The sequence below is a fragment of the Streptomyces sp. NPDC047000 genome (genome assembly GCF_040644295.1).
Classification (GTDB): domain Bacteria; phylum Actinomycetota; class Actinomycetes; order Streptomycetales; family Streptomycetaceae; genus Streptomyces.
Genome location: NZ_JBEYWE010000002.1, coordinates 148,134 through 203,539 on the forward strand (window position 1 = coordinate 148,134; position 55,406 = coordinate 203,539).

41 protein-coding genes and 1 riboswitch are annotated in these 55,406 nt (G+C 72.0%); of the genes, 26 read left to right on the plus strand and 15 right to left on the minus strand.

Annotated elements, in window-relative coordinates:
* Positions 1-559 precede the first annotated feature (559 nt).
* The gene (locus ABZ862_RS04080) at positions 560-1,777 is read right to left on the minus strand and encodes a nucleotide sugar dehydrogenase (protein ID WP_360951832.1); all 1,218 of its coding nucleotides are present in this window, start codon (positions 1,775-1,777) and stop codon (positions 560-562) included.
* A 290-nt stretch (positions 1,778-2,067) separates the two neighbouring features.
* Here ABZ862_RS04080 and ABZ862_RS04085 point away from each other — a divergent pair, with 290 nt between their 5' ends.
* The 9 genes from ABZ862_RS04085 to ABZ862_RS04125 all read left to right on the plus strand — a co-directional run bounded on the left by ABZ862_RS04085 (position 2,068) and on the right by ABZ862_RS04125 (position 20,478).
* Positions 2,068-3,774 (plus strand): glycerol-3-phosphate dehydrogenase/oxidase, encoded by a 1,707-nt coding sequence (locus ABZ862_RS04085; protein ID WP_360951835.1) that lies wholly within the window; start codon positions 2,068-2,070, stop codon positions 3,772-3,774.
* 634 nt (positions 3,775-4,408) lie between these two features.
* A complete protein-coding gene (locus ABZ862_RS04090; protein ID WP_360951838.1) occupies positions 4,409-6,763 on the plus strand; it encodes a serine/threonine-protein kinase in 2,355 nt (784 codons plus the stop codon).
* Positions 6,764-6,997: 234 nt separating this feature from the next.
* Positions 6,998-9,781: a protein kinase gene (locus ABZ862_RS04095; protein ID WP_360951841.1), complete on the plus strand. Its 2,784-nt coding sequence runs from the start codon at positions 6,998-7,000 to the stop codon at positions 9,779-9,781.
* Between the two features lie 284 nt (positions 9,782-10,065).
* Positions 10,066-11,799, plus strand: coding sequence for a serine/threonine-protein kinase (locus ABZ862_RS04100; protein ID WP_360951844.1), 1,734 nt, complete (start codon positions 10,066-10,068; stop codon positions 11,797-11,799).
* 153 nt (positions 11,800-11,952) lie between these two features.
* A complete protein-coding gene (locus tag ABZ862_RS04105; RefSeq protein ID WP_360951848.1) occupies positions 11,953-13,707 on the plus strand; it encodes a serine/threonine-protein kinase in 1,755 nt (584 codons plus the stop codon).
* A 123-nt stretch (positions 13,708-13,830) separates the two neighbouring features.
* Positions 13,831-15,525 carry a serine/threonine-protein kinase gene (locus ABZ862_RS04110; RefSeq protein WP_360951851.1) on the plus strand — a complete coding sequence of 565 codons (1,695 nt, stop codon included), beginning with the start codon at positions 13,831-13,833 and terminating at the stop codon, positions 15,523-15,525.
* A 146-nt stretch (positions 15,526-15,671) separates the two neighbouring features.
* Positions 15,672-16,787, plus strand: coding sequence for a serine/threonine-protein kinase (locus ABZ862_RS04115; protein ID WP_360951854.1), 1,116 nt, complete (start codon positions 15,672-15,674; stop codon positions 16,785-16,787).
* A 105-nt stretch (positions 16,788-16,892) separates the two neighbouring features.
* Entirely contained in the window at positions 16,893-18,524 is a 1,632-nt protein-coding gene (locus ABZ862_RS04120; RefSeq protein ID WP_360951857.1) for a succinic semialdehyde dehydrogenase, read from the plus strand.
* Between the two features lie 88 nt (positions 18,525-18,612).
* On the plus strand, positions 18,613-20,478 hold the full coding sequence (locus tag ABZ862_RS04125; RefSeq protein ID WP_360951860.1) for a GMC family oxidoreductase: 1,866 nt from the start codon (positions 18,613-18,615) through the stop codon (positions 20,476-20,478).
* Between the two features lie 159 nt (positions 20,479-20,637).
* On the opposite strand, the gene ABZ862_RS04130 is transcribed toward ABZ862_RS04125, so the two are convergent.
* Together ABZ862_RS04130 and ABZ862_RS04135 are read right to left on the minus strand one after the other, a co-directional pair.
* Positions 20,638-21,612, minus strand: coding sequence for a hypothetical protein (locus tag ABZ862_RS04130; RefSeq protein ID WP_360951863.1), 975 nt, complete (start codon positions 21,610-21,612; stop codon positions 20,638-20,640).
* Positions 21,613-21,858: 246 nt separating this feature from the next.
* A complete protein-coding gene (locus ABZ862_RS04135; protein WP_360951866.1) occupies positions 21,859-22,203 on the minus strand; it encodes a chorismate mutase in 345 nt (114 codons plus the stop codon).
* Between the two features lie 490 nt (positions 22,204-22,693).
* Here ABZ862_RS04135 and guaA point away from each other — a divergent pair, with 490 nt between their 5' ends.
* Positions 22,694-24,271 (plus strand): glutamine-hydrolyzing GMP synthase, encoded by a 1,578-nt coding sequence (gene guaA / locus ABZ862_RS04140; RefSeq protein WP_360951869.1) that lies wholly within the window; start codon positions 22,694-22,696, stop codon positions 24,269-24,271.
* 19 nt (positions 24,272-24,290) lie between these two features.
* On the opposite strand, the gene ABZ862_RS04145 is transcribed toward guaA, so the two are convergent.
* Positions 24,291-24,776, minus strand: a complete 486-nt coding sequence (locus tag ABZ862_RS04145) for a pyridoxamine 5'-phosphate oxidase family protein (RefSeq protein ID WP_360953056.1) — start codon at positions 24,774-24,776, stop codon at positions 24,291-24,293.
* Positions 24,777-25,016: 240 nt separating this feature from the next.
* Between ABZ862_RS04145 and ABZ862_RS04150 the strand changes: the two genes are divergently transcribed.
* The 3 genes from ABZ862_RS04150 (at position 25,017) to ABZ862_RS04160 (ending at position 28,019) form a co-directional block, all read left to right on the plus strand.
* Positions 25,017-25,811, plus strand: coding sequence for a class II aldolase/adducin family protein (locus ABZ862_RS04150; RefSeq protein ID WP_360951872.1), 795 nt, complete (start codon positions 25,017-25,019; stop codon positions 25,809-25,811).
* A gap of 227 nt (positions 25,812-26,038) precedes the next feature.
* Positions 26,039-27,316, plus strand: a complete 1,278-nt coding sequence (locus ABZ862_RS04155) for a hypothetical protein (RefSeq protein WP_360951875.1) — start codon at positions 26,039-26,041, stop codon at positions 27,314-27,316.
* Positions 27,317-27,491: 175 nt separating this feature from the next.
* Positions 27,492-28,019, plus strand: coding sequence for a DoxX family protein (locus ABZ862_RS04160; RefSeq protein ID WP_360951878.1), 528 nt, complete (start codon positions 27,492-27,494; stop codon positions 28,017-28,019).
* A gap of 96 nt (positions 28,020-28,115) precedes the next feature.
* Here the strand turns inward: ABZ862_RS04160 and ABZ862_RS04165 are convergent, their stop codons facing one another.
* Together ABZ862_RS04165 and ABZ862_RS04170 are read right to left on the minus strand one after the other, a co-directional pair.
* Positions 28,116-28,388, minus strand: coding sequence for a hypothetical protein (locus ABZ862_RS04165; protein ID WP_360951881.1), 273 nt, complete (start codon positions 28,386-28,388; stop codon positions 28,116-28,118).
* Entirely contained in the window at positions 28,375-29,802 is a 1,428-nt protein-coding gene (locus ABZ862_RS04170) for a PspC domain-containing protein (protein ID WP_360951884.1), read from the minus strand. The genes ABZ862_RS04165 and ABZ862_RS04170 overlap by 14 nt, the downstream gene beginning before the upstream one ends.
* Positions 29,803-29,982: 180 nt before the next feature.
* Here ABZ862_RS04170 and ABZ862_RS04175 point away from each other — a divergent pair, with 180 nt between their 5' ends.
* From ABZ862_RS04175 to ABZ862_RS04185, 3 genes are all read left to right on the plus strand, one after another.
* Complete coding sequence (locus ABZ862_RS04175) at positions 29,983-31,275, plus strand: PspC domain-containing protein (protein ID WP_360951887.1); 1,293 nt, start codon at positions 29,983-29,985, stop codon at positions 31,273-31,275.
* Positions 31,272-31,994 carry a response regulator transcription factor gene (locus ABZ862_RS04180; protein WP_360951890.1) on the plus strand — a complete coding sequence of 241 codons (723 nt, stop codon included), beginning with the start codon at positions 31,272-31,274 and terminating at the stop codon, positions 31,992-31,994. Before ABZ862_RS04175 ends, ABZ862_RS04180 begins: the two co-directional genes overlap by 4 nt.
* Positions 31,995-32,078: 84 nt before the next feature.
* A complete protein-coding gene (locus tag ABZ862_RS04185; RefSeq protein WP_360951893.1) occupies positions 32,079-32,639 on the plus strand; it encodes a DinB family protein in 561 nt (186 codons plus the stop codon).
* Here the strand turns inward: ABZ862_RS04185 and ABZ862_RS04190 are convergent.
* The gene (locus tag ABZ862_RS04190) at positions 32,633-32,923 is read right to left on the minus strand and encodes an ATP-binding protein (RefSeq protein WP_360951896.1); all 291 of its coding nucleotides are present in this window, start codon (positions 32,921-32,923) and stop codon (positions 32,633-32,635) included. The two genes, ABZ862_RS04185 and ABZ862_RS04190, sit on opposite strands and share 7 nt — an antisense overlap.
* Between ABZ862_RS04190 and ABZ862_RS04195 the strand changes: the two genes are divergently transcribed.
* The 3 genes from ABZ862_RS04195 to ABZ862_RS04205 are packed head-to-tail and all read left to right on the plus strand — an operon-like array spanning position 32,913 to position 33,609.
* Positions 32,913-33,035 carry a hypothetical protein gene (locus ABZ862_RS04195; protein WP_360951899.1) on the plus strand — a complete coding sequence of 41 codons (123 nt, stop codon included), beginning with the start codon at positions 32,913-32,915 and terminating at the stop codon, positions 33,033-33,035. The two genes, ABZ862_RS04190 and ABZ862_RS04195, sit on opposite strands and share 11 nt — an antisense overlap.
* On the plus strand, positions 33,028-33,246 hold the full coding sequence (locus ABZ862_RS04200) for a DUF397 domain-containing protein (RefSeq protein WP_360951902.1): 219 nt from the start codon (positions 33,028-33,030) through the stop codon (positions 33,244-33,246). Before ABZ862_RS04195 ends, ABZ862_RS04200 begins: the two co-directional genes overlap by 8 nt.
* A 9-nt stretch (positions 33,247-33,255) precedes the next feature.
* A complete protein-coding gene (locus tag ABZ862_RS04205; RefSeq protein ID WP_360951905.1) occupies positions 33,256-33,609 on the plus strand; it encodes a hypothetical protein in 354 nt (117 codons plus the stop codon).
* Positions 33,610-33,796: 187 nt separating this feature from the next.
* Here the strand turns inward: ABZ862_RS04205 and ABZ862_RS04210 are convergent, their stop codons facing one another.
* From ABZ862_RS04210 to ABZ862_RS04225, 4 genes are all read right to left on the minus strand, one after another.
* A complete protein-coding gene (locus ABZ862_RS04210; RefSeq protein WP_360951908.1) occupies positions 33,797-34,591 on the minus strand; it encodes a MerR family transcriptional regulator in 795 nt (264 codons plus the stop codon).
* Between the two features lie 15 nt (positions 34,592-34,606).
* Entirely contained in the window at positions 34,607-35,368 is a 762-nt protein-coding gene (locus ABZ862_RS04215) for an ABC transporter permease (RefSeq protein ID WP_360951911.1), read from the minus strand.
* Positions 35,365-36,174, minus strand: a complete 810-nt coding sequence (locus ABZ862_RS04220) for an ATP-binding cassette domain-containing protein (protein WP_360951914.1) — start codon at positions 36,172-36,174, stop codon at positions 35,365-35,367. Before ABZ862_RS04220 ends, ABZ862_RS04215 begins: the two co-directional genes overlap by 4 nt.
* Positions 36,175-36,526: 352 nt before the next feature.
* A complete protein-coding gene (locus ABZ862_RS04225; RefSeq protein WP_360951917.1) occupies positions 36,527-37,684 on the minus strand; it encodes an NlpC/P60 family protein in 1,158 nt (385 codons plus the stop codon).
* 7 nt (positions 37,685-37,691) lie between these two features.
* Positions 37,692-37,864, minus strand: a riboswitch (cyclic di-AMP (ydaO/yuaA leader).
* 263 nt (positions 37,865-38,127) lie between these two features.
* Here ABZ862_RS04225 and pcrA point away from each other — a divergent pair.
* A complete protein-coding gene (gene pcrA / locus ABZ862_RS04230; RefSeq protein ID WP_360951920.1) occupies positions 38,128-40,692 on the plus strand; it encodes a DNA helicase PcrA in 2,565 nt (854 codons plus the stop codon).
* Between the two features lie 41 nt (positions 40,693-40,733).
* Here the strand turns inward: pcrA and ABZ862_RS04235 are convergent, their stop codons facing one another.
* Both ABZ862_RS04235 and ABZ862_RS04240 read right to left on the minus strand, forming a co-directional pair.
* A complete protein-coding gene (locus ABZ862_RS04235) occupies positions 40,734-42,212 on the minus strand; it encodes a M23 family metallopeptidase (RefSeq protein ID WP_360951923.1) in 1,479 nt (492 codons plus the stop codon).
* A gap of 316 nt (positions 42,213-42,528) precedes the next feature.
* The gene (locus ABZ862_RS04240; protein WP_360951926.1) at positions 42,529-43,398 is read right to left on the minus strand and encodes an alpha/beta fold hydrolase; all 870 of its coding nucleotides are present in this window, start codon (positions 43,396-43,398) and stop codon (positions 42,529-42,531) included.
* 631 nt (positions 43,399-44,029) lie between these two features.
* Between ABZ862_RS04240 and ABZ862_RS04245 the strand changes: the two genes are divergently transcribed.
* On the plus strand, positions 44,030-44,452 hold the full coding sequence (locus tag ABZ862_RS04245) for a cobalamin B12-binding domain-containing protein (RefSeq protein ID WP_360951929.1): 423 nt from the start codon (positions 44,030-44,032) through the stop codon (positions 44,450-44,452).
* A 58-nt stretch (positions 44,453-44,510) separates the two neighbouring features.
* On the opposite strand, the gene ABZ862_RS04250 is transcribed toward ABZ862_RS04245, so the two are convergent.
* Positions 44,511-46,151 carry a DUF5691 domain-containing protein gene (locus ABZ862_RS04250; RefSeq protein WP_360953059.1) on the minus strand — a complete coding sequence of 547 codons (1,641 nt, stop codon included), beginning with the start codon at positions 46,149-46,151 and terminating at the stop codon, positions 44,511-44,513.
* A 149-nt stretch (positions 46,152-46,300) separates the two neighbouring features.
* On the minus strand, positions 46,301-47,653 hold the full coding sequence (locus ABZ862_RS04255; protein WP_360951935.1) for an SWIM zinc finger family protein: 1,353 nt from the start codon (positions 47,651-47,653) through the stop codon (positions 46,301-46,303).
* 133 nt (positions 47,654-47,786) lie between these two features.
* Here ABZ862_RS04255 and ABZ862_RS04260 point away from each other — a divergent pair, with 133 nt between their 5' ends.
* The 5 genes from ABZ862_RS04260 to sucD all read left to right on the plus strand — a co-directional run bounded on the left by ABZ862_RS04260 (position 47,787) and on the right by sucD (position 55,269).
* Entirely contained in the window at positions 47,787-48,917 is a 1,131-nt protein-coding gene (locus ABZ862_RS04260) for an AAA family ATPase (RefSeq protein WP_360951938.1), read from the plus strand.
* Positions 48,918-49,142: 225 nt separating this feature from the next.
* Positions 49,143-51,644 (plus strand): DUF5682 family protein, encoded by a 2,502-nt coding sequence (locus ABZ862_RS04265; RefSeq protein WP_360951941.1) that lies wholly within the window; start codon positions 49,143-49,145, stop codon positions 51,642-51,644.
* Complete coding sequence (locus ABZ862_RS04270; protein ID WP_360951944.1) at positions 51,641-52,834, plus strand: VWA domain-containing protein; 1,194 nt, start codon at positions 51,641-51,643, stop codon at positions 52,832-52,834. Before ABZ862_RS04265 ends, ABZ862_RS04270 begins: the two co-directional genes overlap by 4 nt.
* 340 nt (positions 52,835-53,174) lie before the next feature.
* Positions 53,175-54,356, plus strand: a complete 1,182-nt coding sequence (gene sucC / locus ABZ862_RS04275) for an ADP-forming succinate--CoA ligase subunit beta (RefSeq protein ID WP_360951947.1) — start codon at positions 53,175-53,177, stop codon at positions 54,354-54,356.
* A 28-nt stretch (positions 54,357-54,384) separates the two neighbouring features.
* On the plus strand, positions 54,385-55,269 hold the full coding sequence (sucD, locus tag ABZ862_RS04280) for a succinate--CoA ligase subunit alpha (RefSeq protein ID WP_360951950.1): 885 nt from the start codon (positions 54,385-54,387) through the stop codon (positions 55,267-55,269).
* Positions 55,270-55,406 lie beyond the last annotated feature (137 nt).

Here is a 55,406-nt window from a genome sequence, read left to right on the forward strand (position 1 = left end):
CGCCGCCGAGTACGGCGAGCAGTACGACCTGGCTCATCTGGTGACCGGCCCCTGCCGCACTGCCGTGAGTACGAGTTGTTGCGCGCATCAGGGGCGCGCAGGGCGCAAAGGGGGGCGCGCGGTTGTTTTCGGGGTGAAAGCGGGCTGATAGCGGTGTCCCGGGCGATACCGTCCGTATCGGCGCCCCAGTTTTTCTGGAGTGCCCCCTTCCAAGGACTTTGTTCCGGTCCCCGCTCCTCGGGGCCCGGCCCGATGCCCGACGGACCGTCCACCGGGTCACTGGGCGGTTAGTGGAAGGGGGCGTCCATGGGACGTCACCGCAAGCCCACCCGCTGGGACCGGATCCGTCTTCGGACGGTGCAGTGCCGGAGGAGGTGGATCTTGCGGATTTTCGGATGGTGAGCGGCCACCCCTATGAAAGCTAGGGGTGGACACCCGTGATCCATCAGGAGCCTGTCGTAGCGACCAACTGCGGCGGGCTCCACCTGCTACGTACGCTACCGGTGGGTTGTGCCGTATGCCACCGGCTGCCGTGTCCCGCCCGTCTCGCGCGCCCCCTTCACAACCGGTGCGCCGCCCCCGTGGGGGTGGCTCCCCGTGTGTCGAGCAGGAGCTGGGCCTTCACCGAGAGGCCCTGGAGGTCGTACGTGCGGTGCTGCTGGAGCAGGATCGTGAGGTCCGCGTCGGCCGCCGCATCGTAGAGGGAGTCCGCGCGCGGGACAGGCCGGTCGAGGACGCTCCAGGCGGGGACGTACGGGTCGTGGTAGCTGACCGACGCGCCCAGCTCCATCAGCCCCAGGGCGATCTCCCGGGCGGGCGTGTGCTGCCGGTCGGCGAGGTCGGGCTTGTAGGTGACGCCGAGCAGCAGCACGCGCGCGCCGCGGGCGGACTTGCCGTGTTCGTTGAGGAGCGCGGCGGCGCGCCGGACGACGTAGCGGGGCATCCGGTCGTTGACCTGCTGGGCGAGTTCCACCATGCGCAGTGAGCGGCCCGAGCGGCCGGTCAGGTTCTGCGGGACGGAGTGTCCGCCGACGCCGGGGCCGGGCCGGAACGCCTGGAAGCCGAACGGCTTGGTCTCCGCGCAGCGGATGACGTCCCACAGGTCGACGCCCAGGTCGTGGCAGAGGACGGCCATCTCGTTGACGAGGGCGATGTTGACATGCCGGTAATTGGTCTCCAGGAGCTGCACCGTCTCGGCCTCGCGCGGTCCGCGCGCGCGGACCACCTTGTCCGTGAGCCGCCCGTAGAAGGCCGCGGCCGACTCGGTGCAGGCCGGGGTGAGGCCGCCGATGACCTTCGGTGTGCCGGCGGGGGTGACGTCGCGGTTGCCGGGGTCCACGCGGCTGGGCGAGTGGGCCAGGTGGAAGTCGCGGCCCGCGCGCAGGCCCGAGCCCTGTTCCAGGAGCGGGCGCAGGAAGCCCTCCGTCGTGCCCGGCGGGACGGGTGACTCGAGGATCACCGTGGTGTGCGGGCGCAGCCGGGGCGCGAGGGTCCGGGCGGCCGATTCCACCTGGCTCAGATCGGGGCCGCCGTCCGTGCCGTCTCCGCCGCGCGGGACGGGTGCGCAGATCACCGCGGTGCGTACCCGGCCGAGCTCCGCGGGACTGTCGGCCGTACGGAATCCCGTGGCGAGCATCCGGCGCAGTGCGGCGGGACTGAGGGCGCAGGATTCCGGACCGGTCGGGTAACCGATGGTGGGGATGCCCGCGGCGACGGCGGCCTGGGCGAGGGGCAGGCCTAGCGGACCGAGTCCGATGACGGCGAGGTCTGCGGGCATGGCGTGGACCGTCCTTCCCATGAGCCGGAGCGGGGCGGGTGCGCAAGCCGGGCGGACCGGATGAGCGAGCGCAATGTAACACTAGGAGTAAATATGACCGTTATGCGGTATTGGCCGGTGGTGTTTCCGGGAGTGTTGTCCACAGGCCGGGAGGGAGTGGTGGCCGAAGTCGGGCAAGCCGGTCAGAATTCGGGCAGGGTGGGTACGAACCGGGCTTCGCCCCACAGCGCGCCCCACAGCGAGACCGACGTCATGACCGACGGCACGACCGACATCAGCGGGAGGCAGCGGTGAGGACAGCGACACTCGGCCCGGCGCAGCGCGCCGAGTCACTGGCAGGTATGGCCGAACGCGAACTGGACATCCTCGTGGTCGGCGGCGGCGTGGTCGGCGCGGGCACCGTGCTGGACGCCGTGACACGCGGCCTGTCCACGGGTCTCGTGGAGGCCAGGGACTGGGCTTCGGGCACCTCCAGCAGGTCCAGCAAGCTCATCCACGGCGGCCTGCGCTATCTGGAGATGCTCGACTTCGCCCTCGTGCGCGAGGCGCTCAAGGAACGCGGCCTGCTCCTTGAGCGCATCGCCCCGCACCTGGTCAAGCCGGTGCCGTTCCTCTACCCGCTCCAGCACAAGTGGTGGGAGCGCTGGTACGCCGGCACGGGCGTCGCGCTCTACGACGCGATGTCGATGGCCCGCGCCCACGGCCGCGGTCTGCCTCTGCACCGTCACCTGACCCGCAGCCAGGCCCTGCGTGTCGCCCCGGCCCTGCGCAAGGACGCCCTGGTCGGCGCGCTGCAGTACTACGACGCCCAGGTGGACGACGCCCGCCTCGTGACCGCGCTGGTGCGCACGGCGGTGTCCTACGGCGCGAAGGCCGCCAACCGCGCGCGGGTGACCGCGTTCCTGCGCGAGGGCGAGCGTGTCGTCGGCGCCCGGGTCAAGGACCTCGAGGCGGGCGGGGAGTACGAGGTCCGCGCCAAGCAGGTCGTCAACGCCACCGGGGTGTGGACCGACGACACCCAGGGGATGGTGGGCGAGCGGGGACAGTTCCACGTCCGCGCCTCCAAGGGCATCCACCTGGTCGTTCCCAAGGACCGTATCCACTCCACGACCGGGCTGATCCTGCGCACCGAGAAGTCCGTGCTGTTCGTCATCCCCTGGGGACGGCACTGGATCGTCGGGACCACCGACACCGACTGGGACCTCGACAAGGCCCACCCGGCGGCCTCCAGCGCCGACATCGACTACCTGCTGGAACGTGTCAACTCTGTGCTCGCGGTGCCGCTCTCGCGCGAGGACGTCCAGGGCGTGTACGCCGGACTGCGGCCGCTGCTCGCCGGGGAGTCCGACGCCACCAGCAAACTGTCGCGCGAACACACCGTGGCGCACCCGGCGCCCGGCCTGGTCGTCGTGGCGGGCGGCAAGTACACGACGTACCGGGTGATGGCCAAGGACGCGGTGGACGAGGCGGTGCACGGTCTGGACATGCGGGTCGCCGACTGTGTCACCGAGGAGGTCCCGCTGCTGGGCGCGGAGGGCTACCGGGCGATGTGGAACGCGCGGGCGCGGATCGCCGCGGACACCGGTATCCACGTCGCGCGGGTCGAACACCTGCTGAACCGCTACGGCTCGATGGCCGAGGAGGTGCTCGACCTCATCGCCGCCGACGCGTCGCTGGGCGAACCGCTGCGCGCGGCGGACGACTATCTGCGCGCCGAAGTGGTCTACGCCGCCTCCCATGAGGGCGCAGGGCATCTGGACGACGTGCTGACCCGGCGGACACGGATCTCGATCGAGACGTTCGACCGGGGTGCCCGCAGCGCCCGCGAGGCCGCCGAACTGATGGCGCCGGTGCTCGGCTGGGACAAGGGCCGGATCGAGCGTGAGGTCGAGCACTACGAGAAGCGGGTGGAGGCCGAGCGTGAGTCGCAGCGCCAGCCCGACGACCTGACGGCGGACGCGGCCCGGCTCGGGGCACCCGACATCGTGCCGCTGTGACGGACGGCGGCTGGACGGACCGACCGGACCGACCGGACCGACCGGGCCGGCCGGCCGATCCGCTGACGCACTGACGCACTGACTCGCCGCCCCGGCTGTGCGGGACCGTGGCCAACTGCCTTACCGGCGAAGGCTGCTGCCGCACCGTCGGGGCGGTCGGTTGTACGTCGGCGCCGAGCGCTGTGCGCCGTCCGCTCAGCGCCGGTCGCTGACCGCCCGCCGGTGAGCGGCCGCAGTCTCCCGGGATCACTCGAACGGATGACCAGATCCGGGATCTCTGTCCGGCACCCGCCCGTTCAACAGGTGTGCGGGCGGAGATCCGGCGGCGGGCAGGGCGCGGCCGGTGTGCGGGCGGGGCGAGCGGCCGGGTGCGGCGGAAAGGAGGGCGGTGCGATGCGAACGGCTCCACAGCGGTGACCGGGATGACCGGTAGTGTCCGAAGTCTTGCTTTTGGCGGCTTCCTTGACGGAGGCTCGTACCGCCGCCGGGCGTGACGGGTATCTCACAGGGTTCCCGCTCGTCAGAGGCCTTCCCGGGTGCTTCCGAGGGCCGGTGTGCGGCACCCTGGGCATCGGGCACTTGTCGGGTGAGAGACAATGGGTGCTCTGTCAGGGCGGGTTGCATGAGGGGACGCATGTCGGAGGCGGAGCGGGCGGGCACACCCCGTCGGGACGAGAGCGAACGTCTCCTCGCCGGGCGGTACCGGCTGGGAGCAGTGCTCGGCCGCGGCGGCATGGGCACCGTGTGGCGTGCCGAGGACGAGACCCTGGGCCGGACGGTCGCGGTCAAGGAGCTGCGGTTCCCGTCGAACATCGACGAGGACGAGAAACGACGCCTCATCACCCGCACCCTGCGCGAGGCGAAGGCGATCGCCCGGATCCGCAACAACAGCGCGGTGACCGTCTTCGACGTGGTCGACGAGGACGACCGGCCGTGGATCGTGATGGAGCTCATCGAGGGCAAGTCCCTCGCCGAGGTCATCCGGGAGGACGGACTCCTCAAGCCCGTCCGCGCGGCGGAGGTCGGCCTCGCCATCCTCGACGTGCTGCGCTCCGCGCACCTCGAGGGGATCCTGCACCGTGACGTGAAGCCGTCCAACGTGCTGATCGCATCGGAGGACGGCCGGGTCGTGCTCACCGACTTCGGCATCGCGCAGGTCGAGGGCGACCCGTCCATCACCTCGACCGGCATGCTCGTCGGCGCCCCCTCCTACATCTCCCCGGAGCGTGCCCGTGGGCACAAGCCGGGCCCGGCGGCCGACCTCTGGTCCCTCGGCGGGCTGCTGTACGCGGCGGTCGAAGGTGTGCCTCCGTACGACAAGGGGTCGGCGATTGCCACGCTGACCGCGGTGATGACCGAGCCGCTGGAGGAGCCCAGGAACGCGGGCCCGCTCCGGGACGTCATCTTCGGTCTGCTCACCAAGGACCCGGCGAAGCGGCTCGACGACGCCGGTGCGCGGGCCATGCTCACCAAGGTGCTCGACGACGCCGATCCGAAGGCCGAGCGCGAGCCGCTGGACGCCACGAAGCTGGTGCCGCTGCCGCCGCAGCCCGAGGGGCGCGCGGACAAGGGCGGCCCGGGTGGTTCCGGCGGCAAGCGCGGCGAGGAGGCGGCCGAGAAGCTGCGCGGTGCGCTGCGCTCGGTGCGCAAGGCCGCGGTGGCCGCCGGGAGCGCGGCCACCAAGGCGGGCGGCGGCGGTACGGCCGGTGGCAATGCGGCCGGTGGCGCCACCGGTACGGCGGCTTCGGGTGCCACCGGTGCCGGTGCGGTCCCAGGTGCGCGTCCGCCCGTGTCCGGTCCGGCGGCACCGGGTGCCCCGGCGCGTGGTGCGGCGGCTCGGAGTACCTCGGCAGCTGTTTCCGCGGCTGCCGGTTCCTCCGGCACGCGGGCCTCGGCGTCCCTGCCTTCGGCGTCAGGACCCTCCGCTTCCGGGCCCTCCGATTCGGGTCCCTCCGCATCACGGCTCTCCGGCTCCGGGCCCGCCGAGTCCCGGCCCACGGGGTCGCGGCCTGCGGTACCCGCTTCCGGGGCGGCCGGCGCGGGGACCGCTGCGGCGTCCGGTGCGGACCAGACCCGGGCGGGCGGGACGCAGGGAGCGAACGCGTCCGTCGGCGGGCGCAGTTCCGGCTGGCCGGTGATGGCTCCGCCGGAGGATCTCCCCGATCTGCCGCCGCGTCCGGCACGGACCGTCCCCAGGGCGCCGATCACCGATGTCGTGCCGCGGCGCACCCTGGTGATCGTGGCGGTCGTCGTGGTGCTGGCCGTGGTCGGCACGGTGCTGGCCATCACACTGAGCGGCGGCGGCAGCGGCACCAACGGCAAGACCGGCAGCGGGTCCAAGGCAGGCGTGAGCGCGAGTGCGAGCACGAGCGCGGGTTCCGGCGGCGGGTCGGCCACCAAGGAGGACAAGAGCGGCGACGGGACCGTCACGGACGGCAGCGCGTCGGGCTCCGGGACCGGGTCGGCGACCGCGCCGGGCGGTGGCGGGAGCGCGAGTGCGTCCGGTGGTTCCGGAAGCGGGAACTCGGGCTCCGGCGGTTCCGGGTCCGGTACCGGGGCCGCGGTGACGACGTACCGGTCGGCCCAGGGCTTCTCCATCGGGCTGCCGAGCGGCTGGAAGTACACGACGACGGACTCGGCGGGTGCCCGTTTCACCGGCCCCGAGGGCCAGAAGCTGCTCGTCGCCTGGACCAGCAAGCCCCAGAACGATCCGGTCGCCGACTGGCGGAACCAAGAGCGCTACATGACGCGTTCTCAGTACAGCAGGATCCGCATAGCAGCGGTGGACTACCGCGGCTGGAACGCCGCCGACTGGGAGTTCACCCATGTGGACGGCGGCGTCAAGTACCGCACCATCGACCGGGGTTTCGTCGTGAACGATCATCTCGGACATGCGCTGATGTACACGGCGAAAGCAGCAAACTGGGACAGCGCGCTGCGCAAGAACACCTGGAAGACGCTCACGACCACCTTCGAACCGAAGGCTTGAGGCGGGCGGCCCGTCACGGGCCGTGAGATCTCGCATCCCCGCTCTGCGAGTTGCCTCCGGCACGTATCGTGAGTGGTTGCGGACCGTACGCGTACAGAAATCCGTCCGGCGGGAATCCGTCCGTCGGACAGGTGTGCGCAACGGCCCGTGAGACAGACGGACATGGCTGAGCGGACATGACCGAGCGGACCGCATCGTGCGGATCCGACCGACCGGACGACCGGGGGAGGCAACGTGGACGATTATGCGGGTCGGGTACTCGCCGACCGCTACCGCCTGCCGCTGCCCCCCTCCGACGAGTACGAACTCACCGAGACCCGCGCCTTCGACACCTACAGCGGACAGGAAGTCCTGGTCCGGCAGGTGCCGTTGCCCGAGGTCGTCGAGGCCGAGGTGCTCGACGCCGACGGGCTGCCCGACGGCTTCACCGCCCGGGACCGCGGCACCCGGCGGCCCCCTGCGCGTACGGCCACCCGGCGCCCCGCCGACCCGGCGGTCCGGCGTGCCGTCGAGGCCGCCCAGGCCGCCGCCCGGATACCCGACCACCCACGGCTCGACCAGGTCTTCGACGTGTTCGCCGAGGGCGGCTCGCTGTGGATCGTCAGCGAAGTGGTGGCCGCGCGACCGCTGGCGGCCCTGCTCGCCGAGACCCCGCTGACCCCGTACCGGGCGGCCGAGGTCGCCTCCGACGTGCTCATGGCGCTGCGCGTGCTGCACGCGCACGGCTGGGTGCACCGGAACATCACCGCGCGCACGGTGCTGGTCTGCGACGACGGCCGGGTGATGCTCACCGGGCTCGCGGTCGGCGCGGCGGAAGAGGCGCTGTGCGGGTACGACCCGGTCCCCGCCCCGGAGGGCGACGAGGCTCCGGACGACGGCGGCACGGGCCCCATCACGACGGGTCCCGCCACCACGGCACACGCCGCCGCGGCGGGACACGCCCCGACGACGGCGCTCGGCCCAGGTGGCCCCGGTGCCTCCGCCGCGCCGGGCGCTCCCGGGCCGTCCGGGGACGGTGGGGACCCGGAGGCGGCCCGCCGGGCCGCCATCCAGGCGCGGGAGTCGCGGGGGCTGCCGTCGGCCGGTGCGGACACACCCGGTGCCGTGCCGGGCCCGGCGGCGATCGAACGCCGTGCCGTGGAGCCCGGCGGGGACGTCCGGGCCGCCCGGGCCGGGGCGATCGCCGCGTACCGGGCCGGTGCGCGCGCCGCGGCACGGATCCAGGAAGCCCAGCAGAACGGCCGCGCCGCCCTTCCCGGCGGCCCCGCGGCGGCGGCCGGGGGCGCCGGCGCGGACCGGCCCGGCGCCGAACCGTCGTACCGCACCGGGAACGGAACACACCACCAGCCCGCGCCCCCACCCGCGCCCCCGGGGCAGATAGCCGACCCCTACGGGGTGCGGGGCACGCCCAGGCCCGGAGCCGTACCCCCGCCCGCCGGTCCCGCCCAGGGGCGGACGGCGCTGCCCCCGGCGGGCAACGGCGCCGCCGACGGCAATCAGGCCCCGCTGCCGTCCACCCCGCCGGGCACCCGACCGCACCCGCACCCGTTCCCGTCCGCCGGAGCGCCCCCGCTCCAGCCGCACACCGGCGGTCCCACGGGTCTGACGCCCGCCGACCCCCACGGCACACCCCGGGCGAGAGGACAGGCCCCGGCGATCGGCGCCTCCGGCACCGTGGAGCAGGCCGCCCTCGGGCCGGGCCGCTGGGACGACCCGGCGGCCGGGACGCCCGCGCGACGCGGGCCGGCGACCGCCCTGGCCGCCGAGCGGGCACGGCAGGCGCGGATGACGGTGGTCGGCCCGGTGACCGAACGCTGGGCGCCGGAACAGGCCGGCCCCGTGCACGAGAACTGGCAGCTGGCCGCGCCCATCGGACCCGCGACCGACCTGTGGGCGCTGGGCGCGCTGCTCTTCCGGGCCGTACAGGGGCACGCGCCGTACCCGGAGGAGTCGACGGCCGAACTGGTGCAGCTGGTGTGCGCGGAACCGCCGGCGTACGCCGAGGAATGCGGCCCGCTGCGTCCGGTCGTCGAGTCGCTGCTGCGTCAGGACCCGACCGACCGGCTCGACTTCGAGGAGCTGCGGGGCTGGCTGCGCTCGCTGGTGCGGTCGGCGCCCGAGCCCGAGGCCGGTGCCCACGTCGTCGCCACACCGCCCACCGACCCCAGCCGGCTGCCCATCGTGCGGCGGCGCGGTGAACTGGTGCGCAGGCGCCGGGCCGGGCTGCCCGCGACCAGCGTGCACGGCCGGCACAAGCGGGCGCGCGAGGAGGACGATTCACCGCGCCGCCTCGGCCGCACCCTGCTTCTGCTGATCCTGCTCCTGCTGGCCGGCGCGGTGGCGTACGCGATGCTGTTCATGCCCAAGGCGGGCGAACAGGCCACGGGGCACGGCGACCGTACCGGCGCGGCCGGTGAGGCGAGCCCCGTACCGCAGAAGTCGGCCGGCGCGGGAGGCCAGGCGCCCGGCTCCTCCGGGAGTTCCGCCGGTACCTCGCAGGGCGACGGCGACAGCTCCTCCCAGCCGTCCGACTCCGCCTCCGCCCAGACCACCGACCCCGACGTCGCCGACGGGTTCACCCTGCGCAAGGATCCCGAGGGCTTCCAGGTCGCGGTGGCCAAGGGCTGGAGCCGTACACCGAAGAACAGCCGGGCCCAGGTGGTCTACACACACGGCGACTTCGAGCTGATCGTCGTACCGGGCCGGGACTCCGCGAGCAGCTACGGCAGCGACCCCATGACCTACCAGCGGGACAAGGAGCGCGAGCTGGCGCCCTACCGCGACTCCAGCTGGGCCACCGCCACCGGGCTGCGCACCATCCAGGTGGGCGGACGGACCATGGCGGAGGGACAGTTCACCTGGACCGACGACCAGGGACACGATCTGTTCGTACGCAACATCGCGATCCTGATCGACGGCCGCTACCACGTCCTCCAGGTCCGCGGTCCTGACGCGCAGCGCGACGAGGTGACGACGCTGTACGAGCAGGCGTCGGCCACGTACCGGTACACGGGGTGAGGGACCGCGGAACGGCATACGGACGCGGTCCGGGGAGCGGCCGGCGGGGTGGCGGACCGTGCGGGCGGCCCACGCGGTGAGGAGGCGGAAGCGGTCGGAGACGTCTCTCGCCGTACACCGGGTGACGGCCGTGGAGCAGCGCGCAGTTGGTCCCGGCGTTCCCTCGTGTCACCAGAAGCGACACGCGTCACAGTGCGGTCTCCGTGCCGCCCCGCCGGTTCCCTGAGAGCAGGGCGGTCCTTAGGCTGGCGGTGTCAAGACCATTGCGGGGAAACGTGAATCAGATGCAAGGCCTGCTCCTCGCGGGCCGCTACCGGCTCGCCGACTCCATCGGCAGCGGGGGCATGGGCCGTGTGTGGCGAGCCCACGACGAGGTGCTGCACCGGACGGTCGCCATCAAGGAGCTGACCGCCGCTCTCTATGTCTCGGAGAGCGAAAGGGACTTGCTGCTCGCCCGTACCCGGGCCGAGGCGCGCGCCGCCGCGCGCATCAACCACTCCGCCGTCGTCACCGTGCACGACGTGCTGGAGCACGACGGCCGCCCGTGGATCGTGATGGAGCTGGTCGAGGGCCGGTCGCTCGCCGACGCGGTCAAGGAGCGCGGCCGACTGGAGCCGCGCGAGGCCGCGCGCACAGGTCTGTGGGTGCTGCGCGCCCTGCGCGCCGCCCACAAGGCGGGGGTGCTGCACCGCGACGTCAAGCCCGGCAACGTTCTCCTGGGTGACGACGGCCGGGTCCTGCTCACCGACTTCGGCATAGCGCAGATCGAGGGCGACACCACCATCACCCGCACCGGTGAGGTCGTCGGATCGGTCGACTATCTGGCCCCCGAACGGGTCCGCGGCCATGACCCCGGACCGGCGTCCGACCTGTGGGCCCTGGGCGCCACCCTCTACACGGCGGTGGACGGCCGGTCGCCGTTCCGCCGCACCTCGCCGCTGTCCACCATGCAGGCGGTCGTCGAGGAGGAGGTCACCGAGCCGCAGTACGCGGACGCCCTCGGACCGGTCATCACCGCGCTGCTGCGCAAGGATCCGGCCGCCCGCCCGGACGCGGAGAAGGCCGAGCAGATGCTCGCCGACGCGGCGGAGGGCCGCCGGCCGAGCGAGGCGCAGGCCTATGTGCCGACGCAGCGCCACGACACCGGGTCCCCCACCGTCCGTACGGAGGCGGGCACGGCGGTCCACGGCGCGCATGCGACGCACGTGCACGGGGCGCACCCCATGGCGGCCGGGCCCGGATCCACGGTGGCCGGCCCACTGACCGGTGGACCGGCGTCCGGTGGACCGGGCGGTCCCGGTGCGACGATGGCGGGCGGCCCGCGCCCTCAGCAGCACGCCGCGCCACCGACCCCCCGGCGCCGCCGGCTGCGTGTCGTCGGGCTGGTCGTCGCGGTCGCCGTGCTGGCCGGCGGGGTGACGGCGGTGGTCCTGCAACAGGGGAACGACGGTGGTTCGGCGCACTCGAGCGGGACGCCGAAGAAGGACGACACGTCCGCCTCACCGACCGCGAGTCCGAGCCCGTCACCCTCGGACACCGGTGCGTCCAGCACGCTCCCGGCCGGATGGGTACGACGCGACGACCCGCGCGGCTTCAGCCTGGCCGTGCCGGGCTCGGACTGGACGCGGACGGTCTACGACGCGAACCAGGTCGACTACTCGCCCGACGGCGGCGAGCACTTCATCCGAATATCCGCCGACCCCGCGTCCGACTACAACGACCCCTACGCCCACCAGTCCGACCTGGAGCAGCAGCTCAAGCGCCTGGTGGACTACAAGCGCGTCACCCTCCAGGAGAACACCTACCGGGACCGGCCCGGTTCGGTGTGGGAGTACACCTGGACCGCGCTGGCGAAGGACACTCCCTTCCCCGGCCCGCGCCGCGCGACGGAGGAGACGTACTTCTCGCGTGACGGCGTGGAGTACGCGATCTACATCTCCTCCCCGGCCTCCGACTGGGCGACCACGAGCCGGCAGTTCCGGACGGTGCTGCAGAGCTGGAGCCCGCCCGAAGGCTGACACCCGGTCACCGGGGGCGGCCCGGGACGACGCGGCTCGGGCGACGGTCGCCGGGGAGGAGTCCGGGCGGCGGTCGCCGGTGCGGCCGAGGGGCCACGGCTTGGCCGGTCGCCTACCCGGAGCGCGGGGGTCCGCTGGGGCATGATGGGGCGTATGGGGACCGAGGGGGACACCGCCCGTGTCATCGCGGGGCGTTACCGGCTTCAGAAGCGGCTCGGGCGCGGCGGTATGGGCGTCGTATGGCGTGCGACCGACGAACTGCTCGGCAGACAGGTCGCGGTGAAGGAACTGCTCCAGGAACCGGTCCGGGAACCGGAGCAGGACACCGCCCTCTCCGCCGAGGAGGCCCGGCGGCAGCGTGACCGTACCCTGCGCGAGGCCAGCGCGGTGGCCCAGCTGCGCCATCCGCACATCATCGTGGTGCACGACGTGGTGGAACAGGACGAACGCCCGTACATCGTGATGGAGCTGATCGACGGCGGCTCCCTCGCCGACCGTGTCGCCGCGCACGGCCCGGTCGACGCGCGCGAGGCCGCGCGGATCGGCGTGGCGCTGCTCGGCGCCCTGCGCACCGCGCACGAGGCGGGTGTGCTGCACCGGGACATCAAACCGGCGAACGTTCTCGTCGAATCGGCCACCGGTCGTGTCGTCCTCACCGACTTCGGCATCGCCCAGGTGGCGGGCGCGACCACGCTCACCGAGACCGGGTCCTTCGTCGGCTCGCCCGAGTACACCGCGCCGGAGCGGATGTCCGGCGCCCGCACCGGCCCGGAGTCCGACCTGTGGTCGCTCGGCGCGCTGCTGTGCACCGCGCTCAGCGGTGAATCGCCCTTCCGGCGCGACTCGCTGGGCGGCATCCTGCACGCCGTCGTCGTCGACGAGATCCGCACGCCCGCGCAGGCCGAGCCGTTGCTGCCCGTCGTACGGGGCCTGCTGGAGCGCGATCCGGAACGGCGGCTGGGCGGGGCCGAGGCGGAACGGCTGCTGCGGTCGTACCTGGACACCGGCCGTACCCCGCACCCCCTGTCCTCGCCCTACAGCCCGACGGCCCTCGACACGCCCGCCCCGGCGTCCGCGCCCGGTCCGGTGCCCGCGCCTGCGCAGTCGCCGCCCCTCTCGGCTCCGCCCCCGTCCGGACCGGCCGCCGCCCCGCGCTACTCCACCCGGGGCGTTCTGGCGACCGCGTTGCTGGTCGCCGCGATGGCCGGGGCGGGGGTGTCGGCGGCGGCGCTGCTGACGCAGCAGGGCGGGAACGGCGGGGGCGGCGGGCCCGGCGGCAGCGGTACGCCGGTGCGCTCGTCGGCTTCGGTGTCGGTGTCGGTGTCGGTGTCGAGGCCGGGATCGGGCACGGGGTCGGGGTCCGGATCCGGGTCCGGGTCCGGGTCCGGGTCCGGGCAGGGCTCTTCGCAGGTCACCCCCGCCTCCACGGTGACGGTGGACCGTTCACCGGCCCCGGCGTCCCGTACGGCGCCGTCGGGATACCGGTCGGTCCGGGACCCTGGCGGCTTCTCGCTCGCCGTACCGGAGGGCTTCACCCGCAAGCCGCAGGGGGTGCGGACCTTCTACATGTCGCCGGGGGAGACGTTCCGCCTCGGCATCAAGATCGCGGCTCCGGAGGAGGGCGGTCCCGTGGCCGTGATGAACCGCGCCGACGCCGCAGGACCCGACACGAACCCCGGCTACCACGACGGCCGGGTCACCGCCGCCACGCACGACGGACACCCCGCCGCGCTCTGGGAGTTCAGCTGGGACGGCTTCAGCACCGCGGAGGGCCCGCGGCACACCTACGACCTGTGCTGGGAGGAGGCCGGGCGGCTCTACGACGTGTGGGTGTCGGCGCCGGTCGGCAAGGTGCGGGAGGCGCGGGAGTACTTCGACGTCGCGCTCGACACCTTCCGACGGACCTAGGCCCGAGAGAGCCCGGTGCCAGACGCTCGTCAGACGTTCGTACGGCATAAGTAAGTCACGGGTCTGTGACCGCTCGCCGTTCATGCTGGCCGGGTGGGCGGAGGGCAGGGTACGAATGGAGCCATGAGTAACGACGGGGGAGTTCCGCACGGGTCGGACGAGCCGACGAGTTTCGTTCTGCAACCACCCGGCCCGCGTACGGCGGTGCCGCATCCGAACAACCCGTACGTCACGGCGTCCCCGCCCCCACCCGTGCCCGTTCCTGCGCCCGCCCAACCGGCCCGCCCGGAGACGGTGCCGTCGCCCTCCGACGAGCCCGGCGCCGGGCGGCTCATCGCGGGCCGCTACCGCCTGCTCGCCAAGCTCGGGCACGGCGGTATGGGCACCGTGTGGCGGGCCGCGGACGAGACGGTGGGCCGTGAGGTCGCCGTGAAGGAACCCCGGATCCCCGACCACCTTCCCGACCGGGAACGTGCCAACGCCTACGAGCGGATGCGCCGGGAGGCCCGTGCCGCGGCCCGCCTCGACCACCCGGCCGTGGTCAACGTGCATGACGTGGCGGTCGTCGACGGTCAGCCGTGGATCGTCATGGAGCTGGTGCACGGCCGTTCGCTGGGCGATGTCCTCCAGGAAGGCACGCTGGACGTACGGGAAGCGGCCCGAATCGGCCTCGAAGTGCTCGGCGCGCTGGAGGCGGCGCACGCCGCGGGCGTCCTGCACCGCGACGTCAAGCCGGACAACGTCCTGCTGGGCCGTCACGGCCGGGTCGTGCTCACCGACTTCGGCATCGCCCAGATCGAGGGCGAGACCCGGCTGACCGACACGGGCGGCTTCGTCGGCTCGCCCGAGTACATCGCGCCCGAGCGCGTTCTGGGACGGCGGCCGGGCCCGGCGAGCGACCTGTGGTCCCTGGGTGTCGTGCTGTACGCGGCGACGGAGGGCGTGTCGCCGTTCCGCCGCAGCAACACGCCGGCGACATTGCAGTCCGTCCTCAACGCCACCCCCGCACCCCCGGCGGCGCAGGGCCCGCTGGCCGAGGCCGTCAACGGCCTTCTCCAGAAGGACCCGGCGCACCGGCCGGACGCCGCAAGGGTCCGCGCCATGCTGGAGGCGGCCGCCACCCCGCCCGTGCCCGCGCCGACCCGGCTGGTAAACCACGCCCCGGCAGCTGCCGGGGTCCGTCGCCCCCGGCTGAGCCGCGGGGCGCGGCTGGGCCTCGGCGGAGTGGTCACCGCGGTGGCGCTGGCGACGGCGCTGACGGCGTACCTGGTCCTGGCGAACCCCTTCGCGGGCCCGCTGCCCGACAGTTGGAGGACGCGGACACAGCCCGCACTGGGCGTGTCCCTCGGCGTACCCGCGTCGTACACGGTGGGGCACCCGGACAAGAACGACACCGACAGGAACTGGGTCGCCTACAGCGACTTCAGCGGTGCCCTCTGGATCGTCCTCGGCCTCACCGAGAAGGCCGACGACTCCACGAACGAGATCAAGAACTCCGCGGCCGCGCAGATGTACGCGGACAACGAGAAGTTCAAGACGGACGGCGACTACGACCTCGACATGCCCAAGGGGGCCCGCACCCGGCCGGACGACACCCTCACCCACCAGGGCGGCCGGGCGGCGAAGAACACCGTCACCTACACCACGACCGATTCCCAGGACCCCCTGCCCCGAGAGGTCGTCATCTTCTACTACCGGACCAAGGCGGGAAACCTCTACAAACTGACGATCGGCTATCCGGGCAAGGGTGATCTGACCGCCCGGGGCCGGGAGGTCGCCAGGACGGCCATCACTAACCTGCACATCGACAAGCCCTGACCGGGAAACCCTGAGCGGAAAACCTTGAGCGGGAAACCCTGAGCGGGAAACCCTCTTGACCGGTTTCAGGTTGCCTAGCGGAGTGGTGGGGTGCGTCACGGGCGCGCGCGTCGACAATCGCACCGGTCGCGCGGTACTCATGGGGCATGAGTGAAGTCGGCGAACTTGAGCCCGACCCCGACGGGCGTCTGATCGACGGCCGTTACGCGTTGCTGGAGCGGGTCGGGGCCGGGGGCTCCGGGACCGTGTGGAGGGCCCACGACCAGGCACGGGACCGGGAAGTGGCGGTCAAGCAGCCTCGGCTCGTCACGGGCTCCCCCCGGTCCGGCGAACGCGACGGCGAGTCCGACGGCGAGGAGCGGATGCGGGCCGTCAACCGGCTCTGCCACGAGGCGCGTGTCGCCGCCCGCCTGGACCATCCGTCCGCCGTCGTCATCCATGACGTCGTGGTCGAGGACGGGCTGCCCTGGATCGTCATGGAGTACGTACGCGGCGAGTCCCTCGGTACGCGGCTGCGGCGCGGGACCGTCCCGCACGACGAGGCCGCCCGTATCGGGCTCGCCGTGCTCGGCGCTCTGCGTGCCGCGCACGCCGCCGGCATGGTGCACCGGGATCTCAAGCCGGCCAACGTTCTCCTCGGAGAGGACGGTCGCGTCCTGCTCACCGACTTCGGCATCGCCCACGGCAGCGGCGACGATGCCGCTTCCGGTGACGGGGAGTTCGTCGCGCCCGAGCAGCTGTCGGGGCCCGGCGCCGGGCCGGCGTCCGACCTGTGGGCCCTGGGGGCGCTGCTGCACGTCGCCGTCGGGGGATCCGCTCCGGAGCGGGGTGCCGCCGGGGCGGGCGATCCGCCGGTCGACGAGCAGGCCGGGCCGCTGGGCGCGCTCCTCGTGCGGATGCTGGCGCGGGAGCCGGGCGAGCGGCCGGGAGCGGCCGAGGTCGCGGCGGTTCTGGAGGCCGTGGCGCACGGACGGGAGACCCCCGAGGTTCCGGTCACGGCTCCGGCCAAGGCCACGGCTCCGGAGCCGGTCGCGGTTGCGCTTGCGGCCGAGGTCCCAGGCGCCGAGACCCCGGACGGCGAGGGCCCGGACGGCGGCGAGAAACACGCCGATCCGTCCGCCGGTGACCCGGCGGGATCCGACGCCGGTCTCCGCAACGGCCCCCTCCGCCGTCTCCTCACCGGCCTGGGCCTGACCCTCCCGCCGGTGACCGACCGCGTGCAGGATCCCGATCACCGCCCCTCGGCCCGCGCAATCCGCTGATCAGCAGGTTCGTTGCCAGTGACCACTGGCGGCATGTGCGTCACCGGTGAAGCTTCGTTACCGACGGGTACCCAAAGGCGTCCACCGCGTCATACCCTGCGCCCCATGACGGACTCGCAGGCCCCCGAGAAGACCGGTACCACCGCCACCACCGGTACGAACCCCCTCGCGCCCACGCCCGAGGGGGTCCGTACCGCCGCCGACGTGGTCACGCCCGAGCTGGTCGCCCAGCTCACCAAGGGTGTCGCCGGGTCCGGCCGTACCGCCAACCACACGCCGCTCACCGGGGAGAAGCTCACCGACCTGCCCGAGTCCTCCCCCGAGGACGTGGCGCGGGCGTTCCGGTCGGCCCGTGCCTCGCAGGGCGTGTGGGCCCAGGTGCCGGTGCGGGAACGGGCCGCCGTACTGCTGCGCTTCCACGACCTCGTCCTGGAGCGCCAGGCCGAGGTCCTCGACCTCATCCAGCTGGAGACCGGCAAGGCGCGCCTGCACGCCCACGAGGAGGTGCAGGCCGTCGCCGTCGCCGCCCGCCACTACGGCCGTAAGGCGCCCGCCTACCTGCGCCCCAAGCGGCACGCCGGTGCCGTGCCGGCCCTCACCAAGGTCACCGAGCTGCGCCACCCGCGCGGTGTCGTCGGCCAGATCGCCCCGTGGAACTACCCTCTCGAACTGTCGGTGGGCGACGCCCTGCCCGCCTTCGCCGCGGGCAACGCCGTCGTCATGAAGCCGGACACCGAGACCTGCCTGACCGCGCTGTGGGCCCGTGACCTCCTGATCGAGGCGGGCCTTCCGGCGGAGGTCTTCCAGGTCGTCATCGGCGACGGCCCGGTCGTCGGCCCCGAGATCGTCAGGCACGCCGACTACGTCTCCTTCACCGGCTCCACCCGTACCGGCCGCGAGGTCGCCCAGGGCGCCGCCGCCCGTCTGGTCGGTGTGTCCCTCGAACTCGGCGGCAAGAACGCGATGCTGGTCCTCGACGACGCCGACGTCGAGAAGGCCGCCGCCGGTGCCGTCCGCGCCTGCTTCTCCTCCGCCGGGCAGCTCTGCATCTCCATCGAACGGCTGTACGTCCACGAGTCGGTCGCCGACGCCTTCCTCGCGCGCTTCGCCGCCCGCACGAAGGCGATGCGGCTCGGCACGTCGCTCGCCTACGGCGCCGACATGGGCTCCCTCGTCGGACCGCGCCAGCTGGAGACCGTCCGGCGGCATGTGGACGAGGCCGTCGCCAAGGGGGCCAGGGTCCTCGCCGGCGGTGTGGCGCGGCCGGACATCGGGCCGTACTTCTTCGAGCCGACGGTCCTCGAAGGCGTCGAGACCCCGATGGCGGTCTGCGGCGAGGAGACCTTCGGCCCGGTCGTCTCGGTCTACCGCTTCGCGACCGACGACGAGGCGATCGAGCGCGCCAACGCCACGCCGTACGGGCTGAACTCCTCCGTCTGGACGAAGGACGCCCGGCGCGGCCGCGCGGTCGCCGCCCGGCTGCGCACCGGAACCGTCAACATCAACGAGGGGTACGCACCCGCGTACGGCAGTGTCCAGTCCCCGATGGGCGGTATGAAGGACTCCGGTCTCGGCCGCCGGCACGGCTCCGAGGGCATCCTCAAGTACACCGAGGCCCAGACGGTCGCCCAGCAGCGGCTGCTGCCCATGGCGCCGTCGCTGGGCATGGACGACGAGCGGTACGCCGAGTTCATGAGCCGGAGCCTGCGGCTGATGAAGGCGTTCCGCTTCCGCTGACCCCGTTCCGACGTCCTCCGGCCCTGACCGGTGCCGTAGTTCTCGACCGTTCTCGACAGTTCTCGACCGTTCTCGACGAGGAGAGCACGTGCCACAGGAGAACACCGCCCCCGCCCCCGCCCGTGACGGCGATGACGACGATCACGCCTACGACTACGACGTCATCGTCGTCGGATCCGGCTTCGGCGGCTCGGTGACCGCCCTGCGGCTCACGGAGAAGGGCTACCGGGTCGGCGTACTCGAAGCCGGCCGCCGCTTCACCCGCGAGACGCTGCCCAGGAACTCCTGGGACCTCAAGAACTACCTCTGGGCCCCCCGGCTCGGCATGTACGGCATCCAGCGCATCCATCTGCTGGGCAACGTCATGGTGCTGGCCGGAGCGGGCGTCGGCGGCGGTTCGCTGAACTACGCCAACACCCTCTACGTACCGCCCAAGCCGTTCTTCGAGGACCCGCAGTGGCGTGACATCACCGACTGGCGGGAGGAGCTGAAGCCGTACTACGACCAGGCACAGCGCATGCTCGGCGTCCGCCTCAACCCCACCATGACCCCCTCCGACGTGCACCTCAAGGCGGCGGCGGAGCGGATGGGCGTCGGCGACACCTTCCACATGGCGCCGGTCGGGGTGTTCTTCGGCGACGGCCGGGACGCAGGCGGGGACGCCGACGGGGAGACCGGTGGAGAGGCCATCGGCAGGACGGCGGTGAGGGCGCAGCCGGGCGAGCAGGTGGCCGACCCCTACTTCGGCGGGGCCGGACCGTCCCGCAAGGCGTGCACCGAGTGCGGGGAGTGCATGACGGGCTGCCGCCACGGGGCGAAGAACACCCTCAACGAGAACTACCTCCACCTCGCCGAGAAGGCGGGCGCAGAGGTCCACCCCATGACGACGGTCGTGTCCGTCACCGACGACTCGCGCGGCGGCTACGCCGTGACGACACTCCCGACGGACAACCGCAGGAAGGGCAGGGGCCGCACCTTCACCGCCCGCCGGGTCGTCCTGGCCGCCGGCACCTACGGCACCCAGACCCTGCTGCACCGCATGAAGGCGAGCGGCCGGCTCCCCTACCTCTCCGACCGCCTCGGCGAGCTGACCCGCACCAACTCCGAGGCCCTGGTCGGCGCCCAGACCGACGACCGGCGCTACCGGAAGGTCACCGGCGAGGTCCGCGCGGACTTCACCCAGGGCGTCGCGATCACCTCGTCGATCCACCCGGACGCCGACACCCACATCGAACCGGTCCGTTACGGCAAGGGCTCCAACTCGATGGGCGGCCTCTCGATCCTCCAGGTCCCCTACGCGGAGGGCGATTCACGCGTCGCCGCCTGGCTGGCGAACGCGGTCCGGCACCCGCTGCTCGTGCTGCGCTCCCTCTCCAACCGCCGCTGGTCGGAGCGGACCATCATCGGCCTGGTCATGCAGTCCGTCGACAACTCCCTGACGACCTACCTGAAACCGGACGGCGTGGGCAAGGGCCTGCTCACCGCCCGCCAGGGCCACGGTGCCCCCAACCCCTTGCAGATCAGGGCCGCCTCGCAGGGCGCGGCGGCCCTGGCCGCCGAGATCAACGGCTTCCCCGGCTCCAACGTCGGTGAACTCATGGGCACCCCCCTCACCGCCCACTTCCTCGGCGGCTGCCCGATCGGCGACTCCCGCGAGAACGGCGTCATCGACCCCTACCACCGCCTCTACGGCCACCCCGGCATCTCCGTCGTCGACGGCGCCGCGGTCTCCGCCAACCTCGGCGTCAACCCCTCGTTGACCATCACGGCGCAGGCGGAGCGGGCGATGTCGTACTGGCCCAACAAGGGCGAGGCCGACCCCCGCCCGCCCCAGAACGCGCCCTACGCCCGCCTCGACCCGGTGGCACCCCACCACCCGGCGGTCCCGCAGGAGGCGTACGGCGCGCTGCGCCTGCCGTTCCTCGGGATGCCGGCGGTCCCGCCGAAGAAGTAGCGAGCCCCACACCGGCGGGGGCACCAGCCGGTCCGCACGGCCTGCCTGGGCACCAGTCGGTCCGGGCACGAGAAGAGGGACCCGCGCCCCCCTCCGAGCGCGGCTCCCTCTTCTCGCCTTGCGATATGCCTGTGCGGCTCTCGCGTCAGTACGGCAGGCTCACGCCTCCGTGCCGGTCCCCGTCCTGCGGCGGCGCGCCACGACCACGGCACCCGCACCGGCGACGACGGCGACACCGCCGACGAGGCCGATCACCGGGAGCGCGGAGCTGGAACCGGTCGAGGCGAGGGTGCCGTCGACCTTGGGGGTGTTGCTGTCCGGCTTCTCGCTGGTCACCGGGGCCTGGCCGCCTTCCTGCGGCTTGGTGCCGTCGGTGTCCGTGCCGGCGGCCACGATCTGGAACTTGTACGACACGTCACCGAAGCCGGTGCACTGCGCGTCGTTGTCGCCGTAGATCGTCGCGCCGAGCGAGAAGCCCGCGCCGACCGGGGCGGACGGCTGCACATTGACGCGGAGCGCGATGTCCACCTCGAAGCCGGCCTTCAGCTCGTCGGTGTAGCCGACGTAGCCGACCGCGTAACCGCCCTCGTCGAGGTCGGCCCAGGACTTGCTGTCCGGGTCCCAGGCCTGCAGCCGGACCTGCTTGCTTTTGAAGAGCTCCTCGCCGTTCTTGTCGGGGGACGCTCCGGCGAAGAAGTCCAGGTCGTTGAGGGTGGAGTCGGAGTTGTTGGTCACGTTGAGCGCGAACTTGTGCCACCCGCTGCCCGCGGCGATCTTGCCGGGCAGACCCGCGATGGACACGTCGACCTTGGTGTCCTCGCACACGGACGGCTCGGGCTCCGGGGAGTCGGACTCCTCGGGCGCGGAGGTGGTCGGTGCGGGGGCGGACTCGCTCGCGGAGTCGCTCGGCGCCGGGGCCGACTCGCTGGCGGAGTCGCTCGGCGCGGGGGCGCTCTCGGACGCGGACTCGCTCGCGGAGGCCGACGCGCTGTCGGACGGCGACGCGCTCTCGGTGGCGCTCGGCGGGGCGGACGTCGGGTCGCTGTCCGCGTAGGCGGTCGGTGCCGCGAGCAGGGCGAGCGGCGCTATCGCGGCGGTCGCGGCGGCTGCCGCCAGGGCACGGCGAAGCTTCATGAAGACCTCGGCTGGTCCAAAGTGCCGCGCCTGTGGGCGTCGCGGCACGAACGTCGGTGGGAGGCCTTCGCCCATGGTGCGCGGAAGGGGTCCTCGATCACCCTTGATTCACATGACTCGCCGGGTTCGATCAGTGACGGCTGTGAAAGGTTGTACGTCGCCTCACAGGATCTTTATGTGTCCTGCGTCACAGGCGAGGGGGCCGGTCGCCCGAGGGCGACCGGGCCGTCGTTCCCCGCCGCGGTCTCAGACACGCCCGCGGCACAGCTCCAGGAGGGTCATGGCGAGCGGAGTCCCCGGCTTGCCGAGCGCCTCGCTGTAGTGGCCGAGGATCTCCATCTCGCGGGAGAGATTCACCCGCCGTCCGCCCGAGGTGATCCGAGCCTCCTGGATCACGGCGGAGACGGCCATCCGTTCCTGGATCAGCCCGATGATCCGGTCGTCGAGAGCGTCGATGCGTTCGCGTGCTCCGCTGATGACGCCGGCCGCCTCGGTGGTGCGGGCGCCGGTCTTCTCGACGGCGGTGCGCGCGGGGCTGTTCACGGTGGTGCTCACAGTGGTGTCCACGGCGGTGCTCACGGCGGTGTTCATGGCGGGGGCCTCCTGGTGGTGGGTGAGGGCGAGATCCCCCGGAACCGTCCGGCCCGCAACGCCAGGCGCCCCGGACCTTGTCGGCCCGGGGCGCCTGGGAAGTCGCTTGTCAGTGGCTCAAGCAGCACGACCATGGCAGCCGGTGGGCCGGTTGCCATAGGTAAAGAGGAAGGTCGTGTGCGCGAGCATGCGGCCAGTATGCAGACCGGTCGGGCGGAATCGCCAACCCGGTCACATACTGAGATCGGGTCCGGTGCCTTTGCGGGACACGGCCGGTGGGCCGAGACCGTCCGGTGCCGTTCCGACGCGTGGCCCCATGACGGCAGACGCGGCAGCTCCAGCCCGCCCGGCGACGGAGGACAAGGCCCGTCCAGGGCCGTCAACGGGGCCCCCGGGGGGCGGCAGCCCCCGGTACGACGGCGAGGTGACTCACCCCGGCCCCGGATAGAATCGCCCTCACAGACCCCGCCCGATCCGCCGGAAGGCCCCCGTGTCAACAGCGACAACCGCCGCCGCCCCCGACACCGTCCTGGTCGTCGACTTCGGCGCGCAGTACGCCCAGCTCATCGCCCGCCGCGTCCGCGAGGCCCGGGTCTACAGCGAGATCGTGCCGAGCACCATGCCGGTCGCGGAGATGCTCGCCAAGCACCCGGCGGCGATCGTCCTGTCCGGCGGCCCCTCGTCCGTGTACGAGGCGGGCGCCCCCACCGTCGACCCCGCCCTCTTCGAGGCCGGCGTCCCCGTCTTCGGCATGTGCTACGGCTTCCAGCTCATGGCGCAGTCCCTCGGCGGCACCGTCGACAACACGGGCGCCCGGGAGTACGGCCGTACCGAGCTGCACGTCTCCAAGGCGTCCTCCACCCTCTTCGACGGCACCCCCGCCGAGCAGGCGGTGTGGATGTCGCACGGCGACGCCTGCTCCGCCGCCCCCGCGGGCTTCACGGTCACCGCGTCCACGGACGTCGTCCCCGTCGCCGCCTTCGAGAACGACGAACTCAAGCTCTACGGCGTCCAGTACCACCCCGAGGTCATGCACTCCACGCACGGCCAGCAGGTGCTCGAGCACTTCCTCTACCGCGGCGCCGGTCTCACCCCCTCCTGGACCACCGGCAACGTGATCGAGGAGCAGGTCGCCGCCATCCGCGAGCAGGTCGGTGACAGGCGCGCCATCTGCGGGCTGTCCGGCGGCGTCGACTCCGCGGTGGCCGCCGCCCTCGTCCAGAAGGCCATCGGCAACCAGCTGACCTGCGTCTACGTCGACCACGGCCTGATGCGCAAGGGCGAGACCGAGCAGGTCGAGAAGGACTTCGTGGCCGCGACCGGCGTCCAGCTGAAGGTCGTCGACGCCGAGGAACGCTTCCTCACCGCACTGGCCGGGGTCTCCGACCCCGAGCAGAAGCGGAAGATCATCGGCCGCGAGTTCATCCGCGTCTTCGAGCAGGCCCAGGCCGAGATCATCGCGGACGAGGGTCCGGCGGTGGAGTTCCTGGTCCAGGGCACCCTCTACCCCGACGTCGTCGAGTCCGGCGGCGGCACCGGCACCGCCAACATCAAGTCCCACCACAACGTCGGCGGCCTCCCCGAGGACCTGGAGTTCCGGCTCATCGAGCCGCTCCGCAAGCTGTTCAAGGACGAGGTCCGCATGGTCGGCCACGAACTCGGCCTGCCCGAGGAGATCGTCCAGCGCCAGCCCTTCCCCGGCCCCGGCCTCGGCATCCGCATCGTCGGCGAGGTCACCAAGGACCGGCTCGACCTGCTGCGCGAGGCCGACGCCATCGCCCGCGAGGAACTCACCGCCGCCGGTCTCGACCGCGACATCTGGCAGTGCCCGGTCGTCCTGCTCGCGGACGTCCGCAGCGTCGGCGTCCAGGGCGACGGCCGCACCTACGGTCACCCGATCGTGCTGCGCCCCGTCTCCTCCGAGGACGCCATGACGGCCGACTGGTCCCGCCTGCCGTACGACGTCCTCGCGAAGATCTCCACCCGTATCACCAACGAGGTCGGCGACGTCAACCGCGTCGTCCTCGACGTCACCTCCAAGCCGCCGGGCACCATCGAGTGGGAGTGAACCCTCCCCTCCCCGGCACTCAGGTCCGCCGGACGGTCCGCACCGGCCGTCCCGGCGTCCAGACCTGGACGACCAGATAGGTGTCGTCCTCGACGCGGGTCCGTACGACCTCCGTCAGCTCGGTGCGGAAGAGGTGGAACGGCTGCGGCGGTTCCACCTCTTCGACGTACGCCGCCTTCGCCTCCGGCACATCGCCCCGGCCCACGTCACCGACCTCGAAGGCGCGCCCGCTCACGCGGAAGTCGCCCGCTCCCAGATCCGTCCCGGGACCCGGGTTCGACTGGATGGCGAACCGCGGGTCGCGCCGCAGATCGAGCGCCTTGGCGGAATCCGGCATCATCCCGAACCACAGCTCACCGCCGAGGAAACGCACCTCGAGACCGCTGGTACGCGGCGACCCGTCCTTCCGCAGCGTCGCCAGCACATGGTGGCCTGCCGCCCCGAACCGCTCCTCGGCGATCCCGGCCAGCTCCGGCTCGGCGGCCGCGAACGCCGCCCAGTTCACAACTTCCACCGGCGCCGACGCTTCCCCGGGCTCCGCATGTCCCGCAGATTCCACAGATCCCACAGATTCCATGCCTCCAGTCTCACGTGGACAGCCGGCGACGGCAGCCGGATATCCCGCCCGGCCCGCCCCTTGGTTGCAATTGGTTCACCTCTTGACGTCTTTACGGAACATCTCTGTTCTCCTGGACTGACCGGCGGTAACTTCCGGCTCGTGCAGCAACCCAGTGCTGGAGGATCTATGCGAGGGCCCACACCGCCCCTGCCCCTGCCCACGGAGCAGTTGCGGTTCGCGATGCCGCCGATGCACGGATCCGTCGGGGACGAACGGCGCCACCGCAAGGAGCGGCTCGCGGGCGCCCTGCGCATCTTCGGGCGGTACGGCCTCGAGGACGGCGTCTCCGGCCACATCACCGCACGCGACCCCGAGTTCAGCACCTGCTTCTGGGTCAACCCGTTCGGGATGCCCTTCAAGCACGTCACCGTCAGCGACCTCGTCCTCGCCAATGAGGACGGCCAGGTCATCGAGGGCCGCTACCACGTCAACCAGGCCGCCTTCACCGTCCACGCCCAGGTCCACGCCGCCCGCCCCGACGTCGTCGCCGTCGCGCACTGCCACTCCGTGCACGGCCGCGCGCTGGCCGCACTCGGTGACCTCCTGGACCCCCTCACCCAGGAGAGCTGCGCCTTCTACGAGGACCACGCCCTCTACGACGCCTACTCCGGCGTCGCCGTCGACGCCGAGGAAGGCCGCCGTATCGCCGACGCACTGGGCTCCCGCAAAGCCCTGGTGCTGCGCAACCACGGGCTGCTGACCGTCGGCGACTCCGTCGACGCGGCCGCCTGGTGGTTCCTGTCGATGGAACGCTCCAGCCAGGTCCAGCTCACCGCCAAGGCCGCCGGGCGCCCCGTCCTCATCGACCACAAGCAGGCCGCCGCGACCCGGGACCAGCTCGGCACGGACCTGGTCGCCTGGATCAACTACCAGCCCCTGTGGCAGGACATCAGCCGCAGCGAACCCGATCTGCTGAGCTGAACCCGCCTTCATCGGTATAACGTCAACACGACGCGCCGATTGTCACTCTTACGGACCAGCCCTGCGCACTGCGCACCCTGCCGGATAGGGCACAATTCGCTCTCGTCACACAGGAGTTGTGCACCCAGCTGTGGACCCGGTTGTGCGTCCAGGTTGCGTACCCAGTTGTAAACCCAGTGGTGGACCGAGCCGTGAGGCTCTGGTCCAGCGGAAGGCAGGCGTCGGGCGTGGCGGTCCAGCAGACGGGAGAAGGCGCGCACGCGGGCGCCCACGAGGGCGGCTGCACCTGCGGCGACTGCCCACACGGCGCACGCGCCGGACACCGGCGCGCGGTCGCCGAGTTCCTGCTGAAGCGGGACGCGTTCGCCGCCGGGCAGGGGCTCCCGGCAGCGGTGGCCCACTCGGCCTCCGCCTCCCGCCAGTGGGTCTCCGAGGAACTGACCCAGTCCGCGGAACTCGTCGCCGAGCGCCGCCGTGCCGAGGGCCGCGCCTGGCTGACGCGCCTGTGGCGCCGTACCGCATTCACGGTGTGGGGTCTTGTGGTCGTCCTCCTCCTCGTCCAGTCGCTCACCGCGATCGGCGCGGGCTGGACCGCCGCCCGCACCGCCGGACTGCTGGCGGCGTTCGCGGTGGCCGTCGCACTGACCGCCGCGTCCTGGTTCCACCGGGCCCGGGGCGGCGCGATCGCCCCGGTGATAGGCGAGGACAACCGTCTGTCCACCTCCCGGGCCGTGGCGGCCGCCTGGGTCCTCTTCGCCGCCTTCTCGGTCCTGGTGCTGGCGGGCCGGCTCGGCGCCGCCTCCGACCGCACCGAGCGCGACGCCCTCATCTCTGGCCTCGAACTCGCCCGTGGCGCAGGGGTGGTGACGGTCCTCGCCGTGGTGTGCGGTATCGCCGTGCTGGTGCGGCGGGTGGTCGGGACGAGGGTGCTGGGACAGCGCCTGCAGAAGATCCGCGCGGACCGCCCGCGAGCGGCCGACCTCCTCACCGACGACTCCGGCCGCGGCACCTTCACCGACATCCAGTACGTCGCGATGAGCACCGTCGCCCTGGCGTTCGCCGCCGTACGCCTCGCCCGCCGCCCCGACCAGCTCCCCGACCTGCCCTGGGGCCTCGCGGTGCTGGTGCTGATCTCCGCCGCGACCTACCTCACCGGTAAGTACGCCGAGGGCGGCCGCCCCGTCATCCTCTCCGTCGTCCGCGCCCGCGAGGCCGGTGACCTCGACGGGCCCATCCGCACCGGCGACGACATCGAGATCCGCGGCGCCGGCTTCGTCCCGCCGGGTGCCCAGAGCGCCGACCGGCTCTCCCGCATGGTCGTCCGCATCGGCCCCGTCAACGTCCACGTCCCCCTGGTCCCGGTCACCGGCGGCTTCAGCAACCCGTCCGACACGGTCCTGACCGTCCCGGTCCCGGCCGACGTGGAACCGGGCCGCGTAGAGGTCCAGGTGGTGACCGCCGCGGGCCTGGAGACCAACCGCTGCACGATCGACGTGCTCGACTGACGCGCTGCACTCCGTCCCGGGGACGAGTCGGGGACGAGTCGGGGTCTCGGGGACGAGTCGGGCCGAAGCCGGAAAATACGCCGCTTCGGGGTTGAGTGGTACCTCCTTGTCGCACGTATGGACTATTGAACTATCGAGGGTCTCTGCACGGCGGGCGAGAGGCGGCAACGAGGCGATGACTTACGGCATGCGTACGGACACACCCACCCCCTATCTCCAAGGCGACCGGAACTGGCGGGACACCGCGACCCGGTACGCCCTCCTTCCCCTCCGGGTCTTCCTGGGCGTCACCTTCATCTACGCCGGACTCGACAAGATCACGAACAGTGCCTTCATGAAGTCCTCCGGGGCCGGTTCGCTCGGCGACACCCTGCACTCGGTGCGCGACTCCTCGGCCATCCCGGCCATGGTCGACCTGGCCCTGAAGAGCCCCGTCGGCTTCGGCTACGCCATCGCCCTCGGTGAACTCGCCGTCGGCCTGGGCACCCTCTTCGGTCTGCTGGGCCGCGTCGCCGCTCTTGGCGGCGCACTGATCTCCCTCAGTCTGTGGCTGACGGTCAGCTGGGCCTCCGATCCTTACTACTACGGGAACGATCTCGCCTATCTGATGGCCTGGCTGCCGCTGGTCCTGGCCGGAACCCCGTATCTCTCCCTGGACGCGATATGGCGGGCGCGACGGCAACCGGCGGGCGGATTCCGGTAGCACGGGCGGTTCCAGGAGCCGCCGGTCCGGCCGCCGGGTCGCCCGGCCACCTGGCCGGAGTGACCGGCCGAACCGGTCAGTACCGGCGTGGTCCGGTCAGGCGGTCCAGCTCGGCGGTGGGGCGGCCTTGTCGTCGGCGGCCGTCTGTGCGTCCTCGGCCGCCCTGCGGGCGGTCTTGCGACGTCGGCGTATCGACCTGGCCGTGATCCCGGCCAGCGCGGCCAGGAAGAGGCCGGCCACGAGGATCGGGATCGCGGCGAACCACTGGGTCGGCCAGGCGCCGGCCGCGTCACCGAGGTACGCGACGCCTGTCGCGGTGACGAAGACGCCGGCTGTCAGCCGTCCGGGCTGGAACTCATGACGTAGCACGGGCCACCTCCACCTGTCCCGCGCCGACCCGGAGATCCAGGTCGACCGTGCCGGCCTCGGCGCTCCCGGTCGCCGGTATGAGCGTCACCCGCTGGTGCTGGTCCGGCTGCACATCCACGTCCTTCTTCTTGTCGTTCGGCAACTGGATGTCCCCGACTCCCATGCTGATGTGCGCCGTCACGGTCACGCCCTTCGGAACGATCACCGCGAGCTTGCCCACCTTCACCTCGGCGGCCACCGACACCTTCTGTCCCTTGCCGAGCGGAAGGCGGCTCAGGTCCAGTACGCCCCTGCCGGTGCCGAGTTCGTACCTGGGCTGCACCTGGGCCACGGTGGCCGGCCGCCAGGTGACGCGCTCCCAGCGGGTGCCCACGTCCTTCGGTATCGCCGCCGACCCGGCGAGCAGGCCCGTGGTGAGGATCGCCAGGAACACCGACCCGGCACCCGTACGCCCCAGGAAGGAGCTGACGACCAGGCCCAGCCCCAGGACGATCAGCGCGCATGCCAGCCCGGTCTGCAGGGCGGTGCCGAGCGGGTGGGTGTGCCAGGTCAGGCCGCTTCCCAGACCACCCGCCAGCAGGGCGAGCAGGAAGATCCAGCTGCCGATCCAGCGAGGCCCGCGTCCCCTCGGCACCGGCGGACGCGGAGCGCCCGCGACCGTGCGCCCGGTCCATGGGGTGCCGCGGCCGATGTTGACGGCGGCCGAGACATCCCGGGCGTAGGAGTCGCCGGGGCCCCACAGATAGCCGGTGCCTCCGACATGTCTGCCGTCCTTGACGATCGGATCACGCCACCAGGACTGATGCATCACCGGCACCGGCGGCGCCTGTGGTTCGGGCGGCGCGTCCGAGACGGCCTGGGCCGCCAGCGGATCGTCGAGGTCGGGGGCGTCACGGCGCTGCGACCAGTACCCGGCGCCCGCCAGCAGCAGCGCGAGAACGAAGGCGAAGGTCAGCACCCCGCCGTTGTTCAGCATGGTCAGGAAGACCCCGCAGCCGACGAGCGCGAACAGCACGGACGCCAGCACCGGACCGTCGACCCGTCCGGTGAGCAGCCGGCGCAGCTCGTTCTCGTCCTCGTCCTCGTACGGCACGATCAGCCAGACGAAGCCGTAGAAGATCAGGCCGATCCCGCCCGTCGCGGCCAGCACGGCCAGCGTGATGCGGAAGATCACCGGGTCCATGTCGTAGTACCGCCCGAGACCCGCGCACACCCCGCCCAGCATCTTGGGCTCCCGCTCACGCCGGAACCGCCGGGAGGTCCCGGCCGGCCCGACCCCGTCCGGGCCGGCCGGCCCGGACGTGGCCGCTGTACCCCGCGCACCCGGTGCGGGCGCGGAGGGCGCGGTGGAACCGTCGGACGACCGGAAGCCCTGCCCGGGCACCGGTTCCGCGGCGTGCTGGTGATCTGCCATGCGTCCATGGTGACGGCCGTGACGCCCCCGCGGGAGCCGGAACGACCCTGGCCCGACCCTGAAATCACCCCTGACTCCACACAGGGGAACCGTTCGACGGCCTGCCCGTTCGAAGATCAGGGGCGTATCGGGGGTCTACCCTGATGCCCCGCCCCCTCACGACGTGTGAATATCGGGGACATGCCGGAAGCCGCAGCAGCGCAACTCGCCGAACCGCGGCCGCCGCGCAAGCTCTACCGCAGCAGCGACGGTCGCTGGCTGGGCGGGGTGGCGCGGGGGCTCGCAGGACATCTCGGGCTGCCCGTGATCTGGGTGCGCTTCGCCTTCATCGGTCTGTTCATGGCCGACGGCCTCGGCGCGCTGCTCTACGCCGCGTTCTGGTTCTTCGTACCCCTCGGCGTCGGCGGCGTGGGAGGCCCGAAACCCCCTTCCCTCGTCACCACGGAGATATCACCCGACGGCCGCCGCAGACTCGTCGCCCGCAGACCGGACAAGGGCCAGATCGTCGCCCTGCTCCTCATGGTCGTCGTGGCCATGGTCTTCGTGGGCAACGTGAACCTGGGTCACGGCGCCCGTGCCTACCTCTGGCCGGCCGTTCTCGTCGGTGCCGGTGTCGCCCTCGTCTGGCGCCAGGCGGACAATGCCCGCCGGGCCCGCTGGGCCGAGGTCGGCCGCCGTCGCCGCACCCTCACCTTCCTGCGCGCGGGCGCGGGCGTCCTGCTCGTCACGGCCGGTGTCTCGGCCATGTTCGTCCTGCAGGGCTCCGCCGCCCACCTCGGCTCCGTCCTCCAGGCCGCCCTCGCGGTCATCGTCGGCATCACGCTGCTCGCGGGGCCGTACCTCGTACGGATGACCCAGGACCTCTCCCAGGAACGGCTGATGCGCATCCGCGCCCAGGAACGTGCCGAGGTCGCCGCCCATGTCCACGACTCCGTGCTGCACACCCTGACCCTGATCCAGCGCAACGCGGAGAACGTGAACGAGGTCCGCCGCCTCGCCCGCGCCCAGGAACGTGACCTGCGCACCTGGCTCTACAAGCCGGAGGGCACGGGCAAGGACGAGGCCGAGGAGCCGGACACGCTCGCCGAGGCGGTCCGCCGCAACGCCGCCGAGGTGGAGGACAAGCACGGCGTCCCCATCGAGGTGGTCGTCGTCGGGGACTGCCCGCTGGACGAGAAGACCGGTGCGCAGATGCAGGCCGCACGCGAAGCAATGGTGAACGCCGCCAAGTACGGTGGCGAGGGAGGCGCCGTGCAGGTCTACGCCGAAGTCGAGGGCAGGAAGGTCTTCGTGTCCGTCCGTGACCGGGGACCGGGTTTCGACTTCGACTCGATACCAGCCGACCGCATGGGTGTCAGAGAATCGATCATCGGCCGCATGGAGCGCAACGGCGGCACGGCCCGGCTGCGGGCGGTGCCCGACGGCGGCACGGAGGTCGAGCTGGAGATGGAGAGGGCGGAGAACACGTCATGAGCGACCCGACCGGAGCGAACACCCAGCCCATGGAGCCGACCGGGGGCGGCGACGCCGGGCGTCATGTGCGCGTGGTCCTCGTCGACGACCACCGTATGTTCCGCACCGGTGTCCAGGCGGAGATCGGCCAGACCGCCGAGACCGGCGTCGAGGTCATCGGCGAGGCCGCCGACGTCGACCAGGCGGTCACGGTCATCACCGCGACCCGCCCCGAGGTGGTCCTGCTCGACGTCCACCTCCCGGGCGGCGGTGGCGTCGAAGTGCTGCGCCGCTGCGCCTCGTTGATGGCCGACCCCGACCGCCCCGTACGTTTCCTCGCCCTGTCCGTCTCGGACGCCGCGGAGGACGTGATCGGGGTGATCCGCGGCGGCGCCCGGGGCTACGTCACCAAGACCATCACCGGCACCGACCTGGTGAACTCCGTCTTCCGCGTCCAGGAGGGCGACGCCGTCTTCTCCCCGCGCCTGGCCGGCTTCGTCCTCGACGCCTTCGCCTCCACCGACGCCCCGCCGGTCGACGAGGACCTCGACCGCCTCACCCAGCGCGAACGGGAAGTCCTCCGCCTGATCGCCCGCGGCTACGCGTACAAGGAGATAGCGAAGCAGCTCTTCATCTCGGTGAAGACGGTCGAGTCCCACGTCTCCGCGGTCCTGCGCAAACTCCAGCTCTCCAACCGCCACGAACTCACGCGGTGGGCGACGGCACGACGGCTGGTGTGAGGGCGACGGCGGTCCGGCACCTGAAGAATCCGCAGCTGAAAAATTCAGTGGCGGTCCGGCGCGGTGGGGATCAGCATGCGGGGTATGGCTGATCGATCCGCACGATGGACGCAGGCGACCGTCTACCCCGATATGTGGGTCGACCCGGACGACGATCCCCGCAACACGGATGGTCCCAGTCCCGAGGGTGAGCTTGCGACGCTGCAGGACTACCTGGCGGACTACCGCATGACCCTGCGGATGAAATGCGAGGGCCTGGACGCGGAGCAGTTGGCCCGGCGGTCCGTTCCGCCGTCGACGATGTCGCTGCTCGGTCTCGTCCGGCACCTCGCCGAGGTGGAACGGGACTGGCGCAACTGGATCAGTGACGGAGAGCCCCTGCCGAAGCTGTACGGCCGACGTGACGCGGACTTCGAGGATGCCGTCGCGGAGCAGACCGTCGTCGACGGCGCGTACTCCGATCTGGAGCGTGAACAGGCCGCGACCGACGCCGCGCTGGCCGAGCACCCTGATCTCGGCCGGCGCGTCGGGAAGAATCGGATCGCGATCCGCGAGCTGCTGGTGCACAGGATCGAGGAGTACGCCCGCCACTGCGGGCACGCCGATCTGCTGCGCGAGTGCGTCGACGGGCGGGTCGGTCAGTGACGGGCCAGTTCGCACCACACCGTCTTGCCGATACCGCAGGCACGGGGCTCCGCGCCCCAGTCGTCCGCCGGCGTGGCCACCAGAATCAGCCCCCTGCCCGACTCGTCGTCCGCTGACGGCGTGCCCGGCGCGGGGAGCGTGGCGCTCGCGTCCGTCACCGTGATGCGGAGCCTGTCCTCCGTGAACTCGCAACGGGCCCGGATCTCCCGGCCCGCGGGGACCTTCGCGTGGCGGTACGCGTTCGTCATCAGTTCGCTCAGGAGGAGTTCCGCCGTGTCCGTCAATCCGGGCAAGGTCAGCTCGCTGACGCGCAAGCACCACATGATCCGTATGCATGCGCTCAGCGTGGAAGAGTCTTCCGAGTTCATCAGGAAGGTGGCGGAGTCAGGTGAGTGATCATCTCAAGTGGCGCACATCAAGTTACAGCGACAGTGAGGGCAGCAACTGCATGGAAGTAGCCTCCTCGCCCCGCATCATCCACGTCCGAGACTCGAAGCTCGGTCCCACCGGGTCGTGGTTCCGTGTGCGGGGGTCCGCCTGGGCGGCGTCCCTCGCTCACGCCGCTGGGGACGGGGCGGGGTGCGGGGGGCTCAGGAACGCCGGTTAGGCTCCGGCCATGGACGTACTCACCCATCTCTTCGTCGGTCTGCACATCATCGGCATCGCCGCGCTGCTCGGCGGTTTCCTCACCCAGATGAAGGCGATGGGCCAGGGCACGGCCCGTTTCGTTCCCGGGATGCTGCACGGGGCGCTGACCATGCTCGTCACCGGCATGGTGCTCGTCGGGCTCGTCCAGTCCCAGGACCACGACCTCAACACCGTCAAGATCGGCATCAAGCTCGCCGTCCTGATCGTGATCCTCGCGCTCGTCTATGTGAAGCGGGACGAGGAGAAGGTCGACAAGGGGCTCTTCGCGCTGGTCGGCGGGCTGACCATGGCGAACGTCTTCATCGCCGTCCTGTGGACGTGACGCGTGAGGTGACATCCGGCGAGCCGCCGGTACGTGGGGTCCCTCACGTACCGGCGGTTCTTGTACGTTCTCGGCACGCTTGTCCGCCGGGACCCTCGTGAGCTGTGCGTACGCCGTCTTCGCATGACCGTTCCGGTCCTGACGGCGGTCAGGCCGTCGGGGCGGCGTCGCACCGGGCTCCCGCCCTTCAAGACGGTGGCAACCCGGTGCCGAGCCTGTCGGCAGGCACTTGCTCGATGCGGGTCCAGCCTCTCCAGCCCCGCTCCTCCAGGATCGCCAACAGCCTCGCGGCGCTCGGTGAGGATTCGACCATGGTCGAGTCCAGCAGGTCGACGAACTGGTCGTCGATGCCGTCGTCGGCGCTTACCTCGCCGGCCTGCACAGCGCGCGTCATCAGGCGCTCCATGATGTCGGCGACCTCGACGATCCGCGGGTCGTCGGTCGGCCAGTCGAGTGCCCCGCTGAGAAGGGTGTAGAGCCTCACCATGTCGGGGTCGTCCAGTTCCTCGTGCTTCTTGGCGATCACGGAGTCGATCAGGTGCGGAACCTGGGCGGCGATCATGATCCAGGCGTCCCGCTCCATCTCGATGTACCGCTCCTCGACGCCGAGACCGCGCAGCCGGTCGAGGTAGCCCACGACGCTCTGCGGAAGCGCCAGGTGTTCTCCGGCGGCGAGCCGGGCGAGTCGGCTGCGGGTGTTCTGCAGCCGCCGGATCTCGGCGCGCAGAGCCTTGTCGATCTCCTGGACGCCGCCGGCGAAGTCCTCCGGGCCGGCGTCGAGGAGTTCCTGCACCCTGGCCAGCGGCACACCGGCATCGGCCAGGGTGCGGATCCGGATCAGTCGCACGACCGCGGCGGCATCGTAGTTCCGGTACCCGGACCGGTCGCGTTCGGGCTCGGGCAGCAGCCCGACCTTGTGGTAGTGGCGTACCGCCCGCACTGTCACCCCGGCATGCGCCGCAAGCTGGCTGATGGTGAGCATGAGCCTCAGACTGCCTCAGGCGATCTTCCGGCGATAGGCGGCCATCGCGAAGGCGTACGCCACGACGAGGATGCCGACGCACCAGGCGAGGGCGATCCAGATGTCGTCGCCGACCGGCCGCTGGGCGAACAGGCTGCGGATCGTGTTGACGATCGACGTCACCGGCTGGTGCTCGGCGAACCAGCGCACAGGGCCGGGCATCGTCTTCGTCGGCACGAACGCCGAGCTGACGAACGGCAGGAAGACGAGCGGGTAGGCGAACGCGCCCGCTCCCTCGACCGACGACGCGGAGAGCCCGGGGATCACGGCGAGCCAGGTCAGCGCCAGGGTGAACAGGAGCAGGATGCCGGTGACCGCGAGCCATGCCGACACTCCTGCCCCTGAGCGGAATCCCATCAGCACGGCGACGCCCACGACGAGCACGAGCGCGATCAGGTTGGCGACCAGGGAGGTGACGACATGGGCCCACAGCACCCCCGACCGCGCGATCGGCATGGACTGGAATCGCTCGAAGATCCCGCTCTTCACGTCGGTGAACAGCCGGTACGCGGTGTAGGAGATGCCCGATGCGATGGTCATGAGCAGGATGCCGGGCAGCATGTAGTTCACGTACGAAACCGACCCGGTGTCGATGGCGCCGCCGAACACGTAGACGAACATCAGCATCATGGCGACCGGCGTGATGACGGTCGTGATGATGGTGTCCATACTGCGTGTGACATGGCGCAGCGTTCGCCCCGTGAGCGCTGCGGTGTCGCTGAGGAAGTACGCGGTCATCGTGGTCCTCCGGTGGTCGTGCCGCTGGCGTCGCTCTTGTCGCCGCCGCCGATGACCGCGAGGAAGATCTCCTCCAGAGTCGGTTGCTTCTCGACGTACTCGACCGTGGCCGGCGGGAAGAGCTGTTTGAGTTCGGCGAGGGTGCCGTTCACGATGATCCGACCCTGGTGGAGGATCGCGATCCGGTCGGCCAACTGCTCGGCCTCCTCCAGATACTGCGTGGTGAGCAGCACTGTCGTTCCATGACCGGCCAGTTCCTTGACCGCGTCCCACACCTCGATGCGCGCCTCGGGGTCGAGTCCGGCCGTCGGTTCGTCCAGAAAGATCACCGACGGATTCCCGATGAGGCTCATCGCGATGTCCAGCCGGCGGCGCATTCCGCCCGAGTACGTGGACACCTTCCGCGTTCCGGCGTCGGTCAGCGAGAAGCGCCTCAGCAGGTCGTCCGCGATCGCGCCCGGTTCCTCGAGGTGGCGCAGTCTGGCGACGAGTACGAGGTTCTCCCGACCGGTGAGGATCTCGTCGACGGCCGCGAACTGCCCGGTGAGACTGAAGGACTCCCGCACCTGTGCCGGTTGCGTGGTGACGTCGAAGCCATGGACGCCGGCCGTCCCCGCGTCGGGTTTCAGGAGTGTGGCGAGGATCCGTACGGTTGTGGTCTTGCCCGCCCCGTTGGAGCCGAGCAGGGCGAAGATGGTGCCCCGCGCCACGTCGAAGTCCACGCCGCGCAGCACGTCGAGCTTCCCGTACGACTTTTCCAGACCCCGTACGCGAATCGCCGGACCGGCGATCGATTGGGTCACCATGGCCATCTGCCTCCTTCGCGGAGCTCTCCAGCCGGCTGTTCGGCTGTGAGGAAGCTCCTGCCGGAAGGATGGAGGGTTGACCCGGCGTCAAGGTCAAGCGGCCCGACCACGGCATCCCAGCGGGCTCCGGGCCTGCTGCTTCACGACGGCGGCAGCTCTGCCGGGGCGCGATGTCCGCCGGTGGCAAGAGACGTCGGCACTGCTCGGGCCGGTATTGCGCGACCCCGGCCGGGAGTCACTCCGCGGAGCGACTCCCGGCGATCTGCCGCCGACGGCAAGGTGACGGCAGATCGCCGGGAAGGACGACAGAGCGCTGAGGATCCGGCAGGTCCGAGGCGGCCCTGCACCTGCGTCAGCCCACCCGCACCACGCTGTGGATGATCGACGTGCCGCCGTAGTACACCGACTCCTCGCGGACGTACGCGCCGGGCTTCGGGGCGTGGATCATCATGCCGTTGCCGATGTAGATGCCCACGTGGCTCACGTCGGAGTAGAAGAAGATCAGGTCGCCCGGCTGCGCGTCGGCCAGGGAGACCGTGGTGCCCGCGTTGACCTGGTCGTAGGTCGTGCGCGGGAGGGTGACGCCCGCCGCCTTCCAGGCCGCCTGGGTCAGGCCCGAGCAGTCGTAGGAGTCGGGGCCCGTGGCGCCCCACACGTACGGCTTGCCGATCTGGGCGCGGGCGAACGCGAGGGCCTTCTCCGCCTTCGTCGACGTCGAGGAGGAGGACGAACCCGAAGAGGACGAGGACGATGACGAGGAAGAGGACGAGCCTGCGGACGTGTTGTCCTGGGCCGCCTTCTCCGCTGCCGCCTGCTGCCTGGCCAGCTCCGCCGCCTTGCGGGCGGCCTCCTCCTGCTTCTTCTTCTCGATCGCCGCCAGGCGTGCCTTCTCCTCCGCGTTCAGCTTCGAGAGGAGGCCGCGGGCGTCGGACAGCTTCTTCTGAACCGTCGACTTCGCCGTCTTCAGGTCACTCTGCGACTCGGTGAGCGTCTGGAGGCTCTGCGCGGCCTCCTGACGCTTCTTCATCGTCGCGGACTGCTCACTGACGTAATCGTCCACCGCGCCCTTCTGGCGGGTGGTCAGACGGCTCATCAGCTGCGACTGGTCGAAGTAGTCCTGCGGGGTGTCCGCCAGCAGGAAGGTCGCCGTGCTGGGTGCGGAGGCACCCGTGCGGTACTGGGCAGCGGCGAAGGAACCCAGCTGCTCCCGTGCCGCGTTGAGCTTCTGGGTGCGCTTGGCGACGTCGTCGAGGAGGGTGTCGACCTGCTTGCGCTGCTTGGTGGTCTTCTCCTTGGCCGCGTTGTACTTCTCGGTCGCGGACTCGGCCTGGCGGTAGAGGTCGTCGACCTTCTTCTGCACCTCCTCCAGGCTCGGCCTGTCGTCGGAGGGGGCCGCGTTCGCGGTCTGGGAGAGGAGGGCGACGGAGGTGAAGGCCGCCGTGGCGATGACGGGGGTGCGAATGCCTGCGACACGCGGGCCGGCGGGGCGCGACTTGCGGTGCGACGCCAAGGGAGGCGACTCCTTCCACGTTCCGCCTACCGAGTTAGCTGTCGGGTTCGGGCGGGTGGTTCGGAAGGGTTGCCCTACGGTTCGCATCCCGGCGGGGATACGGGCCGATTCACCCCAAAGGTCGGTGGGTCCCCGGCTCCGGCTGCCCTGTGGGCGCACCGGACTCGGCGGAGGCCGCGCGGCCCGGCGACGTTCGCCGGTGGGGGTCGTGCGGTCTGACCGGAACGGTAGCCAACTCGTGTGCTGCCTGTGAAGGTTGATGGCCGATATGCCCGATACTAATTTGTGACCTTCACCTCGCCGGGTGGCCGTGACGTCCTTATGGGGTGATCTGCGCCCCTTGCCCGGAGCGTGACCTGGGTCTCACCGGCGCCCGGCGCCCCGGCTGCCCCTTCCCGGAGCGGCTCCGGATTGTCAGTGGGGGGTCATAGACTCGGAGAGCGATGAGCAGCCTCTTTGACGACAGCTTCCTGGCGGACCTCCAGGCCCCTAAGGGCCACGAGGGGGAGCCCCCGCCGCCGCCCGAGGACGATCACGTACCGGAGTCGCTTCCGGACGATCTGTTCGGCGGGAAGTTCGACGTGCCCCCGGACCAGGACGCGTACCAGGGCGGCACGTCCGGCCGCGACGCCTACTACCGGGACGGTGCCCCGCGCCCCGTCGTCGACCCGGCCGCCCTGCTGGAAGGGCTGAACGACAACCAGCGCGCCGCCGTCGTGCACTCCGGCACCCCGCTGCTCATCGTGGCCGGAGCCGGTTCCGGCAAGACGCGGGTCCTCACGCACCGCATCGCGTACCTGCTGGCCGAGCGGGGCGCCCATCCCGGCCAGATCCTCGCGATCACCTTCACCAACAAGGCCGCCGGCGAGATGAAGGAGCGTGTCGAGCAGCTCGTCGGGCCGCGGGCGAACGCCATGTGGGTGATGACCTTCCACAGCGCGTGCGTGCGCATCCTGCGCCGCGAGTCCAAGAAGCTCGGTTTCACGTCCTCGTTCTCGATCTACGACGCCGCCGACAGCAAGCGGCTGATGGCGCTCGTCTGCCGTGATCTGGAGCTGGACCCCAAGCGTTACCCGCCCAAGTCGTTCAGCGCCAAGATCTCCAACCTGAAGAACGAGCTGGTCGACGAGGAGGACTTCGCCGCCCGGGCGACCGAGGGCTTCGAGAAGACCCTCGCCCAGGCGTACGCGCTCTACCAGTCGCGGCTGCGTGAGGCGAACGCCCTCGACTTCGACGACCTGATCATGACGACGGTCAATCTGCTGCGCGCCTTCCCGGACGTCGCCGAGCACTACCGCCGCCGTTTCCGTCATGTCCTCGTCGACGAGTACCAGGACACCAACCACGCCCAGTACGCGCTGGTGCGCGAGCTGGTCGGCACCGCCGGGCACCCGGTGGACGCGCCGCCGAACGAGTACGACGTCCCGCCCGCCGAGCTGTGCGTCGTGGGTGACGCCGACCAGTCGATCTACGCCTTCCGCGGCGCGACCATCCGCAACATCCTCCAGTTCGAGGAGGACTACGGGGACGCGACGACGATCCTGCTCGAGCAGAACTACCGCTCCACGCAGACCATCCTCAGCGCGGCCAACGCGGTCATCGAGCGCAACGAGTCCCGCCGCCCCAAGAACCTCTGGACCAACGCCGGCGCGGGCGCGCAGATCACCGGCTACGTCGCCGACACCGAGCACGACGAGGCGCAGTTCATCGCCGAGGAGATAGACCGGCTCACCGACGCGGGCGACGCCAAGGCCGGTGACGTCGCCGTGTTCTACCGCACCAACGCGCAGTCCCGGGTCTTCGAAGAGATCTTCATCCGCGTCGGCCTGCCCTACAAGGTCGTCGGCGGCGTCCGCTTCTACGAGCGCAAGGAGGTCCGGGACGTCCTCGCCTATCTGCGGGTGCTGGCGAACCCGGAGGACTCCGTCCCGCTGCGCCGCATCCTCAACGTGCCCAAGCGCGGCATCGGCGAGCGCGCCGAGGCCATGATCGACGCGCTGGCCCAGCGCGAGCGCATCAGCTTCCCGCAGGCCCTGCGCCGCGTCGACGAGGCGTACGGCATGGCGGCGCGGTCGACGAACGCCGTCAAGCGGTTCAACGTGCTGATGGAAGAGCTCCGTACGATCGTCGAGTCCGGTGCCGGACCGGCCACCGTGCTGGAGGCCGTCCTCGAACGCACCGGTTATCTGGCCGAGTTGCAGGCGTCCACCGATCCGCAGGACGAGACCCGGATCGAGAACCTCCAGGAACTCGCCGCCGTCGCGCTGGAGTTCGAGCAGGAGCGCGGTGAGGGCGCGACGGAGGAGGCGGGCACGGAGACGGCGGGAGCGGTGGGTGCCGGGGCCGGCGGGGGCACGCTGTCCGACTTCCTGGAGCGGGTCGCGCTGGTCGCCGACTCCGACCAGATCCCGGACGAGGAGGACGACGGCTCGGGGGTCATCACGCTGATGACCCTGCACACCGCCAAGGGCCTCGAGTTCCCCGTCGTCTTCCTCACCGGCATGGAGGACGGCGTGTTCCCGCACATGCGTGCCCTCGGCCAGACCAAGGAACTGGAGGAGGAGCGGCGCCTCGCGTACGTCGGCATCACGCGCGCGCGGGAGCGGCTCTACCTGACCCGCTCCACCCTGCGCAGCGCCTGGGGCCAGCCCTCCTACAACCCGCCCTCCCGCTTCCTGGAGGAGATCCCGGCCGCGCATCTCGAGTGGAAGCGCACCGGAGCCACCGCGCCTGTCTCCTCCCGGCCGGTGTCCGGTCTCACGGCCTCGCTGTCGTCGTCGCGGTCACGCTCGTCGGCCGCGGGCGGGTCGGGGTTCGCCACGGGCCGGGCGACGGAGAAGCCGGCGGTGTCGCTGGCGGTGGGGGACCGGGTGACCCACGACCAGTTCGGGCTCGGCACCGTCGTGGCGGTCGGCGGCACGGGACCCAAGGCGGAGGCGACCATCGACTTCGGCGGCGACAAGCCGAAGCGGCTGCTGCTGCGGTACGCGCCGGTGGAGAAGCTGTAGCCGGTGGAGAAGCGGTGGGACGGGGGTGGAACCCCGGACCGCTACGTCGGGTCGAGGCCGTGGCTGCGCAGCCACGGGAGCGGGTCGATCGGTGAGCCGCCCGCCGGGCGGACCTCGAAGTGGAGGTGCGGGCCGGTCGAGTTCCCGGAGTTCCCGGAGTACGCGATCGGGTCGCCGGCCTTGACCGACGTGCCGGACGCCACCCGGTAGGTGGAGAGGTGGCAATACCACGTCTCCGTGCCGTCCTTGGCCGTCACGATCATCATGTTGCCGTAGGCGCTGTTCCACTTCGTGGTGACGACGCCGTCGGTCGCGGCCATGACGGTGGTGCCGTAGGAGACGGGGAAGTCGATCCCGGTGTGCACCGACATCCAGTTGACGCCGGCCTGGCCGAAGTAGGCGCTCAGACCCAGCTGCGCGACCGGGATCGCGAACTTCGGGCGCAGCCGTTCCTTGCGGGCGGCCTCCTCTGCGGCCTTCTTCTTCTCGGTGGCCTGCTCGGCCCTGAGGTCGATACGTTCCTGCGTACGGCTGGCCCGGTCGGCGAAGTCGTCGGCACCCGCCGAGAGGCTCCGGAGCTGGGTGTCGAGCTTGTCGTTCGCGACGGAAGGTTTCACCGACTGAGCGTCCGACGCGGACGCCGAGGTGTCCTTCTCGCCGCCGGTCAGCGTGCCGACGGAGGCGGCGGCCACCCCGGCCACACCCATCACGCACACCGAGGGCACGGCCACCGTGAGGAGGGCGGAGCGCTTGGCGGGAGCACGGCGGCGGGAACGGGCCGCGCCGCGGGAGGCGGGACGCGGGACGTACTCCTCCTGGCCCTCCAGGAGCGGGGGCGCCTCGGCGGGCAGTTCGCCGCGGGCGGCGGGGACGGTGCGGGAGCCGTCGTCGAACGCCTTGAAGGTGGCGGTCTCCAACTGGTCGAACGGCACGGCCGCCTGCTGTCCGCCAGCCTGGTCCAGGGCGGCGGTGTCGGCGTGGTCCGTGGTGTCGGCCTGCCGGTCGTCGGAGGCCGCCGGGTCCTGGTAGCGGATGTCCCACTGGGTGGCGTCGTACGTGCCGGTCTCGAAGGTCTGCGTGCCCCATTCCCACTGCTGGGTCCGGTCGGCGGGCGTACCGGTCGGGTCCGGCTGCTGCCAGCCGCTCGCGTCCCACTGGCCGGAGACCTCGGGGGCGGTGCCCTGCTGCGGGATCGAGGCCTGCGGGGCGTACCCGTACTCCGCGGTCCAGGCGGTCGCGTCGTAGCCGCCGCTGTCGTAACCCGCCTGCTGGGCCGCGTACGGGTCCTGGTAGGCGGTGGGCTGGTGCGCGCCGGTGGTCCAGGCGGAGGCGTCGTACGCGGCGGAGGTGTCGTAAGTGTCGGTGGCGTAGGCCGCGGCGTCGTAGCCGTCGTGGCCGCCGTAGGTGGTGAAGTCGCCGTACTGGGCGTCCTGGCCGCCGTACGACGCGTAGGGCGCCGGGGCGGCATCGGAAGCCGGGGCCGGGGAGGTCACGGTCCCCGACGGGTGACGGTCGTTCACCAACTTCTCTTTCGCCTCGACTACAGGGGCTGCCAGAGCAGTGCGGTGACTGTACCCGGCGGTATACGGGCGCGACAATCTTCCGCAGGTTTCGCGCCAGTAGGAAACGGGCATTCGGCCGTGTTTCGGGGGACGGCGGGCACGGGTTTGGCTTTATGTTCGAGACGTGTTCGAAGGTGCTCGGGTGTGATCGGGCTGTGCCTCGGCTGTGACCGGGTCGGTGCGGTCCGGGCGCGGTCCGGACACGGCTGACCGCGGTCCGGGCGCGACCGGGCGTCGGCGGATGCGGGCCGGCCCGGGTGGGGGTGCGGTGCGGTCAGGCGACGGTCAGGCCGTTGCGACGGGGCGTCGCCCCTGCCGCCGTCTCTTCGGCGTCGAGGGCCTGCCGTATCCCGGTCGCGACCGCCGGGTGCACGGGCAGGGCGAGGTGGCCGATGCCGGTCACCTGCACGTTCTGCACGAGAAGGTCGGGATGGTCGATACCGGCGGACTCCAGCGGGTCCATCAGGTGGTCGAGGTCGCTCCAGAAGCTGACGAACCGCGTCCGGCAGTCCGGTGCGGGCATCTCCAGCTCCTTCAGCAGGTCGGAGCCGGGGCGCATCTGCCGCACGATGGGGTGCGCGTCGGCCAGCGGCAGGGCCCTGGTGCCGGCGTGCGGGGTGCCGAGCGTCACCAGCGTGCGCACGCGGTGATCGCCGCCGAGCCGCTGCACGTAGTAGCGCGCGATCAGTCCGCCCAGACTGTGCCCGACGATGTCGACCCGGTCGCTGCCGGTGTGCTCGCATATCTCCGCGATGTGCTTGCCGAGCTGCTCGGCCGCGCCACGGATGTCCCAGGTCAGCGGGGAGTAGTTCAGGCACACGATGTGCCGGCCGCCGTGCTGGGCGAGGGTGCGGCGCAGGAAGAAGAAGACCGAGCGGTTGTCGATGAAACCGTGCAGCAGCACCACCGGAGGACGCGGCCGGGCCGGCAGCGGAGTGGTGGTCCCGTCCGGCACGGCGGGCGCCGGGTCGGGATCGCGGCGCTCTTCGAAGATCCCGGACGGATACAGGAAGAGGTGGCCCACCAGGATCGCGAGATCCAGCGCGGTCGCCTTGAGGAGGGCGACGGAGAGCCCCGCCAGCCTGTCGGGCAGCAGGCGTCGGCAGAACGGGAGAAAGGGCTGCACTGCCCCGGTTGCCTTCATGGCCGACCTCCTGTCGGCACGTGCGAGGAAACCATTGTCCCCCGTGTGCCCTCGAGGGGAAACCGCTGCGGAGGTGACCGGCGGGTCGCGAGCGGGTCCTGCGGGGCGGGTGGGGTGTGTGGCGTGTGCGGTGCCGTGGTGCGTCATGCGTGTCGTGTGCTGTGTGTGCCGCCCGTCCCCTGTGCCTCGTGTACCCGGCGAGCCCCCGCCGATGCGTCGTACCGCCGCGCCGCACAGGCGTGCGGCGCGGCGGTACGACGACCTCGTTGCGGCTTCCCGTTGCGCCCGGTCCCGGTGCGACCCGCCTGCCGCTGCCTCGTGCGGCCGCGGGTCGCGAAGATCTGGGACCGTGCGCGGCGAATATGTCCCACGTGTGATTTCCCCCTCCGTGGCCACCGTGAAACTGCCGGTAACGGGGTATCGGCGATAACGTTCGTTCACCTCCGCCGCCGGTGCGGGACGGGACAGTGCGCGGTACGTACGGCATGGTCGAAACGCTCGGCGTGTGCGGTACCCGGTGTGCGGTACCCGTCGGTACGGGAGCGGGTTCGGCGCGGTTCCCACGGCCGCCGCGCCGCCGGTGCCGGCCGCGCCCGGTACGGATGGCCGTAGTCGCTTCATGGAGGCAGTGATGGGTGTGGCAGCCGGTCCGATCCGCGTGGTGGTGGCCAAACCGGGGCTCGACGGCCATGACCGCGGGGCGAAGGTGATCGCGCGGGCCCTGCGCGACGCGGGCATGGAGGTCATCTACACCGGGCTCCACCAGACGCCCGAGCAGATCGTCGGCACGGCGATCCAGGAGGACGCCGACGCGATCGGCCTGTCCATCCTCTCCGGCGCCCACAACACGCTCTTCGCCGCCGTGATCGACCTTCTCCAGGAGCGCGACGCGGCGGACATCGTCGTCTTCGGCGGCGGCATCATCCCCGACGACGACATCGCGCCGCTGAAGGAGAAGGGCGTCGCGGCGATCTTCACGCCGGGGGCCACGATGCAGTCGGTCGTCGAGTGGGTGCGGGAGAACGTCCGGCAGCCGGCCGCCTCGGGCGGCTGAGCAGGGGAGCGGGCCGCGCCGCGGGAGACGGGGCACGGCGGGATGCGCGGTTCCTGCCTCAGCCGGTGCCCGGGTGCCCCGGCGCGGCCAGTTCGTCGGCCATCGCCGCGCGCAGGCGCAGCGTCGTGACCAGCCGCTGGAACGCCTCCGCCCAGTACCCTCCGGCGCCCGGTGAGGCGTCCTCCGACTCGTCCGGCACCGCCAGCAGCCCGTCCAGCCGTGCCGCCTCGGCGGGGTCGAGACACCGCTCGGCCAGTCCCATCACCCCGCTGAAGCTCCACGGGTAGCTTCCCGCGTCCCGCGCGATGTCGAGCGCGTCGACCACCGCCCGGCCGAGCGGCCCGGCCCACGGCACGGCACACACCCCGAGCAGCTGGAACGCCTCCGACAGCCCGTGGGTCGCGATGAACCCGGCGACCCACCCGGCGCGTTCGGCCGGTTCCAGCGTGCCGAGCAGCTTGGCGCGCTCGGCCAGGGACACCGCCCCCGGCCCCGCCGACTGCGGTGCCGAGGGCGAACCGAGCAGCGCCCGCGCCCACTCCGTGTCCTGTTGCCGCACCGCGGCCCGGCACCAGGCGGCGTGCAGTTCGGTCCGCCAGTCGTCCGCCACGGGCAGCGCCACCACGGCGTGCGGCGAGCGCCCGCCGAACCGCGCCGGCCAGGTCCCGAGCGGCGCCGACTCCACCAGCTGGCCCAGCCACCACGACCGTTCCCCCCGTCCCGCCGGGGGCTTGGCCACCACACCGTCCCGTTCCATGCCCGCGTCGCACTCGAGCGGTGCCTCCACCACGATCACCGGTGAACCCTGGGTGCGGTCGACGGCCGCACAGGCACCGGCCCGCACCGCCATCCGCGCGGCCAGCGCCGAACCGGGCAGTGCCGACAGCAGCTCCGCCGCCGTCGCCCGGACGTTGCGGCTGCGGTCCCCGAGCGCCTGCTCCAGGAACGGCTCGTCCGCCGCGTGCAGTCCGGTGCGCAGCGAGTCGAGGAACATCAGCCGGTCCTCCGCCCGCTCCGTCGACCAGGTCGTCGCGACCAGCTCGCGCGCCGCCGGGGCGTCCTCGGCCCGGAGCGCGGCGAGCAGGGCGACCCGCTCGGTGAACAGCCCCTCCTGCCACAGCCGCCGTACGCGGTCCGGGTCCGAGGCGTCCGGCAGCCGGGCGCCGGAGCCCGGCGCCGTGCGCAGGGCGAACCGCCAGTCCGGGTTCAGCCGGGCCAGCCACAGGGCACGCGGCCCCGCGAACGTGAGCGTCGCGGCCCGCAGGTCCGTACGGCCCCGGGCCGCGTCCAGCAGCGCGGGCAGCATCTGCGGGGGTGCCGCGTAGCCGCGCGCGTTGGCCGTGGCGAGCCACTGCGGCAGCAGCTCCATCAGGTCCGGCGCGGTGCCTCTGCGGCCGCTTCCCGTGCCCGGGCGGTCGGTCAGCAGCATCGTGAGCCTGCGGACCGCCGCGGCGGGCAGCGCGGGGCGCGGGTCCGCGGGCGCGGGTTCGGGCCGGCGCACCGCCCGGGCCGGACGCAGCCCGGCCCGCCGCCGTACGGTCTGCACGGCCGCCGCGTCCAGCAGCGTCACCGCGGCGTCGCCGGCCGGGCCGGTCCCGGCGGGTGGCCGCCGATCGGTGCCCAGCAGGGCCGTGGTGACCAGGTCCTCCCAGGCGTCCGTGGGGGGCGGCGACTCCGCCGGGGCGGTGGCGGCGGCGATGGCGGCGGCGGTGTTCGAGTCGCCGCTCTCGTTCGGGTGGCCGCTCCCGCTCAGGTTGACGTTCCGGTTCCCGTCGACGGTCCCGTTGATGTTCCTGTTCGCGTTCAAGGGGGTCCTCTCGTGTCGTGGCCGTCTCGGCGCCGGTTCGTTCAGCACAGGGGCACCGCCTCGCCCGGGCCCTCGGGCCAGGACGTCAGGGGGGCGAAGCCCCGGTGGCCGTGCTCGCCGAAGACCCTGACCGGGGCCCCGCCCGAGAGCGCGACCAGCCGCCACAGGCCCGGTCGGCTGCGGGCCGTCGCGCTCAGCGGCAGCGCCGCGTCGCCGTCCGCGTCGGCCAGCTGCCAGGAGTCACCGTCCTGGACCGGCACGACCGCCTCCAGCGTCACCGGCACCGCGTCCAGCCAGGGGTCCGCCCGCAGGGCCTCGCCGTAGGCCGCCGCGGCCTGCTCCGTGCCGACCCCGGGCGGACGTACCGCCGCCGGGGCGGGCGCCGCGAACCGCTCGCCCAGGACCGCCCTCGGCTGCCCCGCGCCCGGGTACGCGGACACCGCCGCCTCCACGGCCAGACCGACGGGCAGGGCCAGTTCGGGAGCACGGCCCGCCGCGCCGAAGGAGAGGAGCAGTGCCGTACGGCCCGACTCCGCGCCGTGCAGCCAGATCCGGCGCGTCGTCAGTTTCGGGTCCACGGTGTCGTACTGGGCGAGGACCAGCCAGCGGTCGCGCACCGGCGGACCGTCCGCCGACGCGGGCAGGCCGATCCGCGAGCGGACCGTCGCCGCGAGGCCGTCGGGCAGCCGCTCGCGGCGCAGCCAGCCCTGGTCGAGCAGGTGCAGCAGCGCGCACTCCTCCAGCAGCCGCACCGGCCAGCCCGGGCCCGATGCCGGTATCGCCCCCAGCTCACGGACCCGCGCGGCCAGTCCGGGTGCCTGCGCGTCGACCATGCGGGCCGCGGTCTCCTCCCACATCCCGTACCCCGCCTGCTCCGCCGTGGCCAGGCCGCCGCGCAGCAGATCCGCCAGACGCTGCTCGAGTTCCGAGGCGCCCGCGGTGACCCGCTCGGCCCGCCGCTCCGCCCGGCGCCGCGCCGCCGCGGGATCGGCGGAGCCGGCGGAGCCGGATGCCTGGTCCGCCGCCTTCGCCTCCACTCGTTTGCGTCTGCCCGCGAGCCACTGCTCGGCCCAGTCCGGCGGCTGCGCCACCGGCACCGCCGCGTCCCCGCCCGCCCAGAGCAGCAGCAGCCCGAGGGCGTGCTTGCACGGGAACTTCCGGCTCGGACAACTGCACTTGTACGCGGTCCCGGCCGCGTCCGACATGTCGACGACCGTCTGGTACGGCTTGCTGCCGCTGCCCTTGCACAGCCCCCACACCGTCCCCTCGTCCGAGCTTCCGGCCTGGGACCACGGTCCGGCCGCACCGAGTTTGCTGCCCGCTTTGCGTGAGGCGGTGTCAGGTGCCAGTGCCAGCACCTGGTCCGCCGTCCAGCGCACCCCCTGCTGTGTCATGCCATCGAAGGTAGATCCCCCCACTGACAATCGACCCCGAGACAGCATTTTCGCAGGTCAGAACGCATTGTCAGTGGCGTGGTGCACGGTGGACACCAGATCCGAACCGGCCGAGCTGGAGGGGGCCTCAGCCATGTCTGTGTCCGTCGAACCGACTTCCGTGCAAGCACCGGCCGAAGGGCCGGCCGAGGCGTTGCGACCGCACGCCGAGGACGCCTTCGCCACCGAACTCGCGGCGCTGGCCGTACAGGACGACCGCCCGCGCCCGGCCCGCTGGAAACTCTCGCCCTGGGCCGTCGCGACCTATCTGCTCGGCGGCACGCTGCCCGACGGCACCGTGATCACACCGAAGTACGTGGGCCCGCGCCGCCTCGTCGAGGTCGCCGTCACCACCCTCGCCACCGACCGCGCCCTGCTGCTGCTCGGTGTGCCCGGCACCGCCAAGACCTGGGTGTCCGAGCACCTCGCCGCCGCCGTCAGCGGCGACTCCACCCTGCTGGTGCAGGGCACCGCCGGCACCCCGGAGGAGGCGATCCGCTACGGCTGGAACTACGCGCGGCTGCTCGCCCACGGACCCAGCCGCGACGCCCTCGTGCCCAGTCCCGTCATGCGGGCCATGGCCGAGGGCATGACCGCCCGCGTCGAGGAACTGACCCGTATCCCGGCCGACGTGCAGGACACGCTGATCACCATCCTGTCGGAGAAGACGCTGCCCATACCGGAACTCGGCCAGGAGGTGCAGGCGGTCCGCGGCTTCAACCTGATCGCCACGGCCAACGACCGCGACCGCGGGGTCAACGACCTGTCCAGCGCGCTGCGCCGCCGCTTCAACACCGTGGTGCTGCCGCTGCCGGAGAGCGCCGACGCCGAGGTCGACATCGTCTCGCGCCGCGTCGACCAGATCGGCCGCTCGCTCGACCTGCCGTCCGCGCCCGACGGCATCGACGAGATCCGCCGCGTCGTCACGGTCTTCCGTGAACTGCGCGACGGGATGACCACCGACGGGCGGACGAAGCTCAAGTCGCCCAGCGGCACGCTGTCGACGGCCGAGGCGATCTCCGTCGTCACCAACGGCCTCGCCCTCGCCGCCCACTTCGGCGACGGGGTGCTGCGGCCCGGTGACGTCGCCGCGGGCATCCTCGGCGCCGTCGTCCGTGACCCGGCCGCCGACCGGGTCATCTGGCAGGAGTACCTGGAGACCGTCGTCCGGGAGCGTGACGAGTGGATGGACTTCTACCGCGCCTGCCGCGAGGTGAGCGCGTGACCGCTGCCGCCGGGACCGACGGCCTGACCGACATCACTGGGGGAGTCATGAACACCGACGCTCGGGAAGTGGGACGCATGGGTGGGAACGGCATGGCGGACGACGACGACACGCGCTGGCCGCGTCGGGCGGGTATCCGTGCGGGTGCCCCGCGGCGGGCCGGGCGGGTCGGGCCGACGGCGCGTGCGGTGCGCGCCGTGCGGACGGCACACGGAGGGGGCCGGTGTGACGGGCACTGAACGGGCCCGGGGCGGAGGCCCCGGCGGGCCCCTGCTGCTCGGCGTGCGGCACCACGGCCCGGGGTCCGCCCGGGCCGTGCGGGCCGCGCTGGACGCCGCGCGGCCCCGGATCGTCCTCATCGAGGGGCCGCCCGAGGCGGACGCGCTGATTCCGCTGGTGGGCGACGAGGGCATGCGTCCGCCGGTCGCCCTGCTCGCCCACGCGGTGGACGAACCCGGCCGCTCGGCGTTCTGGCCGCTGGCCGGGTTCTCCCCGGAGTGGACCGCCCTGCGCTGGGCCGTGGAGCACGATGTCCCGGCCCGCTTCATCGACCTCCCGGCCGTGCACACCCTGGCCTGGGAGACGGGGACGGGGACGGCCGGCATGCCGGGGGAGACGGAGACGATCGGCACACCGGAGGAGGCCGCCGCACCGGGGGAGACCGGTACGCATGGGGACGGGAAGCCCCCGGCGGCCGATGAGGAGGAGTCCCCGGCGGCCGGCCCCGACCGGGACGTACGGGTCGATCCGCTGGCCGTGCTGGCCGGGGTCGCCGGGTACGACGATCCCGAGCGGTGGTGGGAGGACGTCGTCGAGCACCGGGGGAGCGGGACGGAACGGGACGCGTTCGCGCCGTTCGCCGTGCTCGAGGAGGCGATGGAGGCGCTGCGCGAGGCGTACGGGGACGGCGGGCACCGCCGGGACCTGGTGCGGGAGGCGTACATGCGGCTCCAGCTGCGTTCGGCTCGCCGAGAGTTCGGGGACGACGGGGTGGCCGTGGTGTGCGGTGCCTGGCATGTGCCCGCACTGCGCCGCAAGGCCGCCGTCAGCGCCGACCGCGCGCTGCTGAAGGGGCTGCCCAAGGTCAAGGCCGATATGACCTGGGTGCCGTGGACGCACCGCAGACTGTCCCGGTACAGCGGCTACGGCGCAGGCATCGACTCGCCGGGGTGGTACGCGCATCTGTTCGGCGTGCGGGACCGCCCCGTCGAGCGGTGGCTGACCAAGGTGGCGGGACTGCTGCGCGACGAGGACCGCGTCGTGTCGTCGGCCCACGTCATCGAGGCGGTCCGGCTGGCCGAGACGCTCGCCGCGATGCGCGGCCGCCCGCTGCCCGGCCTCGGCGAGACGACCGACGCCGTACGGGCCGTGATGTGCGACGGCTCGGACGTGCCGCTGGCGCTGATCCACGACCGGCTGGTGGTCGGGGACGTCCTGGGCGAGGTGCCCGACACGGCCCCCGCCGTGCCGTTGCAGCGCGACCTCACCCGCCTCCAGCGCAGCCTGCGGCTGAAACCGGAGGCACTGGAGAAGGAACTGGAGCTCGATCTGCGGAGGGAGACCGACGCCGGGCGCAGCAGGCTGCTCCACCGGCTGCGGCTGCTCGGCGTCGACTGGGGCAGCCCGGCACGCTCGCGCGGCAGCACGGGCACCTTCCGGGAGACCTGGCGGCTGCGCTGGGAGCCGGAGCTGTCCGTCCGGGTCGCCGAGGCCGGGGTGTGGGGCACCACCGTGCTCGCCGCCGCGACCGCCAGGGCGGAGGCCGACGCCCTCGGCGCCCAGGCCCTCGCCGAGGTCACCGGACTCGCCGAGCGCTGTCTGCTCGCCGAGCTGACGGACGCGCTGCCGCTCGTGATGCGGGTCCTCGCCGACCGGGCGGCGCTCGACTCGGACGTCGGACACCTCGCCCAGGCGCTTCCGGCCCTGGTCCGTTCCCTGCGCTACGGCGATGCCCGCGGCACCGACACCGGGGCCCTGACCGAGGTCGCCGCCGGTCTCGCCGAGCGGATCTTCGTCGGACTGCCCCCGGCGTGCGCCGCGCTGGACACCGAGGCGGCCGAGGAGATGCGGCGCCACATCGACGCCGTGCACGGCGCGGTGGGCCTGCTCGGTGACGCCCCGGCACCGGGTCACGCCGACCTGCGCGAACGGTGGCGTGCCGTCCTGCGCACGCTGTCCGGACGGGACTCGGTTCCCGGGATCGTCCGCGGGCGTGCCGTACGGATCCTGCTGGACGAAGGGGAACTCACGCAGGACGAGGCGGCCCGGCTGATGGGGCTCGTGCTGTCCCCCGGCACCCCGCCCGCCGACGCGGCCGCCTGGATCGAGGGCTTCGTCGGCGGCGGCTCGGGCGGCGGGCTGCTGCTCGTGCACGACGAACGGCTGCTCGCGCTGGTGGACGCGTGGCTCACCGCCGTACCGGCCGCCGCCTTCACGGACGTACTGCCGCTGCTGCGCCGCACGTTCTCGGCGTACGAGCCCGGGGTGCGCCGCACGCTCGGCGAGCTGGTCCGGCGCGGGCCGGGCGGGCGGCAGAACACGGCGGCGGCCGGCGGGGCCGGCGTCCCCGGCTTCGCGGCGCTGCTCGACGCCGGACGAGCGGACGCCGTCCTGCCGGTGGTGCGGCTGCTGCTGGGCCTGGACGAAGCGGACGGCGTCGTCGGCGCGGACGGCGCGCGGGACGCGGACGGCGCCGATGACGACGATCTTGTGGGGGTGCACGGATGACGGCCGGGACCACGGACCTGGATCTGAACGCGGACGTGGAGCCGGACCCGGGCCGGGAACGGCTCAGGCGCTGGCGGCTGGTGCTCGGCGGGGACGCGGCCGACGGCACCGGGTACACGCTCGGCGGGCAGGACGCCGCGATGGACGGGGCGCTGGCGGCGCTCTACGGGAAGGGGGACGGACCGCGGACGGGCCGGGACCGTTCGGCGGGGCTCGGGGCGTCCGCGCCGTCCGTGGCGCGCTGGCTCGGGGACATCCGGACGTACTTCCCGTCGTCCGTCGTGCAGGTCATGCAGCGCGACGCCATCGACCGGCTCGGGCTGTCCGCGCTGCTGCTGGAGCCGGAGATGCTCGAGGCGGTGGAGGCGGACGTGCACCTCGTCGGCACGCTGCTCTCACTGAACAAGGCGATGCCGGAGACGACGAAGGAGACGGCGCGGGCCGTCGTGCGCAAGGTCGTGGAGGACCTGGAGAAGCGGCTCGCCACCCGCACCCGGGCCACCCTGACCGGTGCCCTCGACCGCAGCGCCCGGATCGACCGGCCGCGCCACCACGACATCGACTGGAACCGCACCATCGCGGCCAACCTGAAGCACTATCTGCCGGAGTACCGGACGATCGTGCCGGAGCGGCTCATCGGGTACGGGCGGGCTTCCCGGTCGGTGAAGAAGGAGGTCGTCCTCTGCATCGACCAGTCCGGCTCGATGGCGGCGTCCGTCGTCTACGCCTCGGTGTTCGGGGCGGTGCTGGCGTCCATGCGGTCGATCGACACACGGCTCGTCGTCTTCGACACGGCCGTCGTCGACCTCACCGACCAGCTCGACGACCCGGTCGACGTGCTCTTCGGCACCCAGCTCGGCGGCGGTACGGACATCAACCGGGCGCTCGCCTACTGCCAGTCGCAGATCACCCGGCCGGCCGAGACGGTGGTGGTGCTGATCAGCGACCTGTACGAGGGCGGCATCCGCAACGAGATGCTCAAACGGGTCGCGGCGATGCAGGCGTCGGGGGTGCGGTTCGTGACGCTGCTCGCGCTGTCCGACGAGGGCGCGCCCGCCTACGACCGGGAGCACGCGGCCGCGCTCGCCGCGCTCGGGGCACCGGCGTTCGCCTGCACGCCCGACCTCTTCCCGGAGGTGATGGCGGCAGCGATCGAGAAGCGGCCGCTGCCGATACCCGACGCGGGGTGAGGACAGGTGGTGCACCGCGGGTGGGGTGCGGTCGACCGGCCCGGCCCGGGGCCCGGCTCAGGGCCTGACACGGGCCGGTTCGGCGAGGTCGCGACGTGGCCGGAACCACGCGGCACGGGGTGCCACGGATGACGGCACCGTGTGACGGGCATCACCGCCTGGGTGTGACCCCCGTTTTAGGGGCAGCCGGAAGGCAGCGATAACCTGCAAAGCGGACCTGCCGCTCCCCCGGACACCGTGTGCGCACCCTCTGTGACACATTGTGGACCTCACGTTGCCCTTTGCGGCACGCCCACGCATCCCCAAGGAACCACGAGATCACTGATAGGGACGGAAGCGCGTGGACCTGTTCGAGTACCAGGCGAGGGACCTCTTCGCCAAGCACGGTGTACCGGTGCTGGCCGGTGAAGTGATCGACACGCCTGAGGCGGCGCGCGAGATCACCGAGCGACTGGGCGGCAAGTCGGTCGTCAAGGCTCAGGTGAAGGTCGGTGGTCGCGGGAAGGCAGGCGGCGTCAAGCTGGCCGCCACCCCGGACGAGGCCGTCGCCCGCGCGACGGACATCCTCGGCATGGACATCAAGGGCCACACGGTCCACAAGGTCATGATCGCCGAGACCGCTCCGGAGATCGTCGAGGAGTACTACGTCTCCTTCCTCCTCGACCGCGCGAACCGCACCTTCCTCTCCATCGCCTCCGTCGAGGGCGGCATGGAGATCGAGGAGGTGGCGGCCACCCGCCCCGACGCCGTCGCCAAGATCGCGATCGACGCGATCGACGGTGTGGACGAGGCCAAGGCCCGCGAGATCGTCGAGGCCGCGAAGTTCCCGGCCGAGGTCGCGGACCAGGTCGTGAACGTCCTCGTCACGCTGTGGCAGACCTTCATCGAGGAGGACGCTCTCCTGGTCGAGGTCAACCCGCTGGCGAAGGTGGCCTCCGGTGACGTCCTCGCCCTCGACGGCAAGGTGTCGCTCGACGACAACGCCGAGTTCCGGCACCCCGACTTCGAGGCGCTGCACGACAAGGCGGCCGCCAACCCGCTCGAGGCCGCGGCCAAGGAGAAGAACCTCAACTACGTCAAGCTCGACGGCGAGGTCGGCATCATCGGCAACGGCGCCGGTCTGGTCATGTCGACCCTGGACGTCGTCGCGTACGCCGGTGAGGCCCACGGCGGTGTGAAGCCCGCCAACTTCCTCGACATCGGCGGCGGCGCCTCCGCCCAGGTGATGGCGAACGGCCTGGAGATCATCCTCGGCGACGAGGACGTCAGGTCCGTCTTCGTCAACGTCTTCGGCGGGATCACCGCCTGCGACGAGGTCGCCAACGGCATCGTGCAGGCGCTGAAGCTCCTCGAGGAGCGCGGCGAGGAGGTCACCAAGCCGCTCGTCGTCCGTCTCGACGGCAACAACGCGGAGCTGGGTCGCAAGATCCTCACCGACGCGAACCACCCGCTGGTCCAGCGCGTCGACACCATGGACGGCGCGGCCGACAAGGCCGCCGAGCTGGCCCACGCCGCCAAGTAAACACTCAGGACGAGGACACCAACACACCATGGCTATCTGGCTCAACAAGGACAGCAAGGTCATCGTCCAGGGCATGACCGGCGCCACGGGCATGAAGCACACCAAGCTCATGCTGGGCGACGGCACCAACGTCGTGGGCGGCGTGAACCCGCGCAAGGCGGGGCAGACCGTGGACTTCGACGGCACCGAGGTACCCGTCTTCGGGTCCGTCGCCGAGGCCGTCGAGAAGACCGGCGCCGACGTCTCCGTCATCTTCGTGCCGGAGAAGTTCACCAAGGACGCGGTGGACGAGGCGATCGACGCCGAGATCCCGCTGGCCGTCGTGATCACCGAGGGCATCGCCGTGCACGACACGGCCGCCGCCTGGGCGTACGCCGGCAAGAAGGGCAACAAGACCCGCATCATCGGCCCCAACTGCCCCGGCATCATCACCCCGGGCCAGTCCAACGTCGGCATCATCCCGGGCGACATCACCAAGCCGGGCCGTATCGGCCTGGTGTCGAAGTCCGGCACGCTGACGTACCAGATGATGTACGAGCTGCGGGACATCGGCTTCTCGACGGCCGTCGGCATCGGCGGTGACCCGATCATCGGCACCACCCACATCGACGCCCTGGCCGCCTTCCAGGACGACCCCGACACCGACCTGATCGTCATGATCGGTGAGATCGGCGGCGACGCGGAGGAGCGGGCCGCGGCGTTCATCAAGGAGAACGTGACCAAGCCGGTCGTCGGCTACGTCGCGGGCTTCACCGCCCCCGAGGGCAAGACCATGGGTCACGCGGGCGCCATCGTCTCCGGTTCGTCGGGCACCGCCCAGGCGAAGAAGGAGGCCCTGGAGGCCGCGGGCGTCAAGGTCGGCAAGACCCCGACCGAGACGGCGAAGCTGGCACGCGAGATCCTCGCCGGCTGACCCCGGAGCAGGTCCGGAAGGGCCCGCACCCCCCGGCCGGGGACCGCGCTCGTCGACGGCAGGAGGACCGACGGACGGCTCGCGTCGGAGGCCGCCCGGATCGCCGGCGCGGTCGAGACCCGGGAACTGGCCCAGTG

Excerpts from the sequence above, each read along its gene's own strand:
- ABZ862_RS04080 (WP_360951832.1), bottom strand. The coding sequence starts at position 1,777 with ATGCCCGCAGACCTCGCCGTCATCGGACTCGGTCCGCTAGGCCTGCCC.
- ABZ862_RS04090 (WP_360951838.1), top strand. The coding sequence starts at position 4,409 with ATGTCGGAGGCGGAGCGGGCGGGCACACCCCGTCGGGACGAGAGCGAA.
- ABZ862_RS04100 (WP_360951844.1), top strand. The coding sequence starts at position 10,066 with ATGCAAGGCCTGCTCCTCGCGGGCCGCTACCGGCTCGCCGACTCCATC.
- ABZ862_RS04105 (WP_360951848.1), top strand. The coding sequence starts at position 11,953 with ATGGGGACCGAGGGGGACACCGCCCGTGTCATCGCGGGGCGTTACCGG.
- ABZ862_RS04110 (WP_360951851.1), top strand. The coding sequence starts at position 13,831 with ATGAGTAACGACGGGGGAGTTCCGCACGGGTCGGACGAGCCGACGAGT.
- ABZ862_RS04115 (WP_360951854.1), top strand. The coding sequence starts at position 15,672 with ATGAGTGAAGTCGGCGAACTTGAGCCCGACCCCGACGGGCGTCTGATC.
- ABZ862_RS04120 (WP_360951857.1), top strand. The coding sequence starts at position 16,893 with ATGACGGACTCGCAGGCCCCCGAGAAGACCGGTACCACCGCCACCACC.
- ABZ862_RS04130 (WP_360951863.1), bottom strand. The coding sequence starts at position 21,612 with ATGAAGCTTCGCCGTGCCCTGGCGGCAGCCGCCGCGACCGCCGCGATA.
- ABZ862_RS04135 (WP_360951866.1), bottom strand. The coding sequence starts at position 22,203 with ATGAACACCGCCGTGAGCACCGCCGTGGACACCACTGTGAGCACCACC.
- ABZ862_RS04150 (WP_360951872.1), top strand. The coding sequence starts at position 25,017 with ATGCGAGGGCCCACACCGCCCCTGCCCCTGCCCACGGAGCAGTTGCGG.
- ABZ862_RS04160 (WP_360951878.1), top strand. The coding sequence starts at position 27,492 with ATGACTTACGGCATGCGTACGGACACACCCACCCCCTATCTCCAAGGC.
- ABZ862_RS04170 (WP_360951884.1), bottom strand. The coding sequence starts at position 29,802 with ATGGCAGATCACCAGCACGCCGCGGAACCGGTGCCCGGGCAGGGCTTC.
- ABZ862_RS04175 (WP_360951887.1), top strand. The coding sequence starts at position 29,983 with ATGCCGGAAGCCGCAGCAGCGCAACTCGCCGAACCGCGGCCGCCGCGC.
- ABZ862_RS04180 (WP_360951890.1), top strand. The coding sequence starts at position 31,272 with ATGAGCGACCCGACCGGAGCGAACACCCAGCCCATGGAGCCGACCGGG.
- ABZ862_RS04185 (WP_360951893.1), top strand. The coding sequence starts at position 32,079 with ATGGCTGATCGATCCGCACGATGGACGCAGGCGACCGTCTACCCCGAT.
- ABZ862_RS04205 (WP_360951905.1), top strand. The coding sequence starts at position 33,256 with ATGGACGTACTCACCCATCTCTTCGTCGGTCTGCACATCATCGGCATC.
- ABZ862_RS04210 (WP_360951908.1), bottom strand. The coding sequence starts at position 34,591 with ATGCTCACCATCAGCCAGCTTGCGGCGCATGCCGGGGTGACAGTGCGG.
- ABZ862_RS04215 (WP_360951911.1), bottom strand. The coding sequence starts at position 35,368 with ATGACCGCGTACTTCCTCAGCGACACCGCAGCGCTCACGGGGCGAACG.
- ABZ862_RS04220 (WP_360951914.1), bottom strand. The coding sequence starts at position 36,174 with ATGGTGACCCAATCGATCGCCGGTCCGGCGATTCGCGTACGGGGTCTG.
- pcrA (WP_360951920.1), top strand. The coding sequence starts at position 38,128 with ATGAGCAGCCTCTTTGACGACAGCTTCCTGGCGGACCTCCAGGCCCCT.
- ABZ862_RS04240 (WP_360951926.1), bottom strand. The coding sequence starts at position 43,398 with ATGAAGGCAACCGGGGCAGTGCAGCCCTTTCTCCCGTTCTGCCGACGC.
- ABZ862_RS04245 (WP_360951929.1), top strand. The coding sequence starts at position 44,030 with ATGGGTGTGGCAGCCGGTCCGATCCGCGTGGTGGTGGCCAAACCGGGG.
- ABZ862_RS04255 (WP_360951935.1), bottom strand. The coding sequence starts at position 47,653 with ATGACACAGCAGGGGGTGCGCTGGACGGCGGACCAGGTGCTGGCACTG.
- ABZ862_RS04260 (WP_360951938.1), top strand. The coding sequence starts at position 47,787 with ATGTCTGTGTCCGTCGAACCGACTTCCGTGCAAGCACCGGCCGAAGGG.
- ABZ862_RS04270 (WP_360951944.1), top strand. The coding sequence starts at position 51,641 with ATGACGGCCGGGACCACGGACCTGGATCTGAACGCGGACGTGGAGCCG.
- sucD (WP_360951950.1), top strand. The coding sequence starts at position 54,385 with ATGGCTATCTGGCTCAACAAGGACAGCAAGGTCATCGTCCAGGGCATG.